Genomic DNA, 56,741 nt, shown 5'->3' with positions numbered 1-56,741 from the left:
TCGACTGGCACGAGCGGTTCACCGTGCACGACGAGCTGACCGGGACCAGCTACGACTGGGGGCAGCGCAACGCGGTCCGGCTCGACCCGTACCTGCAGCCCGCGCACGTGCTGACGGTCCGCCGCCCGACCGCGGCCGGCCCGGAACCGGCCGTGCCGGCGGCGCCGGAGCTGACCGTCGAAGACGTACCCGCCGACCTCTCGGGCGGCACCGCCCCGACCGCACCGGCTGAGAAGGACGATGCACGATGGACCAGCTGATCGCCGGCGAGACGCACGACCCGCACGCCGTCCTCGGCGCGCACCCCGCCGACGGGCGCACCACCATCCGCACCATGCGCCGGGGCGCCGGCGACGTGGCGATCCTCGTCGGCGACGAACGGCACCCGACGAAGCGGGTGCACGACGTCGGCGTCTTCGAGACGACCGTGCCGGGCGAGGTGCTCGACTACCGGGTCGAGGTGGACGGCACCACCCACGACGACCCGTACCGCTACCCGCCCACCCTCGGCGACCTGGACCTGCACCTGATCGGCGAGGGGCGGCACGAGCGGCTCTGGGAGGCGCTCGGCGCGCGGGTCTTCGACGAGGGCGTCGCGTTCACCGTCTGGGCGCCGAACGCGCGCGGCGTGCGGGTGGTCGGCGACTTCACCGGCTGGGGGCCGGACGACGGCTGGCCGATGCGTTCCCTCGGCGCCAGCGGCGTCTGGGAGATCTTCGTGCCCGGCGCGCTCGCGGGCGCCCGGTACAAGTACCGGATCCTCGGCGCCGACGGGCACTGGCGGGACAAGGCCGACCCCCTGGCGGCGTACGCGGAGGTGCCGCCGGCCACCGCCTCGGTGGTGCACCACTCGACGTACCAGTGGCACGACGCGGCCTGGCTGGAGCGGCGGGCGAAGCGGCAGCCGCACCAGGAGCCGATGAGCGTGTACGAGGTGCACCTCGGCTCCTGGCGGCCCGGCCTCGGCTACCGGGAGCTGGCCGAGCAGCTCACCGCGTACGTCACCGAGCTGGGCTTCACCCACGTCGAGTTCCTGCCGGTGATGGAGCACCCGTTCGGCGGCTCGTGGGGTTACCAGGTCACCGGCTACTACTCCCCCACCTCCCGCTTCGGCGACCCGGACGACTTCCGCCACCTGGTGGACCGGCTGCACCAGGCCGGCATCGGCGTCATCCTGGACTGGGTGCCGGCGCACTTCCCGAAGGACGAGTGGGCCCTGGCGCGGTTCGACGGCACCCCGCTCTACGAGCACCCCGACCCGCGCCGCGGCGAGCACCCCGACTGGGGCACGTACGTCTTCGACTTCGGCCGCCGCGAGGTGCGCAACTTCCTCGTCGCCAACGCCCTCTACTGGCTGGACCAGTTCCACGTCGACGGGCTGCGGGTCGACGCGGTCGCCTCGATGCTCTACCTGGACTACTCCCGCCAGGAGGGGCAGTGGGTGCCCAACCGGTACGGCGGCCGGGAGAACCTGGAGGCCATCGCCTTCCTCCAGGAGGCCAACGCCACCGTCTACAAGCACCACGCCGGGGTGGTGATGGTCGCCGAGGAGTCCACCGCCTGGCCGGGCGTCACCCGGCCGACCGCCGAGGGCGGCCTGGGCTTCGGCTTCAAGTGGAACATGGGCTGGATGCACGACACCCTGCTCTACACCTCGAAGGACCCGATCTACCGGCAGCATCACCACCACCAGCTCACCTTCTCCCTGGCGTACGCCTGGAGCGAGAACTACGTGCTGCCGATCAGCCACGACGAGGTGGTGCACGGCAAGGGTTCGCTGGTCGGCAAGATGCCCGGCGACACCTGGCAGAAGCTGGCCAACGTCCGGGCACTCCTCGCGTACATGTGGGCGCACCCGGGCAAGCAGCTGCTCTTCATGGGCTGCGAGCTGGCCGACGATCGGGAGTGGAGCGAGGAACGCGGCCTCGACTGGTACCTCACCCACGACCCGGCCCGGGCCGGCGTGCAGCGCCTCGTGGCCGACCTCAACGCCGCGTACCGGGCCACCCCGGCGCTCTGGGCGCAGGACACCGAGCCGGCCGGGTTCCGCTGGATCGCCGGGGACGACGTCGCCAACAACGCCGTCTCGTTCATCCGGATCGCCCCGGACGGCGCGACCCTGGTCTGCGTGGCGAACTTCTCCGCCCTGCCGCTGGAGGAGTACCGGGTCGGCCTGCCCGCCGGCGGCACCTGGACCGAGGTGATCAACACCGACGCGCACCACTACGGCGGCTCCGGGGTGGGCAACCTCGGCGCGGTGCACGCCCAGGACGTCCCCTGGCACGGGATGGTCGCCTCGGCGCCGATGCGGGTGCCTCCGCTCGGCGTGCTCTGGCTGCGCCGCGACGAGCGGTCGTAACGGGTCTTGTCCCCGATCCACCCCCGTCGCTAGCCTGACCGGCCGGGGCGACATGGCAGGTGACGGCGCGCAGAACGGCGGCATTGACGCGGGCGCTGGCATGGACGCCGGTGCCGGCATGAACGCCGACGGCGGCCTGGTCGGCGCCGGCGCGAACTAGGTGTATCCGGCGGGGACGCTGGTGACGGTGGGGCGGTCGACCTAGGAGAACTTCCGGGCGGGATGCGCTCGTCGAAGGCGCAGACCACCCGGAGGTTCGCCGGTCCGACACTGACGCTGGCCCGCATGTTCAGGGCGCTGCCCCGCCGGTCGACCGGCTTCGCCGCCAGGGCCGGACGGTGGCACCCGCTGCGAGGGCGATCGACGTCTCAAGGCAGCACGCGCCCGCCGGTTGGTTCAGCTCGTTCCTGTCCACTGTCGGTGGGTGGGTCTAGCGTCGGTGGTCGCAGGAACTCAGCGTGCGTAGGGGGAGATCATGACCACACTCGAGCACCGGCCGAACACCGCACTCCTCGTGGTCGACGTGCAGAACGACGTCGTCAACGGGGCTCACGAGCGCGACACCGTCGTCGCGAACATCGCCGGCCTGGTCGAGAGGGCGCGCCAGGAGCGGGTCCCCGTCGTCTGGGTCCAGCACTCCGACGAGCATCTCACCAGGGGCAGCGACGCCTGGCGGATCGTCCCCGAGCTGACTCCGGGCGACGCCGAGCCGCTGGTCGAGAAGAACTACGGCGACTCCTTCGAGGACACCACCCTCGAGACGGTGCTGTCGGGCCTCGGCGTCGGGCGGCTCGTCGTCGTCGGCGCGGAGACCGACGCGTGCATCCGCTCGACGCTCCACGGCGCGTTCGCCAGGGGATACGACGCGACCCTGGTCAGCGACGCCCACACGACCGGGGACAAGACGTCGTGGGGGGCGCCGCCGCCGGACCAGGTCATCGCGCACACGAACCTGTACTGGACCTACCAGACGGCGCCGGGGCGGACGGCCGGGACGGTCGAGACCAAGAACGCCGACTTCGGCGCCACGTCCTGACACCGAACACGACGCGGGCGCGGGCCGGGTCGAGCGTCGGACCCGGCCCGCGTCAGACCAGACCCGCCTCCCGCAACAGCTTCCACAGCCCGGCGCCGTCCGGCGCGGAGAGCCACTTCTGCCCGACCGGTCCGGAGGACGGGAGGCCCGCGGGCGCGGGCAGGCTGCCGGCGAGCACCGATTGGGTGGGTGAGAGCCGGCGGATCGCCACCCCGGCGACGTTGTCCGGGTGGGCGGCGGCGAACTCCCGGTAGATCTCCTGGTCGTGCTGGCCGTCGTCGCCGATGAGCAGCCAGCGCACGTCCGGGAACTCCCGGGCCAGCCGGGCCAGGGTGGCCCGTTTGTGCTCCCGGCCGCTGCGGAACCAGCGGTCGGCCGTCGGACCCCAGTCGGTGAGCAGCAGCGGTCCGGCCGGGTACAGGTGCCGGGAGAGGAACCGGGTCAGCGTCGGGGCGACGTTCCAGGCGCCGGTGGAGAGGTAGAAGACCGGCGCGCCGGGGTGCGCGGTGACCAGCCGCTCGTAGAGCACCGCCATGCCGGGCACCGCGGCCCGGGCGTGCTCGTCGAGGACGAAGGTGTTCCACGCGGCGAGGAACGGCCGGGGCAGCGCGGTGACCATGACCGTGTCGTCGATGTCGGAGAGGATGCCGAACCGCACGTCCGGGTCGAGGATGCGGACCAGCGCCTCGACCGGCTCGGCGTCGGCCACGCTGAGGCGTACGGAGGCCCAGCCGGGGGCGAAGTCGGCCTCGATGACGGTGTCGACGAAGCCGCTGCGGTCGGCGGTCGCCTCGTGCCGTACGCCGCCGGCCTCGATGGTGATGGTGGCGTGCTTGGCGGGCAGGGTGGCGAAGCTGCGCCAGCCGCGTACCTTCTCCAGCCGGCCCTGCTGGCGGGTGTCCGGCCGGCCGAGCAGCACCCGGCAGAGCACTCGCGCCCAGCCGGGGCCGCCGTAGCCGGCGTACGCGATGATGTTGACCTTCCACCCGGTGCGCCGCAGCCGGCGTTCCACCAGGTTGTGCACGGCGTCCTCGATCCGCGCGGCCCGGTGCAGGTTCGGTACGGCCAGTTGGCCAGCGGGTGTGGGTGGCACGCTGCAACCCTGCCACACCCGGGCGAGAGCGGCCACGCGAGCGGCCCGGGTGGACTCCGCCGATCCACCTCGCCGCCGGTCGCCACCGTGACAAACTGCGGTCGGGACGACGACGGGGGCGTTGGTCGTGTCGACACCAGTGCAGGACCCGGGGCGGTGGCGCCCGGCGTTCGACCGGCCGGCGCTCGTCGCGCTGCTGCTCGGGCTGGCCGGGGTCGGCTACCGGCTGGTGCTGACCCTGCTCACGCTGCCCGCCTCGAACAGCGACGAGGCGACGTTCGGCCTGGCCGCGATGCACATCGCCGCCGGCCGGGAGCGGCCGGTCTTCCTCTACGGCCAGCGCTACATGGGGGTGCTGGAGTCCTACCTGGCGGCGCCCCTGATCGGGCTGGCCGGGCCGAGCTGGCCGGTGCTGCGGCTGCCGCTACTGGCGCTCTACGTGCTCTTCCTCTGGCTGATGTACCGCCTCACCCGCCGGCTCTGCTCCCCGTGGTTCGCCGTCCTGGTCGTCGGCCTGCTGGCGCTCGGCTCGGAGCGGGTGGTCCGGGACCAGCTCACCGCGGTCGGCGGCCGGCCCGAGGTGAAGCCGGCGGTGGTGGCGATGCTGCTGATCACGGTGGCCCTCGCCGAGCGCCGGGTCCGGCACCGCTGGCTGGCCACCGGCCTGTTCGGGCTGCTCGCCGGGGCGGCGCTCTGGTCGGACTGGCTGATCGTGCCGTACCTGGCGGCGGCCGGGCTGCTGCTGGTCTGGGCCGCGCCCCGCGACCTGGTGGGCTGGCCGGGGGTGCTGCTGGTGGCCGGGTTCCTGCTCGGGGTGTCGCCGATGGTCAAGGACAACCTGGTCGCCCCGGACGGGCAGGACTCGCTGTCGGTGTTCCGCGAGATCAGCACCAAGGCCGGGCCGGCGCCGCCCTGGTCGGACCGGCTGCGCGGCGGGCTGCTGGAGGGGGTGCCGCTGGCCTCCGGGCTCTGCCCGATGGACGGCTGCGCCCGCTGGCAGCAGTGGTTCGGGCTGCTCTACCCGGTGCTGCTGGTGGCCGCCGCGCTACTCGCCGTGGTCGCGTACCGGCGGGCCGGCCACCGGGCCGACCGGGTCCGGGCGGTCGCGCAGCTCGCCCTGGTCGCCGGCGCCGGGTTGACCCTGCTCGCGTACGTCCGCAGCCCGCTCGCCGCGACCGACCCGCTGGCCAACTCCCGCTACCTGTCGGTGCTGCAGATCTCCCTGCCGGCGGTGCTCTGGCCGCTCTGGCTGGCGGCGACCCGGGTCCGGCGGGGCGCGGCCGGAACGGCGGGCCGGCCCGGACGGGACGGGGCGGCGGCGGCCCGCCGGCTCGGCGGCGCGGTGGCAACGATGGCGCTGGTCGTACTCACCGGCACCGCCGTGGCGGCCACCGGGCGGTTCGTCGCCGACGCCGGCTCGCTGCGCGCGGAGGAGCGGCAGGCCCGCGAGCTGGCCGACGCGGTGCGCGGGGCCGGCCTGCGCGAGGTGTACGGCGACTACTGGACCTGCAACCGACTGATCTTCAACACCGGCGAGGCGGTGGTCTGCGGGGTCCTCGACGGCAACCTGACCCCGGGGCAGAACCGCTACCCGGCGTACTGGAAGCGGGTGGGCCGGGCGGACCGGCCGGGGTACGTGCTGGCGGTGGGGTCGTCGGCGGAGCGGGGGCTGCGTCGGCTGCTCGGCGACCGGGCCGACGCCGCCGTCGTCACCGAGGTCGGCGGGTATCGCGTGTACCACCCGGAGGCGGCCGTGCGGCCGTGGCGCTGAGCCCGGGCCGTACGCTGACCGCGTGCTGATCCTGCTGCCGCCCTCGGAGGGGAAGGCCGACGCCGGCACCGGCCGGCGGCTCGACCCGTCCCGGCTCTCCCTGCCGGAGCTCACCGGAGCCCGGCAGGAGGTGCTGACCGCCCTGGTGGCGCTCTGCGCCGGCCCGGACGAGGCGGCGGCCCGGGCGGCGCTCGGCCTCAGCGAGGGGCAGCGCGGCGAGCTGCGCCGCAACGCCCGGCTGCGGGAGGCGGCCACCGCGCCGGCCGGCCGGATCTACACCGGGGTGCTCTACGAGGCGCTCGACCTGGCCACGCTGCCGCCCGCGGCGGAGCGGGCCGCCCGCCGGTCGGTGCTGATCAGCTCCGGCCTGTGGGGCGCCGTCCGGCTCACCGACCGGATCCCGCCGTACCGGTGCCCGATCGGGGCGCGGCTGCCCGGGGTCGGCGCGTTGTCGGCGTACTGGCGGCGGGCGCTGGGCCCGGCGACGGCGGCGGCCGCCGGGGCGGGTCCGGTGCTGGACCTGCGTTCCGGGGCGTACGCGGCGACCTGGGCCCCGCGGGGCGAGCTGGCCGACCGGACGGTGACCGTCCGGGTGCTGCACGAGCGGACGGTCGACGGGGTGCCGACCCGCGCGGTGGTCAGCCACTTCAACAAGGCGACGAAGGGTCGCCTGGTCCGGGACCTGCTCACCGCCGGGGTCCGGCCGCGGACCGCCGACAGCCTGGTCGGCGCGCTACGGGACCTCAAGTACACGGTCGAGGAGCAGCCCGTCGCGGCCGGCCGCCCGCGCCAGCTCGACGTGGTGGTGACGGAGCTGTAGCCGCAAGTTTTGCTCAAGGCTGGCGCGGACCGGTTTCGCCGCACCGGCGACCGGGCCACGGTTAGGGGACCCGACGCCGACAAGGAGCGGTCCGATGGCCCTCGAACCCAGCACCCTGCTCGACCGGCCCCGCCTGCCGTCGACACCGCCACCACTGGACTGGCTGACCCTGGCCGACGCGTTCGAGGTCGCCTGCCTGGTCCGCTGCACCCCGCCGCCGGCCACCGACGGCCGCCGGCCGGCCGTCGTGACGTACCGGGGCGGCGTCGCCGAGTTCAACCGGGAGGACGCGGCGCACCGGATGCGGCAGCTGCTCGGCCGGCTCGACGTGCCGGTGGAGCACGAGCTGACCACCGGCGGCCTGCGCCGCCGGTACGAACTGCACCGGCTGTACGTGCCCCGGGAGCACCGGTCGGCGTACGCGACGCTGCTGGAGGCCGGCTGGCGGCAGGGCCGCCGCGAACTGCTCGGCGGGCCGGTGCCCGGCGCGTCCACCGCCCGGCGGGTGTGGCGTCCCCGGCTGGCCGCCGCCGCCTGGCGCTCGGCGCTGCTGGCCGGCGGCCGGCACGTCCGCCGGCACATCCTCGGGGTCCGGCTGACCGACCGGGAGCTGGCGGCGGTGCTGGTCCGCGGCGCCGCCCTGCTGGACGTCCCGGCGCTGCTCCGGCCGGGCGCCGGCTGCTTCGTGGTGAGCGTCGCGCACGGCCCGCACCGGGACCGGATCCTGGACAGCGTCACCCTCGGCCCCGCCTGCTGACCCGGCCGGGCTTGCGCGCGGCGGCGTGCACGGCGCACAGTGCAGCCCGTGAGCCGTAGCTGGTCTGTCCGCGGTCCGCGCCGGGCCGCCGCGCCGCTGATGGTGCTGATGCTGGTGACCGCGCTGGCCGGGGTCGGCGGGTGCCGGGACGAGCGCGCCGAGCCGGTGCGGATCCGGATCGCCACGGGCAGCCCGACCGCGGTCTACCACGCCTTCGGGCAGTCGCTGGCGGCCGTGCTCAACCGGGAGCTGCCCGGGGTGCGGGCCAGCGTGCTGGTCACCGCCGCCTCCGCGCAGAACGTCCGGCTGGTCGGGTCCGGCCAGGCCGAACTGGGCTTCAGCCAGGCCGACGTGCTGCCGACCGCGCCGCCGGAGCAGCCCGGCGTGCTCGCCGTGGCCCGGGTCTACGACGACCTGCTGCACCTGGTCACCACCGCCGGCGCGCCGGTGCGGACGCTGACCGACCTGCGCGGGCGGCGGGTCTCGGTGGGCGCGGAGGGCTCCGGCACCGAGGTCACCGCCACCCGGCTGCTGGACGTGGCCCGGCTCGGCGGCGACGAGGTCCGCCAGGAGCACCTGGGCCTGGACGACTCGATCGCCGCGCTGCGCGCCGGCCGGATCGACGCCTTCTTCTTCTCCGGCGGCCTGCCGGTACGCGGCGTCGCGGAGCTGGCCGCGACCACCGCCGTCCGGATCGTCGACCTGGGCGAGTGGGCCGAGCCGCTGCGCCGCGGGTACGGGCAGGTCTACGTGACCCGGGACGTCCCCCGGTCGGTGTACGGGGTGCCGCCGGTCAGCACGGTGGCGAACCCGAACTACCTGATCGTCCGCGCCGACCTGCCCGAGGCGCTGGTCCGCGAGGTGACCCGGCTGCTGATGGAGCGCCGGGCGGAGCTGGCCGCCGCCCACCCGGCGGCCGGCCGGATGAGCCCCCGCTCGGCGATCGTCACCACCCCGCTGCCGCTGCATCCGGGCGCCGCCGACTGGTACCGGTCGAGCAAGCCCTAATCGGCGTCGGAGCCGACCGGCTCGACGGACCCGGCCCCGGCCGCGCCCACCTCGTCGACGCCGACCTCGTCCGGCGCCGGGAACCACAGCTCCGCGACCAGCCCCCGGGGCTCCCCCTGGCGCATGGTGAGCCGGCCGTCCGAGGCGTCCACCAGCACCGCGGCGATGGTCAGCCCCAGCCCGGCGCCGTCGACGTTCTGCACGTCCGGGGCCCGCCAGAACCGCTCGGTGGCCTGGTCGAGCTGGCTCGTGGTCATGCCCGGGCCGGTGTCCCGCACCTCCAGCGCGGTGCCCCCGTCGGCCGGGCGGACGGTCACCGTCACCTCTCCCCCGGCGCCGCTGAACTTCACCGCGTTGTCGATCAACGCGTCGAGCGCCTGGTCGATGGCGGTGGGGACGGTCCGGGCGTACGCGGGGGCGTCGACGGTGACCAGCCGGAGGGCGACCGACCGGTGCCGGGCCAGCGGCTGCCAGGCGGTCACCCGGGAGGCGGCCAGCTCGGCGGCGTCCACGGTGACCCGCTGGTTCTCCTCGCGTTCCGCCCGGGCCAGGGTGAGCAGCGCGTCGAGCACCCGGGCCAGCCGGTCGGTCTCCTCCAGCGCCAGGCGGTGCTCGGCGCGGCCGTCCGGGTCGGTGAGGCTCGGCCCGAGCTCCTCCACCCGCAGCCGCAGCGCGGTCAGCGGGTTGCGCAGCTGGTGGCTGGCGTGCGCGACGAAGGCACGCTGCCGGTCCATCACGTCGGAGACCGCGTCGGCCATGTTGTTGAAGCTCGCCGCCAGCCGGCGCAGCTCCGGCGGGCCCAGGCGCGGGCGCACCCTGGCGCCCCGGTCGCCCTCGGCGATCTCGTGGGTCACCGCGTCCAGCTCGGTGACCGGGCGCAGCACCCAGCCGGCCAGCCCGAACGCGGTGGAGACGCAGGCCAGCACCGCGAGCAGGCCCATCCCGGCGAGCAGCAGCCACCAGGAGGTGACGGTACGTCGGACCCGGTCGACCGGGGTGGCGGTCACCACCGCCCCCAGCACCTCGCCGCCGTCGTTGATCGGCACCGCCACCACCACCGGCCCGTCCGCCCAGGGCCACACGGACTCGGGCCCGCTGGACTGCTGCCCGGAGAGCGCGGTGTCGAGCGCCGACGCGGTGCCGTGGCCGGGTCGCCAGCTCGTGGAGGCGACCAGCGTGCGGCCGTCCCGGTCGACCACGGCCGCGCCGATGCCGTACAGCTCGTCGTAGGCGCCCAGCTCACCGTCGAGCGGGCCGGGTCCGCCGCCGCGCAGCGCCGGACCGGCCAGCGAGGCGAAGCGGGTGGCGTCGGCGAGCCGGTCCGCGCGGACCCGGTCGGTCTCGCGGCTGGCCAGGGTGGCCGCCAGCGGCGTCTCCAGCGCCAGGAGCACCAGCACCATCAGCAGCAGGTAGCTGATCACCAGCCGACGACGCACCGGGCCTCCTCACTCGCCGCGGAGCCGGTAGCCGACCCCACGGACCGTCTCCACCAGGGTCGGGTCGCCGAGCTTGCCGCGCAGCGAGCCGACGTGCACCTCCACGGTGTGCCGGTCGGCCCAGGTGGTGCCCCAGACGTCCAGCAGGATCCGGTCCCGGGGAACGGCCACCCCGGGCTGCCGGGCGAGGGAGACCAGGATGTCGAACTCCTTGCGGGTGAGGGCTACCGGTCGGCCGGCCACGCTCACCGTCCGCCCGCCCACGTCGATGCGGATCGCGCCGACCTCGATCAGGTTCCGCTCCGGCGCGGTGTGGGCCGCCCGGCGCAGCACCGCCTCGATCCGGGCCTGCAGCTCCACCATCGAGAACGGCTTGACCACGTAGTCGTCGGCGCCGAGCCGCAGGCCGAGCACCCGGTCGCGTTCCTCGCCGCGGGCGGTCACCGCGATGATGCCGAGCGTGCTGCTGCGTCGGCGCAGCTCCCGGCACAGGTCGGTGCCGTCGCCGTCGGGCAGGGTCAGGTCGAGCAGCACCAGGTCGCAGGGGGCGGCCGACAGCGCGGCGGCGACGGTGGCCGCGTGTTCCACCTCGTAACCGCGCCGGGTGAGCGCGGACGACAGGGCGGCGGCCACCCGACGGTCGTCCTCGACCAGGAGGATCCGCACCCGTGCCCCCATCCCTCGACGTGCTGCCCACGAATGGTGGCAGAAGTGCCGCCGGGACGGGAGGCCCGGCCCCACGGTGGGCGGCAGGGGCGGTACCGATGGGTTAAGGTCATGCGCTGTGTCAGCAATCCCCGCCGCACCCCACGAGCCCGCCGCCGACGCCCGGGGCGACCTGGACGACCCGATCGACCCCCGACAGCGGGACGACGTGACGCCCGACCAGGCCACGCCCGAGGCGCCGGCGGGCTCGACCGCGGACGGTACGGCGGAGGCAACGCGGGTCCGGCGGCGGCTCCACCCGGTGGGCCTCGCGCTGGCGCTGTACGTCCTGCTCCGGGTCGTCGGGCTGCTCATCCTCTGGGCGTTCGCGCACCGGGCCGGGGCCGACTTCTGGGAGCTGCTGCACACCCGGTACGACGCCTCCTGGTACCGACAGATCGCCGACGAGGGTTACGACCACGGGCTGGTCAACTACCGCCCGGACGGCAGCGAGCGGATCCCGAACCTCCCGTTCTTCCCGCTGTACCCAGGGCTGATCGCCGCCGTCGCTGCGCTCACCCCCCTCTCGACTGCGGTCTGCGCCCTGCTCGTCTCCTGGACCGCCGGCCTGGTGGCGGCCTGGGGCATCTACGCGGTGGGGCAGCACTTCGGCTCCCCCCGGACCGGCGTGGCGCTGGTGGCTCTCTGGGCGGTGCTGCCGCACGCCGTGGTGGAGAGCATGGCGTACACCGAGACCCTGTTCGCCGCGCTGGTCGCCTGGACGCTGTACGCCCTGCTCCGCCGCCGCTGGCTGACCGCCGGCCTGCTCTGCCTGCTCGCGGGCCTCACCCGGCCGACGGCGACCGCGCTGGTCGCGGCGGTCGGCCTGACCGCTCTGGTGGCGATCGTCCGGCGGCGGGACGGCTGGCGGCCGTGGGCGGCGGCGGCGCTCTCCCCGCTCGGCTACCTGGGGTACCTGGCCTGGATCGGCCACCGGCTGGGCCGGCTCGACGGCTACTTCCAGATGCAGAAGGAGACCTGGCGGATCGGGTTCGACGGGGGCGTCTACACGCTGCGGACCCTGGAGCAGGTGCTGACCGAGCCGTCGCGGCTGGCGTTCTACATGTCGGCCCTGGTGATGGCCGTCGCGGCCGTGCTGATCGTGCTGCTCGCCCTGCACCGCTACCCGCTGCCGGTGGTGGTCTACTCGCTGACCTTCTGGCTCGTCACGGTCGGCACCTCGGGCTACTTCTATGCCAAGGGCCGCTACCTGGTGCCGGCGTTCACGCTGCTGCTCCCGGTGGCCATGGCGCTGGGCAAAGCGCGCCGACGGACGCAGGTGACGATCGTCGCCCTGCTCGTGCTGCTCTCCGGGTACTACGGGGCGTACCTGCTCGTCATCTGGACGGCGTCGCCGTAGCCGGCGCCGGGCCCGGGCGGCCGGCCGCGGTCCGTGCGCCGGGTCAGAGCCCGAAGACCTCGTCGGCGCTGGCGTCCCGGACCCCGTCGACGAAACCCCGGAACCCGGGATCATGGTGGCTGACGGGCACGCTGGTCACGTTCGCCCCGGTGGCCTGGGTGACGGCGTCGACCAGCGGCGGATAGTCGGTCTCCGACTCGCCGAGGGTGTCGTCGTCCGCCTCCGCCAGGTTGATCACGTGCTGGACGTCATCGCTGGGGGTGGCCGGGTCGCCGGCCCACTCGGTGCCGGCCTGGTGGCACTCGTCGTAGACGGCCCGCTGACCGTCGGTCCAGTCCTCGTCGTAGCTCGCCATCGCCATCCCTCCGCACCTGTCGCATCCGAGCATGCCGGCTGGGCGGGTCCGGTCGGGGCGGTACCGGTGAACCGGCCGGCGCGCCCGCCCTAGGCTGCGGTGGTGATCTACAAGATTCTGTCGACCGACGAGTGGGACCAGGCCCGTGCCGCGGGGCACTTCAGCGGCACCGCGATGGACCAGCAGGACGGGTACGTCCACCTCTCCGGGGCGGACCAGGTGGTGGAGACCGCCCGCCGGGTGTTCGCCGGGGTCACCGGGCTGACGCTGCTCACCGTCGACCCGGACCGGCTCGGCGACGCGCTGCGCTGGGAGCCGTCCCGGGGCGGAGCGCTCTTCCCGCACCTCTACGGCGTGCTGCCGGTGGACGCGGTGGTGGCGGCGGAGGCGTTGCCGGCGGACACACCGGCCGCCGACGCGGTGGCGGCGTTGCTCGGCTGACGGGCTCGTTATGCTACGCCGAGCCCGTGCCCCGGCCTCGGCACCGAGAGCCCGGGGCGGCCGGGCGGTCCTGGCCCGCGCGGGCCGCGGCGGTCATCCGGCGCGGTCCCGACGCGGCACCGACGGCGCGACGACGCGCCCTGCGACGATGCGAGTTGAAGGATGACTGACACCAACGACCGGTCCGCTGTCTTCGTCCACCCGTCGGCCGACGTGGAGGTGGGCGCCAAGGTCGGCGACGGCACCAAGGTCTGGCACCTGGCCCACATCCGCTCGACCGCGCAGGTCGGCGCCGGCTGCGTCATCGGGCGCAACGTGTACGTCGACGCCGGCGTCACGGTCGGCGACCTGGTGAAGATCCAGAACAACGTCTCCGTCTACCAGGGCGTGACCATCGAGGACGAGGTCTTCGTCGGCCCGTGCGCGGTCTTCACCAACGACTTCCGCCCGCGCGCCCAGAACCCGGACTGGAAGATCACTCCGACGCTGGTCCGGCGGGGCGCCTCGATCGGCGCCAACGCCACCCTGGTCTGCGGGATCGAGGTCGGCGAGTTCGCGATGATCGCCGCCGGCTCGGTGGTGACGAAGGACGTCCAGCCGTACCAACTGGTGGCCGGCAACCCGGCGCGGCCGAAGGGCTGGGTCGACGAGCGGGGCGAGGTCATCTCCCGGGACGTCGACAACCCGCCGCAGCGGGGCTGAGCACGCGACAGGGGGCGACGGCCGTCGGCCGTCGCCCCCTGTGTCCGCGTACGCGGGGTCAGCCGCAGAGGCGGTCGATCTCCGCCCGGAACCGGTCCATCGGGTTCACCCCGGCGGGTCCGAGCAGGTACTCCTTCAGCTCCCGCCGCGCCTCGGTCATCGGGTCGTCCCCGGCCCGGGTGACGGCGAGGATCTTCTCCAGCTCGCCGCAGTCGGGCGAGAGCAGGTACGCCGCCCGGGCGGTGGGGAACGTCCGGCGGAACTCGTCCTCGGGCAGGTCGGCCGGGTTGGCCACCACGTACGGCCGCTCGCTCTGCACGAAGTCGGAGACCACGCTGGAGACGTCGCTGATCAGCAGGTCGGTGGCGTTGAAGCAGTCGAACAGGGCCGGGGTGCGGCCGGTGACCACCAGGTGCGCGGTGCCGTCCAGCGAGGTGGCGTCGGTGTCCCCGCCGGCGGCCCGGATCCGGGCGACGATCCGGTCGTGGACCGCGCCGGCCTTCTTCGACCGGGTGCCGGTCAGCGGGTGCGGCTTGTAGATCACCCGCACGCCGCCGGCGGCGAGCAGCCCGGTGACGATCCGCTCCCCCATCAGCACCAGCGAGGTGTGGTACGGGTCGTCGTCCAGCCAGCCCTCCCAGGTGGGGGCGTAGAGGACGGTGAAGGTGGGGTCGGCCTCGGCCGAGCCGAAGGTGTGCACCCCGGCGAGCTGCGGCCGGCCGATCTCCACGATGTCGCGGTCCAGCACGCCCACCCCGGCCCGGGCGTAGCGCTCCCGGCCGGCCGGGCCGGCCACCCAGACCTCGTCGTACACCTTGCTGTAGGGGTTGACGCTGGCCTGCTTGTCGCTGTCGCCGTGCCCGACGAAGACGTGCTTCATGCCCGGCTCGCGGAGCATGTGGATGTTGGCGCCGACGTTCGCCGCGTACAGGGCGGTCCGGATGGTGCTCAGGTCGAGGTTCATGAAGTCGACGCCGGCCGGTACGCAGACCACCGGCAGCCGGGTGTCGGCCAGCTCGCGGAACGCGTCCTCGGTGCGCAGCAGCACGACCGCGCGGTGCCCGGCCGCCTCGATCGGGGCGAGCCACATGTTGGCCTGGTAGACGTCCTTCGCCGGGCCGGCGAAGTAGAGCGCCACCTCGGGCCGCTCGCGGGCCAGCCAGGCGTGCAGCGCCGGCAGCACTCCCGGCGTCCGGCCCCGGCCGCGCAGCCAGTTCAGCGCCAGCACCGCCGCCGTCACCACGCCGACGGCGAGGGTGACCAGCCCGGTCACCACCACCGGGGTCACCCGGTCGGCCAGCGCTGCCACCACGGCCGCCGGCACGAGCAGCACGTTGAGCAACGGCAGCCGGTCGCCCTCGATCCGGCGCGCCCAGGCCGGCGGGGCCGGCACCCGGCGCGACCCGCCGAGGTCGATGTTGCGGGTGAGGGCCGGCGCGGCGGCCCGCCGCTCGCCCAGCACCGCGAAGGCGCCGGTGCCGACGGCGAGGGCCCAGAGCACGGCGGGCAGCAGCATGACGACGACGGTGGCGTCGACACCCGGGCGGACCGCGCTGACGGTCAGCAGGACGACCGACAGGTCCCGGGTGAGCTGCCGCCAGACCGGCCCGAGCCCGCCCTTCTCCAGCAGTTCGCCGGTCTCGGCGAACCGGGTGGCGAGGACGAATTCACCGGCGATGGCGACCAGACCGGCGACCGCGAACGGGACCACCCAGCCGAAGACGCCGGCCAGGACCATGATCCCGTACGCCAGCAGCACCGCGCCGACGATGGCGATGCCCTGCTGGCTTCGTACTCTGCTGAACAAAGAACGCTCCCTGTCTGCCCACCGGTGTCGATGAGGTCCGATACCGGGCAGCTGCGACCTTAAACGGGCCAAGTAACACAAGCATTGCCGGGGTGTCGGGCGGGTGAACGGCCGACCGCACTGCTCACCGTCGGTGTCCGGCGGGCCGCGCAACGCAGCGGGCCCCGGCCGTCGCGGCCGGGGCCCGGTGGCGGGCGGGCGGGTCAGCCGCCGATGACCACCCGGCGGACGCCGGTCCAGCGGGCCGGGTCGGTGACCCGGCGGCCGTCGACCAGCACCGTCACGCCCGGCAGGTCGGCCGGGGCGAGGGTGCGGTACTCGGCGTGGTCGGCCTGGATCACGGCCGCGCCGAGCGGCTCGCCGTCGTAGCCCGGCAGGCCGTGCGCGACCAGCTCCTCGTTGGTGTACATCGGGTCGGAGACGTACGGCTTGGCGCCCCGGGCGCGCAGCGCCTCGACGGTCGGGAAGACGCCGGAGAAGGCCGTCTCCTTGACGCCACCCCGGTAGGCGGCGCCGAGCACCAGCACCCCGACGTCGGTCAGGTCGCCGTAGGCGGCGGCGAGCAGGTCGACCGCGTACTGCGGCATGGCGGCGTTGGCCTCGCGGGCCGAGCGCACGACCGTGGCGGCCGGGTCGTTCCACAGGTACATCCGCGGGTAGATCGGGATGCAGTGCCCGCCGACCGCGATGCCCGGCGAGTGGATGTGGCTGTACGGCTGGGTGTTGCAGGCCTCGATCACCTTGGTGACGTCGACGCCCACCGTGTCGGCGAACCGGGCGAACTGGTTCGCCAGGCCGATGTTGACGTCCCGGTAGGTGGTCTCCGCGAGCTTGGCCAGCTCGGACGCCTCCGCCGAGCCGAGGTCCCAGACGCCGTTCGGGCGGTTCAGGTCGGCCCGCTCGTCGAAGTCCAGCACCGCCTCGTAGAAGCGCACGCCGTGCTCGGCCGACGCCTCGTCGATGCCGCCGACCAGCTTCGGGTAGCGGCGCAGGTCGGCGAAGACCCGGCCGGTGAGCACCCGCTCCGGGCTGAAGACCAGGTGGAAGTCCTTGCCGGCGGTGAGGCCGGAGCCCTCCTGGAGCATCGGCGCCCAGCGCTCGCGGGTGGTGCCGACCGGCAGGGTGGTCTCGTAGCTGACCAGGGTGCCCGGCTTGAGGCCGGCGGCGATGGCCCGGGTGGCGTCGTCCATCCAGCCGAAGTCCGGCACCCCGTCGGCGTCCACGAAGAGCGGGACGACCACGACGACCGCCTCGGACTCGGCGACCGCGGCGGCGGTGTCGGTGGTGGCCGAGAGGAGCCCGGCGGCCACCGCCTCCTTCAGCTTGACGTCGAGGTCGGTCTCACCCGGGAACGGCACGGCCCCGTCGTTGACCAGCCGCACCACCCGCTCGGAGACGTCGGCACCGATCACCCGGTGCCCCTTCGAGGCGAACTGCACGGCGAGCGGCAGACCGATCTTTCCCAGCGCGACGACGCAGATGTTCATGGAACTACTTTCCTCCTGAGGGCCACATTCGGCGGAGACGGGCAATGAACCGACGGGGGGTCACCGGAGTGATCGCGACGATCACCTGGCCCTTGTGGTTCGTGGTGGGCGTGACGAGGTGGAGCCGGACGCCGTGGCGGGCCACCCGGCGCGGCGCCGCGACGCGGCGGTCCGTCCGGAGCGGTGCGGACGCGGTCCCGCCGAGCGCGGTCACCTCGGCCCGCACCACCCGGCGTTCGCCGTTCGGCGCGACGACCGCGAGCAGCTGGTCCACCGCGAAGTCCGTCCGTACGACGGTACCGGGACCGCCGCGGGCGACCGAACTGACACCCGTCAACTCGCCCACACTGACCCTCACCGCGTCCGCGGCGAGCTCGGTCAGCTCCGCCCGGCGGCTCTGCGCGGTGATCACCAGGGCGCGGGCGCCGGCGGCGTCCCGACCCCAGGTCAACCCGGTGGCGGTGAGCTTCGCCATCAGCTTGGCGGCCCCGGCGGTGATGTCGTACCAGTCGTCCGGGTAGCCCAGCTCGGGGTCGCGGAAGCCGACGTAGTGGGCGTACCAGCGGTCGTCGGCGATGGTCACCTCGGGCGGCACCGTGTCGGCCTGCTGGCGGATCAGCTCGCGCAGCCGGTCCAGGTCGGCGTCGCGGGCGAGGACCATCCGCAGCCGGATGTCGGAGGCCATCGCCGCGACGATCCCCTCGGTCAGGTACGCCTCGGCGAGCTTGCGGATCCGGTCGTGGACCTGCTGCTGGACCTCCGGGTCCAGGTCGAGGAGCTCGGGCCGCAGCAGCTTCGCCACCTCCCAGGTGAAGTGGCGCAGCAGGATCGCGTCGCGGCGGTGGCCCGGCTCGATCAGCCCGGCGACGAAGCCGACCAGCTCCTCGGCGCAGCGCAGCCGCTCCTCGAACCGGCTGGCGTAGGTGATGTTCTGCGCGTTGTCCCGCTTGACCGCGTAGTAGTACTCGTAGTCGGCGAGGACGGAGATCTTCGCGGCCCGGAAGATGGCCTCGAGGGTGAAGGGCTGGTCGCTGCCCATCCGCATGTCCTCGCGGAACCGCAGGCCGTGCCGTTCGATCAGGTCCCGGCGGAACAGCTTGGTGTTCGACAGCGACCAGGGCAGCGCGCTGTCGAAGAGGTCCACCTGCTCCTCGGTGCTGGCGTAGATCGCCTGGTGGACGTAGCGCTTGTTGGCGCCGACCATCCGGCCGAGCACCACGTCGGAGCCCCACCGGTCGGCGGCGACGACCAGGCGCTCCAGCGCCTCCGGGCCGAGGTGGTCGTCGGAGCCGATGAAGAAGACGTACCGCCCGGTCGCCCGCTCCAGCGCCCGGTTGCAGGGGGCCGCGGGGCCGCCCGAGTTTGCCTGGTGCACAACCGTGAACACGCCGGGGTACCGCTCTGCGAAGCGGTCCAGCTCCGCGCCGCTGCCGTCGGTCGATCCGTCGTCCACCGCCACGATCTCGAGCTGGTCCCGACCGATGGTCTGCTCGACCAGCGAGGTGAGACAGGTGGTGAGATAGGGCATGGTGTTGTAGACGGCGACGATGACGCTGACGTCCGGCGTTCTCATCCGATCCTTCCCCGATCGCCGTGCCCGCCGGTGGCGGCGGGTCCGCCGCCGGTCACGGGCGCGACCGCCCGGGCTGCCGCGGACGTGCCGGCAGCGGGAATGTCCCCTCGCCGTCGTGTTCCTGCGGTACGGCCCCGGACGGAACCTCCGCGAGTGTACGGCACGTAGGATGGCCGCTCAGGGTAGCCGACGGGGCGATCCGGTCAAGGGATGATGAACGGCGCCCGCGGCAGTGTGGAAACGAACACCAGGGTCGGACGAGCGACCACCGCGCGGCGCGGGCGAGATGGGGCTGTCGTCCCGTCTGATGCCGGTCGGTTCCGAGCGGGAATTTGGCGGACACGTCCTGCTGAGGCAGAATTCGTCTGACTCAAGGGACAGAGCCCGCCGACGCGCGGCTGCCCTTCGCGAGAAATCACTCCGAGGAGCCAACCAGGTGAAGGTCATCAGCGTCGTCGGGGCCCGTCCTCAGCTGATCAAGCTGGCCCCCATCGCCGCCGCATTCGCCCGTACCGAGCATGAGCACATGATCGTGCACACCGGCCAGCACTACGACGCCGATCTGTCGGACGTGTTCTTCTCCGGGCTCGGCATCCCCGACCCCGACATCCACCTCGGCATCGGGTCGGGCTCGCACGGCGTGCAGACGGGCAAGGCCCTCGCCGCGCTCGACCCGGTCTTCATGGCGGAGAAGCCGGACTGGGTCCTGGTCTACGGCGACACCAACTCGACGCTGGCGGGCGCCGTGTCGGCGGTGAAGTTGCACCTGCCGGTCGCCCACCTGGAGGCGGGTCTGCGGTCCTTCAACCGGATGATGCCCGAGGAGCACAACCGGATCCTCACCGACCACGCCGCCGACCTGCTCCTCGCGCCCACCGAGGAGGCCATGCGGCACCTCGCGGCCGAGGGCCTCGGCGCCCGCTCGGCGCTGGTCGGTGACGTGATGGTCGACGTCTGCCTTGGGATCCGGGACGCCGTGCTGGCGGGCAGCCACCCAGCCCCCGCGCTTCCGGACGGCATCACGGCGGACGAGCCGTACCTGCTGGCCACCCTGCACCGGGCGGAGAACACCGACTCGCCCGAGCGGCTGGCCACCCTCATCGACGGGCTCGCCGACCTGCCCGTGCCGGTGGCGCTGCTGGCGCACCCGCGGCTGGTGGCCAAGGCCGCGGAGCACGGGCTGAAGCTCGACCGGGGCGCGGTGCACGTCGGCCGCCCGCTGCCGTACGCCGGCATGGTCGCCGCCGTGCTCGGTTCCGCCGGCGTGGTCACCGACTCCGGCGGGCTGCAGAAAGAGGCGTACCTCCTGGCCCGGCCGTGCACCACGCTCCGGCCGGAGACCGAGTGGATCGAGACCCTCGTGGACGGGTGGAACCACCTCGTGCCGGATCCGTCCGCCTACACCCGGTCGCACTGGATCGACATCGCCACCCGCCCGGCGCCCAACGCCGCCCAGGGCAGGCCGTACGGCGATGGTCAGGCGGCGCAGCGGGTCGTCGAGACGCTGGCGGCGAAGTGAACCTGCCCGCAAACCGAGAGACCCAGGGTGTTCACCCGACCATGATAATTTCCCGCGACGTGTTGACATCCTCCCCAACGGGCCGGCCCTCCGCTGACGCGGAGCTCGGGCGGCAGGACGGCCATGCCCGTCCGCACCTCATCTACCTCGCCATCGGTTTCCCACCCGCGGCCAAGAGCTGCGCGTACCGGATGCGGGAGACCGCTAACCAGTTCCGCCGGCTCGGCTGGGACGTCACCGTCGTGACGATCGCCGCGGCCTCATGGGAGCGGGACTCCGGGCTCGACTACACCCTGCTGGAGCAGGTGGATCCCGAGATCACGGTCGTGGAGCTGCCGCTCGCGCGCGAGGATCTCGAGACCGACATCCGCACGTTCAGCGAGGAACGGGCGCTGCGCCCCGCCAAGTGGCTGACCAGCCTGCGCAAGCGGGAGAAGAAGGTCTTCCCCGAGCCGGTCTTCGGCGCCTGGCGGGGGACCCTGGAGCAGGCGGTGCTCGACATCCACCGCCAGCACCCGGCCGACCTTCTGCTGGCCAGTTGCGTGCCGTACGTGAACCTGGCCGCCGCGTGGAAGCTGTGGGAGACCCACGGCGTGCCGTACGCGGTCGACTTCCGCGACGGCTGGTCCATCGACGTGGTCAACGGCGGAGAGGCGTTCACCCCGGACTCAGAGGCTGGCGTCTGGGAGCGGCGGATCCTCGACCACTGCCAGTCGCTCTGGGTGGTCAACGACCCGATCGCCGACCATTACCGGGCCCGGTACCCCCACGTGGCGGACCGGGTGCACGTCGTGCGCAACGGGTACGACAAGGACAGCGTGCCGGCGATCCGGCCGCGCCAGCCCGACCCCGAGGTCGGCCTCACCTTCGGCTACCTCGGCACCGTCAACTATTCCACCCACCAGCTGAAGGTCGTGCTCAACGCGTGGCGGGAGGCGCGGGCGCAGGAGCCACTGCTCCGCAACGCCAGGTTCGACATCCGTGGCCACGTCGGCGCCGGTGCCAACCGGGAGGCCAACGGCCTCACCGAGCTGATCCGCGAGGCCGAGGTCGACGGGGTCTCCTTCGGCGGCCCGGTCCGCAAGGCGGAGGTCTCCGACACGTACGCCGGCTGGGACGCGCTCGTGCTGATCCTGATCGGCGGCCGCTACGTCACTTCCGGCAAGGTCTACGAGTACATGGCCACCGGGCTGCCGATCGTGTCGGTGCACGAGGTCGACCACGACGCATCCCGCGTGCTGACCGGCCACCCGCTCTGGACCGGCGCGTGCGGCCTTGATGAGCTGCAGCTCGTGAGCAGCTTCCGGCAGGCCGCCCGGATGGCCGTCGAGGCCACCGACGCTGAGCGGGCCGGGGTACGCGCTCACGCGGACCCCTTCACCCGGGAGAGCCTGATGCAGAGGGCAGTGGAGCAGCTGGCGGAACACGCGCTCGGCGCGTCGCACGACCTGCCGGTCAACGGCGCCGTGGTGCATCCGTCCAGCGACGGCGTGCCGATGAGCGATACGGAGCGAGCGGGCGGGGTGCGGGCATGAGCGACGTGTTGCTGGTGGCGGGCGTACCGCCGCAGCCGGGGATCCTGACCACTGCCGTGCAGCGGCTGCGGGACGCGGGCGCCCGGGTGTATCTGGTCGGCGCCGTCAACCCCGACGACATCCCTGCCGACCTCACGCTGGACGGCCTCTGCGCCCTGCCCGAGGACATCGCGAAGGCCACCCCCACCCGGGCGGCGGCGCGAGCGGTGCCGGGCGAGCGGGTCTGGGCGCGGATCCGGCGGGAGCCCTGGGCCCGGGAGCGGGCCCACGGCGCGGACGTGCTGGTGGCGCTGGACGCGCATGCCATCTACACGGTGTGGCGGCTGGCTCAGCGCAACCGCATGGCCGACGCCCGCTACGGCGTCCAGGCGGCGGTGCAGGCGCTGGGCGAGCGGCAGGGCCGTCCCGGCCCGACCTCACTGCAGCGGCTGACGAACGGCATCCCGTCGTCGACCGTGGTCCGGCAGGGCGTGAGCCGGTTGATCAACGCCGCGCCTCGGGCAGCGGTCAACGCCGTCACGGCCCGGCCGGTCATGCGCAGCAAGGTGGGCACCCAGCTCTGGTTGACCGCGGTCCGGGCGCCGAAGGTCCCCGACTCGTTGCGGACCAAGGTCGCCCAGCAGGTGGCCAAGGGGATGGCGTGGGCCGACCGCCCCGAGGGCGAGGCGCTGGTCCTCGCCGCGACGGCGAGCAAGCTGCGCAAGCCCGCCGCCCGCGCCCGGATGCTCGGCGAGGCGGCGAGCCGCGAGCTGAAGGCCGGCATGCCGCCTCGGGACCTCGACGGTGCGGTCAAGACACTGCTCTCGGTCGCCGACCAGCGACACCGCGCCGACGAGAACGCCGCCGCGGCCGACCTGCTCAACCGGGCCATGACGCTCGCGTTCGACCGGGTCCTGCACATCGACCAGCTCAGCTCGCCGCTGGCCGACGACCCGGAGGGCTTCATCGCGCCGTTCCGGCGGTCGCTCGCCGCGACCACCGTTGCGACCCCGCGCGGCCGCCGGCAGCCGGCCGCGCCGCCCCCCACCGGGCGCCCGCTGCGCCTGCTGATCGCCACCAGCGCGAACGACAACTTCCTCAAGTTGATCCGGTCGCACTACGACGCGCATCCGGGCGTCGAGGTCCGCTTCCTGGACCTAGCGGCGAACTCGTCCCTGAAGAGCGTGACCTGGGCTGCCAAGCCGATGCTTCAGCACCGGCTCTCCGCCGACGACACGCCGTACGGTGAGAAGGTCGAGGACCGGGTACGCGGGTACCTGGACTGGGCGGACACGGTCTTCGTGGACTGGTGCGTCGCCCCGGCCGCGCTGTTCACCATGATCGACCCGGGCACCACCCGGATCATGGTCCGGCTGCACAGCTACGAGGCGCTTTCCCGGTGGCCCCACATGGTGGACTTCTCCCGGATCGACGACCTCATCTTCGTGGCCGAGCACATCAAGGACCTGACCACCAGCCTGGTCCCGTACCTCCAGGGCCCGGGTGCCCCCCGGATGCACGTCCTCGACAACGCGATGGACCTGCGTGGCTTCCAGATCGACAAGTCGCCGGAGGCCCGGTTCCAGCTCGGCATGGTCGGGATCAGCCAGGTCGCCAAGGACCCACGGTGGGCGATCCAGGTGCTCCGGCTGCTGCGCGAGCGCGACGACCGCTACCGGATGCTCCTTGTCGGCGGCGACATGAGCCCGGACGTCAGCGTCGCCAGCCGGGAGTACCTGGAGGCGTTCAACCGCGACGTCGGGGAGCTGGAGGCGACCGGTGCCGTCCGGCGGCTCGGGGCGACCGACGACGTGCCGAAGATGCTGAGCGACATCGGCGTCATCATCAGCTCGTCGGTGCGCGAGGGGTGCCACTGTGGCCTCATGGAGGGCGCCGCCAGCGGCGCCGTCCCGGTGGTGCGCGACTGGCCGTTCTTCGCCGGACGGCCGAACAGCGCCCGGACCCTCTACCCGCAGGGCTGGGTCATCGGTAGCCCGGAGGAGGCCGTGGAGCGGATCCTCGCCACCACGGAGACCGAGCAGGCCTGGCGCGCCACCGGCCGCCAGGCCGCCGCCTACGCGCTGGGCTCCTGGGACTGGTCGGTGGTCCAGCACCACTTCGACCGGCTGCTGCTGGGCGACGGACCGGCCTGACGTACGACGAAAGGGCCCCGCCGGTAGCTACCGGCGGGGCCCTTTCGCGATGTGACGCTAACGGGGGCTCGGTGCCCGGCCGGCGGTCACCAGCTCCGGGTCCTCGTCGCCCAGCACGCTGTCGCGCCGCTCGGCCCACTGCAGGGAGTGCTGGATGCCCTCCTCCAGCGACAGCGTCGGCTGCCAGCCCAGCAGCTGCCGGGCCCGGCCGCTGCGAGTGTAGGTGCCGGCTGAGTCGCCCGGGCGCCGGGGCGAGACCACGGTCGGGATCGGCCGGCCGAGGACGGCGTTGAATGCGTTCAGCAGCTCGTGCACAGTCGTGCCGTTGCCCGTCCCGAGGTTGATCACCTCGTACCGCGGGCCGTCCCCGGTCAGCACGGTGTCGAACCTGCGCAGCGCCTCGACGTGGGCCTGAGCCAGGTCCCACACGTGCACGTAGTCCCGAATGCCCGAACCGTCGCGGGTGGGCCAGTCGGCGCCCGTGAGGTGGAACGTTGCGCCGGTCCGCGCCGCCTCGATCATCTTGCCCAGCACGTGCGAGGGACGGGCCAGCTGGAGCCCTGTGCGCATCTTCGGGTCGGCGCCGACAGGGTTGAAGTAGCGCAAGGAGATGACCCGCAGTGGATAGGCACGGGCGCTGTCCTCCAGCACCCGCTCCATCATGGCCTTGCTCTGCGCGTACGGGCTGCTGGCGGCCACCGGGGACGTCTCGTCCACCGCGAAGTCGTCGCCCGGCTGGTAGATCGCCGCCGACGAGCTGAACAGGAACCGGTCGCAGCCGTTGGCCACCAGGGCGTCCAGGAACTCGACGGACTTGCCGACGTTCTCCCGGTAGTAACGCAGCGGGTGCTCCACCGACTCGGGCACCACGATCAGCGCGGCGCAGTGCACCGCCGCCTCGATGTCCGGGTGCTCGGCGAAGATCCGGTCGACCAGCCTGCGGTCGGCGATATCACCGCGATAGAAGATGCGGTCCTCGACGAACTCGATCCGGCCGGTGCTCAGATTGTCCAGGATCACCGGGGTGATCCCGGCGTCGAGACAGGCGGAGGCGATGGTGCTGCCGATGAAGCCGGCGCCGCCGGCGATCAGGACCTTCATCCGGTCAGCTCCGAAACGGCCGGCAGGATCGGCACCGTCACACCGTCGGACGCGGACCGCAGCACCGCGCCGGCGACCTCGACGGTCCGCAGCCCCTGCCGCAGGGTCACGATGTCGCTCTCCTTACCCTCGACCGCGTCCCGGAACCGCTCATGCTCGACCAGCAGCGGCTCACGCTTCGGGATCGCGTACCGGACCATGTCGCCCTCGGCCACACCACGGAACGCGCGCAGCGCCTCCCACTCGGTGTCGATGGCGCCGTTGGCGTAGAAGGTCAGATCGGCGGTGAGCGTGTCGGCCACGAAGCAGCCCCGGTCACCGGTGATCACGGTGGACCGCTCCTTGAGCGGGCTCAGCCAGTTGACCAGGTGGTTGACCATCGTGCCGTCGGCGAGCTGGCCCACCACGGCGACCATGTCCTCGTGCAGCCGGCCGCTGCGGGAGACCGTCCGGGCCGACACCGAGGTGTACTCCTGACCGGTCACCCAGGCGGTCAGGTCGATGTCGTGGGTGGCCAGGTCCATCACCACGCCGACGTCGGCGATCCGGTGCGGGAACGGGCCCTGCCGCCGGGTGACGACCTGGAAGACCTCGCCCAGCTCGCCGGCCTCGAGTCGGGTGCGCAGGTTCTGCAGGGCCGGGTTGTAGCGCTCGATGTGCCCGACTCCGGCGACCAGGCCGGCGGACTCGAACGCCTCGACCATCCGGGTCGCCGCCTCGACCGACTGGGCCAGCGGCTTCTCGATCAGCGCGCAGACCCCGTTCGCCGCCAGCTCCAGGCCGACCTGCTCGTGCAGCGCGGTCGGGCAGGCGACCACGGCGTAGTCGATGCCCATGGCCAGCAGGTCACCGAGCTGCGGCACCACTGGGGCGCGCAGCGTGCCGGTGACGTCGCCGGCCGGATCGACGATGCCGACCAGCTCGACGCCGTCCAGGTTGGAGAGCACGCGGGCGTGGTTGCGACCCATCGCGCCGAGGCCGATCAGGCCGGCGCGCAGCTTGCGTCCGCCGCTCATCGGGCACCCCCGGCGAGGTTGGCGGCCTCGGCGATCCGCTCGAGGTCGGCCTGGCTCAGCGACGGGTGGACCGGCAGCGAGACCACCTCGGCGGCGGCCCGCTCGGTCTCCGGCAGCTCCCACGGGCCGGGCTTGCCGTCCTCGGTGAGATAGGGCTTGAGCCGGTGGATCGGGGTCGGGTAGTAGACCGCGTTGCCGATGCCCAGCTCGGTCAGGCGCGCCTGGGCGGCATCCCGGTTGCCCCGGACCCGGACGGTGTACTGGTGGTACACGTGCTTGGCAGCGTCCGCCACCGGCGGGCTGATCATGCCGTTGATGTTCGAGTCGAGGTACTTGGCGTTGGCTCGGCGCTGCTCGGTCCACCCAGGCAGCTGGCGCAGCTGGACGCGGCCGATCGCGGCGGCCACGTCGGTCATCCGCATGTTCGCGCCGACGATCTCGTTGGCGTACCGCTGCTCCATGCCCTGGTTGCGCAGCAGCCGGAGGGTCCGGGCCAGCCCGGCGTCGGCGGTGCTGATCATGCCGCCCTCCAGGGCGTGCATGTTCTTGGTGGGGTAGAAGCTGAAGCAGCCGGCGGTGCCGAAGGCGCCGACCGGGGTGCCGTGCAGGCTGGCGCCGTGGGCCTGGGCGGCGTCCTCGACGACGGCGAGGCCGTGCTGCTCGGCGATCGCCATGATCCGGTCCATCGCGGCCGGGTGGCCGTACAGGTGCACCGGCATGATGGCGACGGTCCGCGGGGTGACCGCGGCGGCGACCGCCTCCGGGTCCATGCAGAAGCTGCCGGGCTCGATGTCCACGAAGACCGGCACGGCGCCGACCAGCCGGACCGCGTTGGCGCTGGCGGCGAAGGAGAACGAGGGCACGATGACCTCGTCACCCGGGCCGAGCCCGAGGGCCATCAGGGTGAGCTGGAGAGCGGACGTGCCGGAATTGACGGCGACGCAGTGCCGGCCGGCGACGAGCTCGCCGAACTCCTCCTCGAACGCCGCGACTTCCGGGCCCTGCACGACCCGGCCGCTCCGCAGCACCCGGACAGCCGCCTCGATCTCGGCCTCACCGATGATCGGTCGCGCTGGGGGGATGAACTCTGGGTGCGGCCCAGCCATGGGGCTTCCTCCTGTCGACAAAATGCTCATTGGGGGGTTCCGGGGGGATGGTAGCGGGTTCTGGGAAACAAGCCGGTCGCGGTTGATGTCCGACCGGTTGCGTTCTGCTGTTCATGATTGACGAGTCATGTCGCGGACGACGCGCAGCGGGGGTCAGATCTCCACCTCGTCGCGGACAGGCCCCACGCATGCTACCTGGAGCGCCGCGACGATCGCGGTCGCCATTCGCGGCACCTCCTCGATCGGCAGCGGCGCCCGGGCGATGGCCAGCCGCCAGTAGACCGGCCCGACGATCAGATCGACCGCCGCGCGCGGGTCGGTGTCGGCGGAAAGCTCCCCGCGCTCGACGGCCCGGCCGATCAGGATCCGGCCGATCGCCTGCTGGTAGTCGTCGAGCGCCTGCTGGAGCTTCTCGGCGATCTGCGGGTTGCGGGCGGCCTCGGCGAGCAGGTCCGGGATGATCTGTGAGGCCATCCGGTGACGCAGCGCACGGGCCATCACGTGCAGCAGGATCTCCAGGTCGCCCAGCAGGCTGCCGGTGTCGAGCAGGGGCAGGTTGCGCCCGGCCACGGCGGAGACCATGTCCAGCACCAGGTCGAGTTTCGAACGCCACCGACGATAGATCGCCGTCTTGCTCACGCCGGCCCGGCGGGCCACCGCCTCGATGGAGAGGCGGCCGTAGCCGACCTCCGCCAGCTCCTGCATGACGGCAGCGCGGATGGCCGTGGTGATCTCGCCGCGCAGCACCGCCGCACCGGCCGGCACACGCCTCTTCTCGGTCGTCACGTGGGACAATGTAGCGCAACGACGGTACGGTTGCGTCCCGACGTGTTTTGGACTACCTTCCACGCAGCGGTGAGGCGGCCCCGACCATGAAGTGGCCACACTTGACCCCATCCTCGCGCCGCATTCCATCCTCCCGTCGGTACGAAAGATCGGAGCGCCAGACAATGGCCGACACCGCGGTGGCGGACCCCTATGCCGGATTGACCAGGGCGCAACTCGCCCAGCGGTACGGTCTTCGGGTCGCTGGGGAGCGCCCCTCCCTGCCCGAGTACGCCCGCCAGCTGTGGGGGTACCGGCACTTCATGACCGCGTACTCGAACGCGAAGGTCGCCTCCTCGTTCAGCACCACGCAGCTCGGCCAGATCTGGCAGGTGCTCACCCCACTGACCAACGCGGCGGTCTACTACCTGATCTTCGGCGTCATCCTGTCTCAGCACCGGAACGTGCCGAACTTCATCGCGTACCTCTGCACGGGCGTGTTCATCTTCACCTTCACGCAGAGCGCGGTGCTCAACGGCACCAGCTCGATCACCAGCAACCTGGGACTGATCCGCGCCCTCCAGTTCCCGCGGGCGGCCCTCCCGATCACCACCACGCTGATCCAGCTCCAGCAGCTGCTGATGTCGATGATCGTCCTGGGTGGGATCATCCTGGTCACCGGGGAACCGCTGACCATCAAGTGGCTGCTGGTCGCTCCCTCACTGGTCCTGCAGTCGATCTTCAACGTCGGGATCACCATGATCATGGCCCGGCTCGGCTCGAAGATCACCGACCTGAAGCAGGTCATGCCGTTCGTCCTGCGGACCTGGATGTACGGCTCCGGCGTGCTCTACAGCGTCACGCTGTTCCGGCAGCACCTGCCGGGGTGGGCGGCGACCCTGCTCGAGTCCAACCCGGTCCTGGTCTACATCGAGCTGGCCCGTTATTCACTGCTGGAGTCGTCGCAGGCCCACCTGTCCTCATCGCCGACCCGGCTCTGGGTGCTCGGCGTCGGCTGGGCGGTGCTCTTCGGTATCGGCGGGTTCATCTACTTCTGGCGCGGAGAAGAGGAGTACGGCCGTGGCTGACCAGAGCCAGGCGGCGGGCATCGCCGTCGCGGCGCACCAGGGACGCATCCCCACCGTCATCGTGGACGACGTCCATGTGATCTACCGGATCCACAAGGGCGCCACCGGCGGCACCAGCCCGGTTTCCGCCCTCAAGCGCATCGTGTCCCGCACCAACGCGCCGACCATCCGTGAGGTGCACGCGGTCAAGGGGGTCAGCTTCACCGCGTACCAGGGTGAGGCGATCGGCCTGATCGGCAGCAACGGCTCTGGCAAGTCCACCCTGCTGCGGGCCATCGCCGGCCTGCTCCCGACGAACCGGGGCGCGGTCTACACGATGGGCCAGCCCTCGCTGCTCGGCGTGAACGCGGCCCTGCTCAACGACCTTTCCGGGGAGCGGAACGTGGTGCTCGGCTGCCTGGCCATGGGGATGGACCCGGAGGAGGTCAAGCGGGTCACCCCGGAGATCATCGAGTTCTCCGGGATCAACGAGCGGGGTGACTTCGCCTCGCTGCCGATGCGGACCTACTCCTCCGGCATGGGCGCCCGGCTGCGCTTCGCGATCTCCTCCGCCAAGAAGCACGACGTGCTGCTGATCGACGAGGCGCTGGCCACCGGTGACCGGAAGTTCCGGGTGCGCAGCGAGGAGCGGGTCCGGGAGCTGCGCGACAGCGCCGGCACGGTCTTCCTGGTCAGCCACTCGATCAGCTCGATCCGGGACACCTGCGAGCGGACCATCTGGCTGGAGGGCGGGATCCTGAAGATGGACGGCCCGACCGACGAGGTCTGCGCAGCGTACGAGAAGAACTGACCGTCGGGGGCGCACCGACCCGGGCCTGCCGGGTCGGTGCGCCCCTCGTCCGCGTTAAGGTTTTCTGGGCGCAGGCCAAAGTTCATCACCCGGTCATAGAGGTGTAAAAATCCCACCAACCCGCGCAGAAGTGAGGAACGGCAAATGACGCAGGACCACTCCACCGCCCCGGACGCCGCGCCGGCGAGCCCGGCACCCTGGCGCCCCTCGCGGACGGTGGCCGTGATCCTCGCCGGGGGGACCGGGACCCGCCTGGGGCTGGGCATCCCGAAGCAGCTGCTGAAGATCGCCGGCAAGCCGATCATCGAGCACACGCTGGCCGTCTTCGAGGCCGCGCCGGAGATCGACGAGATCATCGTGCTGATGGCCACCGGCCACGTCGCCGATGCTGAGCGGATCGTCGCCAACGCCGGGTTCCGCAAGGTCAGCCAGGTGATCGAGGGTGGCGACACCCGCAACGCCACCACCCGCATCGCGCTCGACGCGGTCGGCGAGGGCGACGTCAACATCCTCTTCCACGACGCGGTGCGGCCGCTGGTCAGCGCCCGGATCGTGCGGGAGTGCGTGAACGCGCTCTGGAGCTACTCCGCGGTCGACGTGGCCATCCCCTCGGCCGACACGATCATCCAGGTCGACGAGGACGACTGCATCACCGACATCCCGGTCCGCGCCACCCTGCGCCGCGGGCAGACCCCGCAGGCGTTCCGCTCCGGCACCATCCGGGAGGCGTACCGCCGGGCCGAGGGCGACCCCGACTTCGCCGCCACCGACGACTGCGGCGTGGTGCTGCGCTACCTGCCCGGCACGCCGATCAAGGTGATCGACGGCTCGGACGAGAACATCAAGGTCACCCACCCGGTCGACGTGCACCTGGCGGACAAGCTCTTCCAGCTCGCCGCCGCACAGGCGCCCCGGCTGACCGACCACCGCAGCTACACCGAGGAGCTGACCGGCCGGACCATCGTGGTCTTCGGCGGCAGCTACGGCATCGGCCACGACCTCGCCGAGCTGGCCCGCCGCTACGGCGCCCAGGTCTTCCCGTTCAGCCGCTCCACCACCGGCACCCACGTCGAGCGGGCCGAGGACGTGGCGGCCGCGCTGAAGACCGCCTTCGAGGCCACCGGCAGGATCGACCACGTGGTGGTCACCGCCGGGATCCTGGAGAAGGGCGCCCTCGCCGAGATGGACGAGGAGACGATGGACCGCCTCCTGCACGTCAACTTCGTCGGCCCGGTCACCATCGCCCGGCAGTCGCTGCCGTACCTTCAGCAGACCAAGGGTCAGCTGCTGCTCTACACCTCCAGCTCGTACACCCGGGGCCGGGCCCGGTACGCGCTCTACTCGGCCACCAAGGCCGCCCTGGTCAACCTGACCCAGGCGCTCGCCGACGAGTGGGCGGAGTTCGGCGTACGGGTTAACTGCGTCAACCCGGAGCGCACCGCGACCCCGATGCGCACCAAGGCGTTCGGCGAGGAGCCGGAGCACACCCTGCTCTCCTCCGAGGCGGTCGCCCAGGCGTCGCTGGACGTGCTGATCTCCGAGCTGACCGGCCAGGTCATCGACGTCCGGCGGGCGCCCGGCGAGCAGGTCGCGGCGGTGCCCGCCCAGCCGGGCGCGCACCCGTCCGAGCAGCTCCCCGCCGACGTCGACGCCTGACCCACCCGATCCGCGGAACGGACTACCGACATGCGTGGTGACCTGGTCCGGAAGCTGCTCGCCCGGGTGCTGACCACCGGGCTGGCGGTGCTGGCGTTCCTCGTCGTGGCACTCTCCGGGGCGACCCGGTGGGGGCTGGCGATCGCGTTGGCCGCGCTGGCCGCCGCCGCGGTGGAGCGCCGGATCCGGCCGGGCGCCGACGGCGTCGCCGAGTCGGTCCTGGTCGCCGCGGGCATCCTGGTCGGGTACGCCCGCCAGCTCGACGACGGCTTCGACCCGGCGCTGGCCGCCACCGCGCTGCTCCTGCTCGGCCTGGTCCTGCTGGCCGGCCCGCTGCGCACCGCGGGCGCCCTGGAGATCCGCGCCGCGAACCTGCCGGTGCGCACCTGGGCGCCGCTGGTCACGGAGCGGCTCGGCGACGCACTCCTGGCGCTGCTCGGGCTCGTCGCGGTAGCCGCCGGCGCCGCCCTGCCCGCGTGGGTGCCGCTGGTCGCCGCCCTGCTGGTCGGGGCCGGCTGCGCGGCGGTCGGCCTGGACCTCGCCCGACGGCGGTTCCGGCCACCGGCCGGCGGCGGTCCGGTGGGCCGGGCGCTGCGCCGCCACCAGCCCGAGTTCGTGCTCTACTTCTCCGCCCCGCCCGGGTCGGAGTACCAGGTCACCATGTGGCTGCCCTACCTGGAACGGATCGGCCGACCGTTCATGGTGCTGCTGCGCGAGCCGGAGTTCCTGCCGACCGTCGCGGCCGCCACCAGCGCCCCGGTCGTCTTCTGCCCGACGCTGAAGACGATGGACGAGGCGCTGGTGCCCAGCCTGCGGGCGGCGTTCTACGTCAACCACGGCGCGAAGAACAGCCACTGCATCCGCTTCTCCCAGCTCACCCACGTCCAGCTGCACCACGGCGACAGCGACAAGGCCCCCAGCGCCAACCCGGTCTCGGCGATCTTCGACCGGATCTTCGTGGCCGGGCCGGCCGCGATCGACCGGTACGCCCGGGCCGGCGTGGAGATCCCCGCGGAGAAGTTCGTCGTGGTCGGCCGCCCCCAGGTGGAGGCGATCGAGGTACGCCGGGAGCCGGCGCGCGGCCTGGCCGCCCCGACGGTCCTCTACACCCCGACCTGGACCGGGCACCACGCCGACGCCAACTACTGCTCGCTGCCGGTGGCCGAGACGGTGATCCGCCGGCTGCTCGACCGGGGCGCCACGGTGATCCTGCGGGCCCACCCGTACACCTCGCAGGACCCGACCTCGGCGCGGCAGCTCGCCCGGCTGACGGAGCTGCTCGCCGCCGACCAGGCCCGGACGGGCCGGGCGCATCTGTGGGGCGCGGCGGCCGCGCGCGAGCTGACCCTGACCGAGTGCGTCAACCGCTCCGACGCGCTGGTCTCGGACGTCTCCGGGGTCATCTCGGACTACCTCTACTCCGGCAAGCCGTACGCGGTCACGGACATGGGCGTCGACGGCGAGCACTTCGTCGAGCGGTTCCCGCTGGCCGGCTCCGGTTACGTGCTGCGCCGGGACGTGTCCAACGTGGACGAGGTGCTGACGCAGCTGCTCGGCACCGACCCGAAGGCGGCCGACCGCTGGGCCACCCGGAGCCGCTACCTCGGCGACTTCCCGGCCGACTCGTACGCGGAGGCGTTCCTCGACGCCGCCCGCCGGCAGCTCGAGCCGGACTGGAACCCGCCGGCGCCCCGGGCCGCCGACGCCGTCGCCCGGGACGGGTCACCCCTCTCCCCCACGCCCTGACCACTGCGGGGGCAAGGTCGTCGGGCTGGCCGCCGGTGTACAGACGCGCCGCGATGGCGTCGGCGGTCAGGCGCTGCGCGAATGTAACCACCTCGGCCGGACCGCGCATCAGTGGTACGGGTCGAGGAGGGCGAGGACCGCCTCCGGGTCCTCGACGTGGGCGTTGTGCCCGAGGCCGGGCAGGGTGGCCACCGGGACGCCGAACTCCTTGAGCTGGGCATCGGTCACCATCGGATCCTGCTCGCCGCGGGCCAGCAGGACCGGCACGTCGGTCGCCGCGAGCAGGGCCGGCAGCCGCGGCTCCCCCACCCCGAACGCGGCCGGGTCCATCGCCAGCCGCCAGCGGCCGTCCTCCCGGCGCAGTCCGGCGTCGACCACCGGGTGGTCCGGGGCGAAGAGACCGGTGAGGCCGGAGACGCGCAGGTAACGGCGGGCGGCCTCGTCCCGGCTGGCGAACCAGGTGACCGGCCGCTCGGCCAGCTCCCGGGCCCTGTCCAGCTCGGCGGGCGACCAGACCGCCTTGATGCCGAGCCCGACCACCGCGTCGACGGGCAGGCCGAGCTGCCGCGCGGCCAGCGCCAACGCCACCACCCCGCCGAGCGAGTGCCCGAGCACCACCAGCCGGTCCCGCGGCCCCAGCCGGTCGGCGACCGGCGCCAGGCCCGCCACCACCCGCCGGGCCAGGGCCGCGAAGGTGTACGCCGGCAGCGGCGGCGACCAACCGTGCCCGGCCAGGTCGGGGGCGAGCCAACGCCCCGCCCAGCGGCGCTCCAGCAGCGGCGCCCAGGGCAGCCACACCTCGCCGGTGGCGCCCAGGCCGTGCAGCAGCAACAGCTGGCGGGTACCCGTCTCGTCACCCATACGGCGCAGTGTGCCACCGGTCGGACACCACGCGCGAGAGCCCGCAGTGGGCCGTCTGGTCGGGCATACGACGTCGGGCACCGGCTCAGAGAGCCGGTGCCCGACGGGTGACGCGGAGTGGATCAGGCGGAGTAGCCGCGGGTGGCCATCCAGTTCGCCAGGTCGATCGTGGTGACCCAGTACGCCGGCAGCGCCGGGTTCGCCGAGTCGGCGATCCGCACGGTCCGACCGTCGTTCTTGTAGCCGACCACCGCGATGTAGTGGCCGCCCGGGTAGGAGTGCCAGCCGCCGTCGGTGTCGGTGGCGTCGCCCGCGACGTTGGCGACGACGCCCCGCCCGTCGGTGATCGCCTTGACCACGTCGGCCTGCAGCTGGTCCATCTGCGCGGGGGTGGCCGCGCCCGGGATCATGTGGGTCCGGTACGGGTTGCCCTTGACCATCTGGTTCAGACCTCGGGTGGTGTCCTCGGCCGAGTTGGTGCCCATCTCGGTGGTGCCGAGCGGGCCGGCCAGCGCGTCCTGGGTCGTCTCGATGCCCGTCGCGCTGAGCGCGTTCCGGACCGCGGCCGGGCCGCAGTTGTAGTAGTAGATCTGCGCCTCGTAGTTGTAGTCCAGGACCTTGGTCGACGGCGGCTTCGGCGCCGCCTTGCGGGTCAGGTCCGGGTCCGGCTTCGCCGAGGTCGCCGTCGGCGACGGCTTGGGGCTGGGCGACGTCGACGGGACGGCGGCAATCCGCTCCTGGTTGCGGGTCGCCACGTCGCCGAGGCGCGGGGCCAGCTCCGCGGCGACGGCGGTGGCCTCCTGGCGGACGGGCGCGTCGCCGGTGTTGGCGAGCAGGGCGCCGGTGCCGGAGGCCAGGACGAGCGCGGCGGCGGAGCCGGCGACGATCTGGTACGGGCGCTCGGTGGCGAGGCGCCGCAACTGCCGCTTCAGGGTGTGCTTCACGTTTGGTCCTCCACGGGGGCGGGAGCGGCGCACGCCGGCCCGACGCGCGGAGGAACTCACGCGCGACGAGACATCTTGGGCGGTACGGCCGCGGGGCAGGGGAGCCCGGTCAACCGGGCGGCAGGGCGGATGCCCGAATCAGCTCGCCGGTCAGGCGAGCGACGGCACCGCGGCGCCGTGGAGGCGGGGGGACGAACGAGAGCTGGGATCGGGTTCCACGAGGATGGAAACTCCTTCCGACACCGCCTACCGGGTTAGCTGACGGATTCGGGCGGGAAGATCGCCCTACCGCGGGCCGTGGCTCGCGGATTCACCCCGGACGTGCACTGGGTCCCCGGTTCGTGAGATCACGATTGAGCGGGTCGGCGCGGCGTCGCCTCTTGCGATCGGAAACCGCACCGGACGCGCCGACACTACCGGTGGGTACCCGCCCTGCCAAGCGCCCCTCACCTGCTTAAACCTCGGTCACCATTACTCTGACCGGAACAGCCCGTCACTGACGTTACTCAATGGGACGAGCAGTTATGACGGAACCGTCGGGCGACAATCGGACATCGGGTGGCGAGCGACCGAAAATTGCGGTGCTCGATCACCCCGACTGACCCCGATGACCGTTTCCCGATTCGCGTGACCAGGCTCACCAAATTCAGGTCACAATTCAGCCAACCCGCGCCGGGCGCCAGCGCGCCGGGCGGGCCGGGGCGGCGCCGGCCGCCACCGGGGCGAGGGCCTGGGTCACCGCCTCCGCGCGGCGTACCGGCACCGGGCCGGGGCGCAGCGCCGCCGCGGCGGCGTACGCCTCCACGGCCAGCGCCCGGGCCGCCTCGGCGGCCAGCTCCGCGTCCCGCCAGGCCCGCTGCTCCCGCTCGGCCGCCGCACGGTAGCCGGCCAGCCGGCCGTCCCGCACCACCCGGGCGAGGACGATCTCCTGCTCCGCCGGGTGCCGGCGCGGGTCCCACCCGTTCCGGTGCGCGAGGACGTCGGCGAGCTGCCGCGCCGACAGCTCACCCCGCCAGTGCGCCGCCATCGCGGCGTGCCGCAGCCACCGCTCCCGGGCGGCGTACTCCGCGGGGGTCCGCGGGGTACGCGGCGCGGGCAGCACGGCGGCGCCGGCGAGCCGACGGGCGGCGCTCTCCGCCTCGTCGTACGCCCGCCAGGCCCGGTCGACCTCGTCCTGGGCGCGCAGCCACCGCTCCCGCCGTCGACGCGCGGTCTGCGCGGCCCCGGCGGCGGCCACCGCCACCTCGTCGGCGTACCGGCACAGATCGGCGAGGCGGGCCGCCTCCTCGGCGGCCGGGTCGGGGACCGGCGCGGCGTCCGACGGGATCTCCCGCTCCGGGCGGGCGACCAGCACGGCGAGCACGGCCAGGGCGAGCAGGAGCAGGGCCGACCAGATGGCGGCGGCCTGCGGAACCTCGATCAGGAACTGGTAGAGAACTGTCTGCATTGTCGGCACCTCACGGGAGCGATGTGGCGGAGGAGAGGTCCGCACGCCCCGGCGCGGGGGGGCGCGACCGGAACGGGCGCCACCGGGCCGCCGTCGGGCGGGGTGCGGGGGTGAGGTTCGGTGGAGAGCGGCTGCGGGCGCGGCCCGCGGGCGGTCAGCGGATGGGCGGGGCCCGCGAGCCGAGGGCCGCCGGGACGGTCCCGCCCGGGGCGTGGTCCGCGGAGGCCGCGACGATCACGGCCCGCGGAGCCGCCAGCGGGGAGCCGACGCCGACCGGCGGGGCCTGCTGACCCGTCCCGGCCACGAGGTCGCCGCCGGCCGCGCCGACCGACGCCCGCGCGCCGCGCCCCCGGTCGGCGGTGGTCGCTCCCGGCAGCACGCGGCCCGGGTCGAGTGCGGCTGCGCCGATCAGGGCGCGGCCTGCGGCCTCGGGGCGGTCACCGGGCTCGGGAACGGCCCGGGCCCCGACGCGGAGGGCCGGTGGGGCCGCCGACCGGGAGGCTTCCGGGGCGGCGGGGGTGAACTCCTCGACCGGGGCCGCCTGGGCGGCGGCGGCCGCCCCGACGGGCAGGGTGGCGGCGCCGAGCGAGCAGGCGACCACGACAGCGAGACTGGCCAGCATGCGGGCGGTCCAGCGCGCCACCCACCACATGGGACAGGTGAGCGCGACCGGGAGCACGGTGCCACGCTACCGCCGACGGCGCCCCGCCGCACCGCCGCCGGGCGTGTCGCCGCCCACCGGATCGCGACACTGACCAGGGTGGACACCGCGCGGCGACGCACCCACGCCAGCACCACGACGGCGCCCGGCGAGCTGGTGACGAAGACGCGTCACCCGGCGCCTCGCCCGCCGGACCCGCCACGCCTCCACAGCGTCGGGACGTGGAGCCGGTTCGGACACCGCCACGTCGGCGACGTGGAGACGGTCATGAGCCGGGATCGGCCCGGGCGTCGCGCTCGGCTCAGGCCGGGTCGCGCCGCCCGGCGTACTCGATCGGCCTGGCCTGCCCGGTGCGGGCGGCGGCGGGTCCGACCTGGGCCGGCACGGCGGCGGCCGGGGCGGTCCGCGCGCGGGCCCGGCGCGGCGGCCCGAGCCGGCGCATCATCGGCGTCTCGACGTACCGGTGCAGGGCGCCGGCGAGCACCAGGTTCACCAGCAGGAAGCCGAGCACGGCGAGCGGGCCCCACCAGCCGCGAAGCCCGACACCCCAGTGGCCGGTCAGCCGCAGCACGGTGACCATCACGAAGACGTGCACCAGGTAGAAGGCGAAGGAGACCTCACCGAGCCAGACCATCGGCCGGGACCGCCACGGGGTCCGCCGGCCGCGCAGGTCCGCGTCGGCCGCGGCCGTGATGACCAGCAGGTACGCCACGGCAAGCAGACCCGCCCAGAGCTCCGCCCGGATCCACTGCGCGGCGACCGCCCAGGTGGCCACGAAGAGCAGGCTGGCGGCGGTCAGGCCCGGCCCCCGCCAGCGCCCCCGGCGCATCAGCTCGGCCGCGGCCACGCCCATCCAGAACTCCAGGGACCGCACCAGCGGGAAGACCTGGGTGAACCACCACCGGCTCTCCTCGGGCAGCAGGCGCTGCCCGGGCCAGAGCGCGACGATCAGCAGCGGCGCGGCGACCACCACCGCCCACAGGGCGGCGGGGCGCAGGCGGCGCAGCACCGGCAGCACGAACGGCAGGCAGAGGTAGAAGAAGAGCTCGCAGGAGAGCGACCAGCTGACCGTGTTGACGCTGTAGAAGTAGCCGGGGGTGGGGTTCCAGGCCTGCAGCAGGGCCAGGTTGCCGAGCGCCGCCCAGACGCTGACCGGGTCGGCGGACCAGAGCCCGACGAGCAGCACCACCCCGAACATCAGCAGATGGTTCGGGTAGATCTTGGCGAGCCGGCGGCGCAGGAAGGTCCGGCGGCGCTCGCCGTCCCGGTACGACCAGACCAGCACGAATCCACTGAGGATGAAGAAGAACTCCACGCCGGAGAGGCCGAGGGCGAACAGCCGGTCGACGACCGCCTGGTAGTCCGGCTCGGCCACGACCCGCATGGTGCCGACGTGGAAGCCGAAGACCAGCAGCGCGGCGACCCAGCGCAGCCCGGTCAGGGACGGCAACCGGCCGGCGACTGCGGGAGCCGGGGTGGCGGCGGTGGTCGGGGCGCCGGTCATGCGGGAGAACCGACCGTCACCAGGTTCACCAGCACGCGCGTCTCCTCCTCGGCGGGGTCGTCGACGGGCGGACCACCGGGACCACCCACGACGGCGCCCAGGGGTCGACGCCGCCGCCGGGCACCCTACCGGTTGGTACCTCCGACCGCCGCCGGGCCGACGTGGCGCTCGGCACGCGGGGCGCCGGACGCGCGTGAAGGTGGCATAGGATTTCGGCTCCTGCACGGAACGGGGCCGTGTTCCGGACGGTCGCGCCGCTTCGGTCCCGCTGGGCGCCGTGGCGCCAGGGACGAGAGGTGGACTCCCCGATGCACCAGCGGATCCTGATGCGCGCCCGCAAGGGCCCGTTCGACGTCCTCACCCCCGAGGAGACGTTCGAGCGGAACTGGATCGGCGACAACAGCGGCAACCTGGTCTTCAGCCACGCCGCCCACAAGCTGCTGGCCACCTCGACGGCGGAGATCACCGCGTCCCAGTTCCGGGCCAGCCCGAAGGACGCCGCCGAGATCAACGAGAAGTACGACGTCTTCGTGATCCCGCTGGCCAACGCGTTCCGGCGCAGCTACGCGCACCGGCTGGCGCCGATGACCCGGCTGATCGAGCGGCTGAAGATCCCGGTGGTGGTGCTCGGCGTCGGCGTGCAGACGGACGTCGACGGCAACCGGGAGTACCTCCGCCCGATCGACGAGCCGGTGCGCGCCTTCTGCCGGGCGGTGCTCGACCGCTCGCACAGCATCGGCGTACGGGGCGAGATCACCGAGGACTACCTGCGCACCCTGGGCTTCTCGGCGGTCGAGCAGATCGGCTGCCCGTCGATGTTCCTGCACGGCGACAACTTCAGGATCGAGAAGGCCAAGCCGACGCTCGGGCCCGCGGACCGGATCGCCCTCACCATCTCGCCGTACGTCTCCTCGATGGCCGGGATCGTCACCGGCCACCACCAGCGCTACCCCAACCTCCGCTACCTGCCGCAGGACCTGAAGACGCTCGGCACCCTGCTCTACGGGGACGCCCCCGAGCACCGGGGCAAGCGCAGCGACATCCCGCTGCACACCTCGCACCCGCTCTTCGTCGAGGACAAGGTGCGGATGTTCGTGGACCCGTGGACCTGGATGGAGTACCTCTCCGGGTTCGACTTCGCCTTCGGCACCCGGATCCACGGCACCATCACCGCGCTGGTCTCCGGCACCCCCGGGTACCTCTTCGCGCACGACTCCCGCACCCTGGAACTGGCCCGCTACTTCGGCATCCCGCACCGGGCGATGCGCGACGTCCCCGCCGACGTCGACGCGGCCCAGCTCTACGAGGAGGCCGACTACACCGCGCTCAACGACGGCCACAAGGCCCGCTTCGAGGCGATCACCGGGTTCCTCGCCCGGCACGACCTGGGCCACTCGTTCGCCGACGGGGACAGCGCCGCGCGCTTCGACCGGCGGGTCCGCGAGACCACGTTCCCGCCGGCGGTGCGGCCGGCCACGGCGACCGCCCCGGCGGACCTGCTGACCCGGATCCAGTGGCTGCGCGACCAGAACCGGACGCTGCGGGAGACCGTCGAGACCCACCGCGCCCAGCAGCTGCGCGAGCGGCTGCGCCAGGCGGTCGGCGGCCCGGTCCGCCGGATGCTGCGCCGCTGACCGTCGTACGCCTGTTCGAAATGTTGGTAGGATCGGCGTCGTGTCCGACGTCGCCTACCAGCCCTCGATGCTGGACTTCGCCGAGCAGGGCGCCAGCCTGGGCCCGCTGGCCGGCCGGCTGCGCCGGCACGAGCTGAGCCGGGGCGCCTGGGTCGACCACCTGCCCGGCTGGGTGCGGGGCTCCGACACGGTGCTCGACACCCTGCTGCACGAGGTGCCCTGGCGGGCCGAACGCCGCACCATGTACGACGCCGAGGTCGACGTCCCCCGCCTGCTCTGCTGGTACGCCGCCGGCCGGCCGCTGCCCCACGCCGTGCTGACCGAGGCGCGGGAGGCGCTGACCCGGCACTACGCGCCCGAGCTGGGCGAGCCGTTCGTCACCGCCGGGATGTGCCTGTACCGCAGCGGACGGGACAGCGTCGCCTGGCACGGGGACACCATGGGCCGCTCCGCGCACACCGACACGATGGTCGCCATCGTCTCGTTCGGCTCGCCGCGTCCGCTGCTGCTGCGCCCCCGGGGCGGCGGGGCCAGCCTGCGCTTCCCGCTCGGTCACGGCGACCTGGTGGTGATGGGCGGCTCCTGCCAGCGCACCTGGGAGCACGCCATCCCCAAGACCACCCGCCCGGTCGGGCCCCGGGTCAGCGTCCAGTTCCGCCCCACCGGCGTCGCCTGACCGGCCGGTACCGGGCGGCGCTTGGGGTCGTGCTAGAAACAACTCTCAGGGTCGATCACGCCCCCGTCACCTGACGACGCGAAGGGCGCACCATGACCCAGTCCCCCACCGCACCGCGGCCCCGTCGGTCCCCGTGGAGCCTGCACGGCGACGGCCGGTCCATCCGACCGGGGGACGTCGTCCACCCCGGCGAACGGCTCTCCTGGCCCCGTACGGTGGGGGTCGGCGTGCAGCACGTGGTCGCGATGTTCGGCGCCACCTTCACCGTGCCGCTGATCACCGGCTTCCCGCCGGCCACCACGCTCTTCTTCTCCGGGATCGGCACGCTGCTCTTCCTGCTGATCACCGGCAACCGGCTGCCGTCGTACCTCGGCTCGTCGTTCGCCTTCATCGCGCCGGTGCTGGCCGCGAAGGCCGGCGGCGACATCGGTCCGGCGCTCGGCGGCATCGTGGTGGCCGGCGCGGCGCTGGCGCTGGTCGGCGTGGTGGTGCAGCTCGCCGGGGCCCGGTGGATCGACGCGCTGATGCCGCCGGTGGTCACCGGCGCGATCGTCGCGCTGATCGGGCTCAACCTCGCGCCGGTCGCCTGGGACGGCGGCGGCAACGGCGGGGTGAAGGCGCAGCCGCTGATCGCGGTGGTCACCCTGGTCGCGATCCTGCTCGCCACGGTGCTGTTCCGGGGCTTCCTGGCCCGGCTCTCCATCCTGCTCGGCGTGGTGGTCGGCTGGGCGCTCGCCGCCGTCCTCGGCGAGCTGGACCCGAAGGCGGTGACCGGGCTGAAGGAGGCCGCCTGGCTGGGGCTGCCCGAGTTCCACGGGCCCAGCTTCAGCCTGCGGGCGGTGGTGCTGGTGATCCCGGTGATCCTGGTGCTGATCGCGGAGAACGCCGGGCACGTCAAGGCGGTGGCCGCGATGACCGGCCGCAACCTGGACCGGGACATGGGCCGGGCGTTCCTCGGCGACGGCATCGCCACCGTGCTGGCCGGCTCGGGTGGCGGCTCCGGCACCACCACGTACGCGGAGAACATCGGGGTGATGGCGGCGACCCGGGTCTACTCGACGGCGGCGTACTGGGTGGCCGGGGTGGCGGCGGTGCTGCTCGGGCTCAGCCCGAAGTTCGGCGCGCTGATCCTCACCGTGCCGGCCGGCGTGCTGGGCGGGGCCACCACGGCGCTGTACGGCCTGATCGCCGTCCTCGGCGCCCGGATCTGGATCGAGAACCGGGTCGACTTCCACGACCCGGTCAATCTGATGACCGCCGCCGTGGCGCTGATCATCGGCGCCGCGAACTACACCCTGACGGCCGGCGACCTCTCCTTCAGCGGCATCGCCCTGGGCACCGCCGCCGCCCTGGTGATCTACCACGGCATGCGGCTGATCGCCCACCTCCGCGGCACCACCCCCGACTCCCGCCGAGGCCCCGAGCCCGAACTCTGACCCACGCCTCCCTCCCTCGCCGGTAGGAAACGCGCCCCGGACCGGGTGGTCCGGGGCGCGGTGCGGGCAGGGACCGGAGGTCAGTCGCGGTCGACGAGGTGGCCGACGACCGTGGGGCCGAGCATGACGGCGAAGCCGGAGCCGTCGCGGCGCGGGTCCGCCGGGGGCAGCTCGACCGGGTCGCCGGTGGCCGTCGCGCCGACCGGGCGCGAGCCGATCCAGGCCACGGCCAGCTCCAGCTCGCCCTTGAGGAACCGCTGCGCGCGGACCCCGCCGGTCGCCCGCCCCTTCGCCGGGTACGCCGCGAACGGCGTCACCTTCACCGTGGCCCCGGTCGAGGTGACCACCATCGGCTCACCGTGGCCCGGGTCGTCGGTGCGGACCGCGCCGAAGAAGACCACCCGGGCCCCGTCCGGCAGGTTGATGCCCGCCATGCCGCCGCCCTTGACGCCCTGCGGCCGGACCACGGAGGCGGCGAAGCGCAGCAGGGACGCCTCGGAGGAGACGAAGACGAGGGTCTCCGCGCCGTCGGTGAGCCAGGTCGCCCCGACCACCTCGTCCCCCTCGCGCAGGGAGATGACCTCGAACTCGTCGGAGCGGACCGGCCACTCCGGGGCGCAGACCTTGACCACGCCCTGCCGGGTGCCCAGGGCCAGGCCCGGCGAGCCCTCGGCGGACGGCCCGAGCGGCGCGAGGCCGACCACCGTCTCGCCGGGCTCCAGCGGCACCAGCTCGGCCGCGGACATGCCGCCGCGCAGCGACACCGTGCCGGACTGCTCGGGCAGCACCGGCAGCGGCAGCACGTCGATCTTGAACGCCCGGCCGGCGCTGGTCACCAGGAGCACCCGGCCCCGCGCCGTGGAGTGGGCGACCGCGCGTACCGCGTCATGCTTGACCCGGCCGCTGCGCCGCCGTCCCTCGGCGGCCTCCTCCGACTCGGCCGCGGTCCGGGCGACCAGCCCGGTCGCGGAGAGGATCACCTGGCACGGGTCGTCGGCGACCTCCAGCGGCCCGGCCGGCGCGGAGGCCGCCAGCACCTCCTTGAGGTCGCCGTCGACCAGCGTCGTCCGGCGCGGGGCGCCGAACTGCTTGACCACGGCGGCCAGCTCGTCGGAGACCAGCTTCCGGAGGACCTTCTCGTCGTCGAGGATGGTGGAGAGCTCGGCGATCTCGCCGCGCAGCTTCTCCTGCTCGGCCTCCAGCTCGATCCGGTCGTACTTGGTCAGCCGGCGCAGCGGAGTGTCCAGGATGTAGGTGGCCTGGATGTCGGAGAGCTTGAACTGGCGCATCAGGCCGTCCTTGGCGGCCTGGGCGTCGTCGCTGCCCCGGATCAGCCTCACCACCTTGTCGATGTCGAGCAGGGCGATCAGCAGGCCGTCGACCAGGTGCAGCCGCTCCTCGCGCTTGCGGCGGCGGTAGGAGCTGCGCCGGGTCACCACGTCGTACCGGTGGGCGAGGAAGACCTCCAGCAGCGCCTTGAGCCCGAGGGTCTGCGGCTGGCCGTCGACCAGGACCAGGTTGTTGACGCCGAAGGACTGCTCCAGCGGGGTGAGCCGGTAGAGGTCGGCCAGCAGCGCCTGCGGGTTGACGCCCACCTTGCACTCGATGACCAGCCGGGTGCCGTTCTCCCGGTCGGTCAGGTCCTTGACGTCGGCGATGCCGGTGAGCCGCTTGGTCTTGTTGACCTCGTTGGTGATCGCCGCGATGACCTTCTCCGCGCCGATGCCGTACGGCAGCTCGGTGACCGTGATGGCCTGCCGGCCGCGGCTGCCCTCGAGGGGGCCGATCTCCACCCGGCCGCGCATCCGGACCACGCCGCGCCCGGTCTCGTACGCCCGGCGTACCTCGTCGAGGCCGAGCAGCAGCCCGCCGGTGGGCAGGTCGGGGCCGGGGACGAACTCCATGAGCTTGTCCAGGTCGGCGTCCGGGTGGTTGATCAGCCACCGGGCGGCGGAGACCACCTCGCCGAGGTTGTGCGGGATCATGTTGGTCGCCATCCCGACCGCGATCCCGGACGCGCCGTTGACCAGCAGGTTGGGGAAGGCGGCCGGCAGCACCGTCGGCTGGGTCAGCGAGCCGTCGTAGTTCGGCTCGACGTCGACGGTGTCCTCGCCCAGCTCGCCGACGAGCAGCATCGCCTCGCGGGACATCCGCGCCTCGGTGTAGCGCGCCGCGGCCGGCCCGTCGTCGGGGCTGCCGAAGTTGCCGTGCCCGTCGATGAGTGGCGCGTTGAGCGAGAAGTCCTGAGCCAGGCGGACCATGGCGTCGTAGATCGCCGTGTCACCGTGCGGGTGGTAGCGACCCATCACGTCGCCGACGACCCGGGCCGACTTCACGTGGGCCCGGTCGGGGCGGTGCCCCGCCTCGTGCATGGACCAGAGGATCCGCCGGTGCACCGGCTTGAGGCCGTCGCGGGCGTCGGGCAGGGCCCGGGAGTGGATGACCGAGAAGGCGTACTCCAGGTAGGAGTCGGAGACCTCGGTGACCAACGGGTTGTCGAAGACCCGCGCGCCGGCCTGGTCGAAGGCGGACAGGTCCGCCTTGATGCGGTCTTCCTTGCGGCGTGCCATGACTCAGCTTTCCTTCCGAACGAACCCGATGCTCATGCGTCGATCGCCTCGCGGTCGACCCGGTCGGCCGAGTCGATCAGCCAGTTACGGCGGGGCTCGACCTTCTCCCCCATCAGCAGTTCGAGGATCCGCTCGGCCGCCTCGACGTCGTCGAGGGTGATCCGGCGGACCGCCCGGGTGGCCGGGTTCATCGTGGTCTCCCAGAGCTCGTCGGCGTCCATCTCGCCGAGACCCTTGAACCGCGGGATCGGGGTGACGATCTGCTTGCCGGCCTTCTCCAGCTTGCGCAGGGTCGCCTCCATTTCCGCCTGGGTGTAGGTGTAGATGGTCTGCGGGTTGCGCCCCTTGGTGGTGATCTTGTGCAGCGGCGGCATCGCGGCGAAGAGCCGGCCGGCCTCGATCAGCGGGCGCATGTACCGGGCGAAGAGTGTGATCAGCAGGGTACGGATGTGCGCGCCGTCGACGTCCGCGTCGGCCATGATCAGCACGCGGCCGTACCGCAGCGCGGAGAGGTCGAAGGTCCGCCCCGACCCGGCGCCGAGCACCTGCACGATCGCCGCGCACTCGGCGTTGTCCAGCACCTGCTGGAGGTTCGCCTTCTGGACGTTGAGGATCTTGCCGCGGATCGGCAGCAGCGCCTGGTACTCCGAGGAGCGAGCGAGCCGACCCGTCCCCAGTGCGCTGTCGCCCTCGACGATGAACAACTCGCTTCTGTCGATGCCTGTGGTGCGACAGTCGACCAGCTTGGCCGGCATCGACGCGCCCTCCAGGGCGGTCTTGCGCCGGGCCGCGTCCTTCTGCTGCTTCTGGGTCAGCCGGACCCGGGCCGCGTCGACGATCTTCTGCAGCACCGTCCGCGCCTCGGCCTTGGTGCGCCGGTCCTCCAGCCAGGCCTTGAGGTGCTGCTCGACCAGGCCCTGGATCACCTTCGTGATGCCGGCGGTGGAGAGCTCGTCCTTGGTCTGCGAGGTGAACTGGGGCTCCGGGATGCGGACGTGCACCACGGCGGTCATCCCCTCGAGGACGTCGTCCAGGGTGGGCGCGTCCTCCTTGGGGCGGAGCATGCCGCGGGTGTTGCGGGCCGCGTCGGCCAGGGTGCGGACCAGGGCCCGCTCGAAGCCCTTACGGTGGGTGCCGCCGTGCGCGTTGCGGATGGTGTTGGTGAAGCACTCCACGGTGCGCTCGTAGCCGGTGCCCCAGCGGAACGCGACCTCGACCTCGGCCCGGCGCTGCACGTTGGACTGCATCACGCCGTTGGCGTCGGCGGCGTTCTCCCGGTACGTCCCCTCGCCGGTGATCAGCAGCGTGCCGGAGACCGGCCGGTCGCCGGTCGGGGCGAGGAACTCCACCATGTCGGTGAGGCCGTTGGGGAAGTGGAAGCCCTCCTCGGTGGGCTCCTCCCCCGTCTCGTCGCGCAGCCGGTAGGCCACGCCGGGGACGAGGAACGCCGTGTTGCGGAGCTTGAGCCGGACCGCCTCGGTGTCCAGCCGGGCGCCGGTCTCGAAGTAGCGGGTGTCGTGCCACCACCGGATCGAGGTGCCGGTGCGCTGGCCGCGCTTCATCGCGCCGACGATCTGCAGGCCAGGGCCGGGGGTGAAGGGAGCGTCCGGGCCGGGCCCGTCGAAGATCCCCGGTACGCCGTGCCGGAACGACATCGCGTGGACCTTGCCGCCGCGCCGGACGGTGACGTCGAACCGCCGGGAGAGGGCGTTGACCGCGGAGGCGCCCACGCCGTGCAGACCGCCGGAGGTCTTGTAGCCCGAGCCGCCGAATTTGCCGCCGGCGTGCAGCCGGGTGAGCACCAGCTCGACGCCGGAGATGCCGGACTTGGCGTGCACGTCGGTGGGGATGCCCCGGCCGTCGTCGTCGACCTGCACCGAGCCGTCGGCGTGCAGGATCACCTCGACCTTGGTGGCGTGACCCGCGACACCCTCGTCGGTCGAGTTGTCGAGGATCTCGTTGACGAGGTGACCCACGCCACGGCTGTCGGTCGAGCCGATGTACATGCCGGGGCGCTTGCGGACGGCGTCCAGCCCCTCCAGGTGCGTGAGGTCGTCGGCCCCGTACAGGGTCTCAGGCTGTGCGGTCAACTGGTCGTACTCCCAGGTCTCGGCGGTGTGGTGCCGCTCACGTGTCGATCTCACCCACTCGACCGCCACGCGCGGCGCGCCGCAGCGAGCCTAGCCCGGCGCTGTGACAACGCCGTGGCACCCGCCGGGTGTGCCGTTACGTCACCCTCGCACGGGGCCTGCGCCGACCCGCGGCGGGGCGCGGGCGGGGCGGGCGTCCGTGGACGACAACGACCTGCCCCACCGGTTGTCTTCCCGACCCGGCCCGGTCCGCGGGCAGGGAATACGGCTCAGCCGCGCAGCAGGCGCGGTCGGCCGAAGTCGCTGTTGTCGACGACCACGTCGGCCCGGCGCACCGGGTCCGCCTCGGCCAGGTAGACCTGCTCGGCGGCGAGGTAGCGGTCCCGGTGCAGCCGCTCGGCCGCGTCGGCGCCCTCCCGGTCGGCGTCCCGGGCCACGCCCCGGCGCACCGACAGCTCGGCCGGCACGTCCAGCCAGATCCGGTGCTCCCAGAGGTGGTCCAACTCGGGACGGAAGGCGAAGACGCCGTCGACGACGAGCACCGCGTCCGGCGCGGCCGGCGTGACCACGTCGGCATGGTCGAGCTGGGTGAGCGGGTCGCGCAGGCAGAGCACGCAGCGCCCGGAGCCCGCCGGGCCGGCCGGCGCCAGCAGCAGGTCACGGATCGCCGCCAGGTCGAAGGCGTTGCGGTAGTAGCCGGGGCCGGAGAAGCGGTCGTAGCGGTGCCGGTCCCGCCAGGGACGCTTGAAGTCGTCGAGGCTGGCCCGCAGGACCGGCCGGCCGGCGGCGGCGATCCGCTCGGCGAGCTCGTGCCCGAGCGAGGTCTTGCCGGCGGCGGTGAAGCCGTCGACGCCGATCCGCAGCCGACCGGGGCCCGACTCCAGGATCCGCGCCGCGAGGAGGTCGACCAGGGCCTGCCGGGCCGGCGACGCGACCGGTGGCAACGGCTGCTGCCAGGTGGAGACCGATTGCTGCACGACGGCTGCCATCGACCGATGGTATGTCCGGCCGTTGCCGGCCGTCACACCCGCGTGGTCTGATCGCCCTCCAGAGGATCTTTCATATTTCCATGGCGTGATGGATGCGGCGCATGGTCGCCGGGCGCGGCCACGCCGAGGAAGTCGTCCACCATCGCGGCGATCCAGTCGGCCCGGTGCATCATCCCGACGTGGGTGGTGCCGGGAAGCATCGCCAGCCGGCTGCGGGGCAGCCCCACCGCGTCGCCGGCCACGCCCCCGCCGAGCAGCCGGAAGAGCTCCACCGCGTGCTCGGGGCGGACGATGTCGGAGTCACCGACCACGATCAGCACCGGGGCCGCGAGCCCGCGGATCTCGTCGGCCGGCACGTCCGGCAGGTTGCGGTCCATCTCCTTCACCTTCGCCACCAGGGCGGGGAAGTCCTCCGGTCGCGGCGCCAGCCGCAGGTACCCGGCGTGGTACGGCGAGCCGTGCAGGTGCTCTGGCTGGAGCTGCTCGATCCCGTCGAGCAGCCCGGGGTGGAAGCCGGCGTTGTCGTGCGTGACGGAGGCGAGCACCAGGCGGTCCACCAGGTCGGGGTGGCGCAGGCCCAGTTGCAGGGCGACCCCGGCGCCGACGCTGAAGCCGAAGACGTCGACGGGTCCGACGTCGAGGTGACGGAGCAGCTCGGCGCAGTCCGCGGCCAACTGCTCGATGGTCAGCGGACGGTCGATGTCCGCGGTGCGCCCGTGGCCCTGGAACTCGACGGCGATCACCCGGCGGCCACGGGCGAGCAGCGGCAGCAGGTCGCCGAAGTCGGTGGTGATGTCGGAGAAGGCGCCGTGCAGCAGGAGCAGCGGCCGACCCTCGCCGTGGATCTCGTGGTACATCCGGAGCCCGTTCACCGGCGCGTACCCGGTCGTCGCGGTCATCCCCGTGTCTCCTTCCGGTCGACGGCGCCGGAGGCGCCGCCCCGGGCCGGTGTGCTGTCGGCCGCCGTGCCGCCCCGGGTCACGGCCGCATCGCCGTGCCGAGCACGTGCGGCGAGGCCGGCACCGGGATGCCGGTCGGTGGGAAGCGGAACCGGTCCAGCTCGACGACGGTGAAGCCGGCGGCGCCGATCGCGCCGACGGTGTCCCGCCCGGTGTGGCAGCCGCCGCAGACGGCGGGCCAGATCGTCGCGTCGGCCCAGCGCTGCGCCCGGCGCAGCCCCGGGGTCTCCGCCACCACGTGCTCGTAGAAGCGCAGCTGCCCCCCCGGGCGCAGCACCCGGCGGGCCTCCAGCAGGGCGACCGCCTGGTCCGGCACCGAGCAGAGCACCAGCGACAGCACCACCGCGTCGGCGGTGGCGTCGGCGGCCGGCAGCGCCTCGGCGAGCCCGGCCACCACGGTGACCGGCACCGGGGCGTCGGCCGCCGCGGCGTGGGCGGCGGCCCGCAGCCGGGGCTCCGGCTCGACGGCCAGCACCTCGGCCACCGTCGGGGGGTAGTGCGGGAACATCCGGCCGTTGCCGGCGCCCACCTCGACCACCCGGCCGGTCAGCCCGGCGACGAGCCGACGCCGGTGCTCGGCCGCGCCGGCGCGGTCCATCGCGACGCTGGCCCGCGCGAAGACCCGCGCGAACACCGGATGCGAGACGGACATCGATCCTCCCCACCGCCGGGACCAGTCACCCCGCAGCCTATGCCGGGAGGCCTCAGCCGTGGGCCCCCGGCGCGCCGAGGGTGAGCAGCAGGGGACCGGCGGGGCCGTCGACGAGGTCGCCGAGGCGTAAGCCGTCGAGGACGTCGAGGAAGGCGGCTTGGGCGCGGCGCAGCTCGCCGCGCAGCCGGCAGCCGGCGAGCAGCGGGCAGGCCGGCTGCTCGCAGGCGACCACCTCGGCGTCGCCCTCGAAGGCCCGGACGACGTGGCCGACGGTCAGCTCGCCGGCGTGCTCGGCGAAGGCCACCCCGCCGGACCGTCCCCGGATGGTGACCAGGACGCCGATCCGCTGGAGCCGCTGGACGACCTTGGCGACGTGGCTGCGGGGCAGCGCGAGCTGGGTGGCCAGCTCGTCCACCGTGGTACGCGCCGGGGACACGGCGGTGAGCATGGCGATCCGCAGGGCCATGTCGGTGGACCGGTTGAGCTTCACGGCACCGACCCTAGCCAGCGCGAACGGCTCGCGACACGGGCCGATGAGCCGGTCAGCGGATGTGATTCAGACGACCCCGGACCCGGGACCTTCGCCCTAGAAGGGGACTTTCAAATTCCTGTTCAGTGGTGATCGCCAGAACGGATCACTGAAGGAGTAGCCGTGCTCTCGGAATCATCAGCAGCAGTGGTGAAGGCGACCCTGCCCGTCGTGCAGGCGAATGGAGGGGCGATCACCGGCCGCTTCTACCAGCGAATGTTCGACGCCCACCCGGAGCTGCTCAACATCTTCAACCGCGGCAACCAGGCGACCGGGCAGCAGAAGGCCGCCCTCGCCGCCGCCGTCGTGGCGTACGCCGAGCACCTGGCCGGCCCCGGGACGATGCCGTGGGGGCCGATCCTGGACCGGATCGCGCACAAGCACGTCTCCCTCGGCATCACCGCCACCCAGTACACGATCGTGGGCCGGCACCTGATGGCCGCGATCGGTGAGGTGCTCGGCGACGCCGTCACCCCCGAGATCGCGGCGGCCTGGGACGAGGTGTACTGGCTGCTGGCCTGCGAGCTGATCGCGCGGGAGGCGCGGCTCTACACCGAGGCCGGGGTGGCTGAGAACGGGTCGGTGTGGCGCGACTGGCGGGTGACCGGGAGGGCGCGGGAGACCGCGGACGTCGTCTCGTTCACCCTGGTCCCGGTCGACGGCGGCCCGGTGCCCGGCTTCACCCCCGGCCAGTACACCTCCGTCGCCGTCGACCTGGACGCCGGGCGCGGCCAGCAGATCCGGCAGTACAGCCTCTCCGGACGTCCCGGCGCCGACCACTGGCGGATCACAGTGAAGCGGGTACGCGGCACCGGGGACGCACCGGACGGGATGGTCTCCGGTTTCCTGCACGACCGGATCGCGGTCGGTGACACGCTGCGGCTCAGCCCGCCCTTCGGCGAGGTCAGCGCGGTCGCCGGCGACGGCCCGCTGCTGCTGGTCAGCGCCGGCATCGGGCTCACCCCGGCGATGGCCGCGCTGGAACACCTCGCGGTCGCCGAGCCGGAACGTCCGGTGGTGCTGGTGCACGCCGACCGCACCGGGGCCGCGCACGCCCTGCGCGACGCACTGCCCCGGCTCCAGGAGCGGCTGCCCCGGCTGCGGCTGAACCTCTGGTACGAGGACGCCGGAGACGGGGAGCTGGCCGGGCTGAAGGCACAGGTCGCCACCGGCCTGGTGGACCCGGAGCTGATCCCGCTCTCCCCCGACGCGCACGTGCACCTCTGCGGGCCGCTGCCGTTCATGAACGCGGTCCGCGGCGGCCTGCTGCGCCGGGGCGTACCGGCGGAGCGGATCGCGTACGAGGTGTTCGGCCCGGGCATGCTCCGCGACGAGCGGGTCTGACCCACCGGAGGTGCCCGGCGGCGGGGATGCCGCGCGCCTGCCACCGGATCCCTGCGCCGGAACAGGCCCGCCGGCGCAGGGATCCGGCGTGACGGAGAGTGGACGCCCGTGTACCGGCGGGCCGGGCGCGGGAAGCCGGCGACGGTCAGCCGCGGGCGACGAATTTCCACAGCCGACGATCGGCTCCCGGGAGAAGTCGATGATGCACAGGTTAGGGCGCGAAGGCGGGGGTAGGGACTGCTCATGCGCGTCCTTGGAATCAACGCGATCTTCGACGACCCGGTCGCCGCCCGGGTGGTGGACGGGACGGTGGTGGCCGCCGCCGACGAGGAGCGGTTCAGCCGCCGCAGGCACGGCAGGCGACCAGTGCCGTGCTCCGAGGACCGCGACGCGGCGTACCGGCTGGGGGCGCGGGCACGTGAGGTGACGAGGGAACGCTTCGGGCTCGACCGGTTCCGCACCCACCGGGACCGGCTGATGGAGGAGGAAACATGCGCATCGCGATGATCTCGGAGCACGCCAGCCCGCTCGCCGTCCTCGGGGAGGAGGACGGCGACGGGCAGAACACCCACGTGGCGGAGCTCGCGTCCGCGCTGGTCGGCGAGGGGCACGACGTCCGCGTCTACACCCGCCGGGACTCCGCCAGGCTGACCGAGTCGGTGTCCACCCCGGACGGCTACCAGGTCTGGCACGTACCGGCCGGGCCGGCCAACCGGGTGCCGAAGGACGAGCTGCTGCCGTACATGGGCGAGTTCGGCGGCTGGCTCGCCGACCGGTGGCGGCACGGGGACTGGACGCCCGACGTGGCGCACGCGCACTTCTGGATGAGCGGCCTGGCGACCGTGCACGCTGGTCGGCGCGCCGGGGTGCCGACCGTGCTGACGTACCACGCGCTCGGCACGGTGAAGCGACGGCACCAGGGCGGCCGGGACACCAGCCCACCAGGGCGGGTCGGCTACGAACGCGCGCTGGGCCGGGCCGTGGACCGGGTCATCGTGCAGTGCGCGGACGAGGTCGCCGAGCTGGTCCGCCTCGGCGTGCCCCGGTCCCGGATGGCGCTGGTCCCCTCCGGGGTCAACCAGGACGTGTTCCGCCCGGACGGCCCGGTGGCGCCGCGCGACCCGGCCCGGCCGCGGATCCTCACCGTCGGCCGGATGCTGGAACGCGCGGGCTTCCTGGAGGTGGTGCGGGCGATGCCGGCCGTGCCGGACGCCGAGTGCGTGGTCGTCGGCGGGCCACCGGCGGAGCTGCTGGCCGCCGACTCCTTCGCCCGCCGGCTGTCCGCCCTCGCCGAGTCCTGCGGCGTGGCCGACCGGGTCAAGCTGGTCGGCGGCGTGCCCCGCGAGGAGCTGGCCTCCTGGTACCGGTCGGCGGACGTCCTGGTCACCGCCCCCTGGTACGAGCCGTTCGGGCTCGCCCCGATGGAGGGCATGGCCTGCGGCGTACCGGTGATCGGCACGAACGTCGGCGGAATCGCCGACACCGTCGTCGACGGACTCACCGGAGACCTGGTCCCGCCCCGCGACTCTCGCCCGTTGGGCACCGCAATTCGCCGGCTCCTCGCCGACAAGGTGCGTCGCTTCGCGTACGCCACGGCGGCGCTGGACCGGATCCGCAGCCGCTACTCCTGGAAGCGCTGCGCCGAGCAGCTCGGGGCGATCTACGCGACGGTGGGCACGGTCGCCCGTCCGGCCACGGCGGCAGCCTGATCACCGGGCGGCTGGCGCACGCCGGCCGGGCTCGCCGGTGGAGCGGCGGGGACCTGTCCACACCCCTGCTACCCGCCGGTAGCTTCCGGCCGTAGGCTGGGCCGGTGAGCGGGGAGCCCGAGTACAGCCAGGAGTTCATCGACGTCGACGGCGCCCGGATCGGCGTACAGACGTACCCGGATCCGGACGGCGCGCCGGACGCGCCGGTGGTGGTGATCTGGCCGGCGATGGGCGTCCGGGCCCGCTACTACCGCCCGTTCGCCGCCGCGTTGCGCGCCGCCGGCCTCGGCGTCGTCGTGGTCGACCTGCGCGGCACCGGCGCGAGCACCCCGGTCCCCAGCCGCTCCTGCCGGTACGGCTACGCCGAGCTGGCCGGCGACGTCGGCGCCGTGCTGGCGGCGCTCAAGCCCCGGCTGGACGGGCGCACCCGGCTGCTGCTCGGGCACTCCCTCGGTGGGCAGGTCGCGCTGCTGCACCAGGCGCTGCACGACGCGGACGCCGTCGACGGGCTGGCCCTGGTCGCGGTCGGCATCCCGTGGTGGCGGGGCTACCCCGGCCGGCGCGGGTGGGGCGTGCTGCCATACACCCAGGGGATCGCGGCGACCGCGCGGCTGCTCGGCGTCTGGCCGGGCTGGGGGTTCGGCGGCCGGCAGGCGCGCGGGGTGATCCGGGACTGGGCGTACACCGCGCGGACCGGCCGCTTCCCGATGCTCGACGGGGTGGACGCCGAGGCGGCCGTCCGGTCGGTGCGTACGCCGGTGCTGGCGGTCAGCGTCGACGACGACCAGTACACCCCGCACGCCACCCTCGACCACCTCTGCGCCAAGCTCACCGCCGCGCCGGTCACCCGGCACCGGTACACGGTGGCGGAGGCGGGCGCGCCGCTGGACCACTTCACCTGGGTCCGCGCCGCCGCGCCGCTGGCCGCCCGGGTGGCCGCGTTCGCCGCCGGGCTCCCCCGGCGCTGACCCACCTCGTCCGGTCCCAGCACGTCGCTGTTCCCCCGTCCCGATCGTGCCCGCTTTCCCGGCGCACCGACCCCGCATGCCCCGACGCGGGCGAACCGCCCGTGCGTAGCGGGCCGGAAAGTGGGTAAGCCGCACCGCCCGAACACGGCGGAGGGGGATTCAGATGTCAGAACGGCACACCGCACTGCGCTCGATGCACGACCTGGGCCTGGCGGCCTGGTTCGGCGGCTCGCTGATGGGAGCGCTCGGCGTCAACGGCGCGGCGGCACAGGTCAACGATTCGACGCAGCGGCTGCCAGTGGCCTCGGCCGGCTGGGCCCGGTGGACCCCGGTGAACGCCGCGGCGATCGGCGCCCACCTGGCCGGCGCGGTGGGTGAGCTGGTCACCGAGAGCCCACGCATGACCGCCCAGTCCGGGGTCGCGAAGACGAGCGCGGTGAAGACGGCGCTGACGGTCGGCGCGCTCGCGGTGACCGGGTACAGCCGGTTGCTCGGCATGCGGTTGCAGAAGGCCGGCGGCCAGCCCGTCGAGGGGGCCACCGAGCCGAGCTACCAGACACCGGCGAACGTCGCCTCCTGCCAGCGGCAGATGAAGATGCTGCAGTGGGCGATCCCGGCGCTTACCGGCGCGCTGGTGGTGGTGACGGCGTACATGGGCGAGCAGCAGAAGCCGGGGCAGGTGTTCCGGGGGATGCTCGACCGGGCCGGTGGCCTGATGGCCGCGCCGAAGACGATGGGCAAGGTGGCCGCCGTGGCCACGGCCAAGCGGCGCATGGCGATGTCCGGCCACTGACCCGACCGGGCGCAACGGCCGGCAGCCCCGCCGGGATGCCGGCCATCCGGCGCCGCGCCGCCGCCGGCGACCGCCGTCGAGGTGGGCGGCATGACCGGCGCGATGGCGGGCAATCAGCGCGGGCAGGGGCTGACCGACCAGACGAGGTGGCCATGACCAGCAACGACGGACCGGGCAGGGACGGCGAGCGGCGGGGGCCGGAGTCGACCGAGCCGTGGGGCACCACCGACGGGTACGACGCCGACGCGCCGTGGGGCGCGGGCGAGGACTCGCCGATGGACGAGGGCAGCGAGGAGAGCGCGGTACCCGAGGGTCGGCGCGGTGAACGCCGGGCCGGCGCCCCGGCCCCAGACGGGAACCCGGCCGGGCGGCACGGTTTCGGCCCGGTCGAACCGACCCGCACGCCGGAGGCGGGGCCCGGCGGGCCGCCCGACCCCGCGCCGAGCGCGCGGACCTTCCCGGACGACCGGGCCGGCGAGGACCTGCCGGACAACGCCCTGGAAGAGTCGACCGGCATGCACCCGGAGGGGGTCAGCTGGCGCGGCTGAGCGGTCCCGGAACAGGTCCCGGAACAGACAAGGGCCCGACCGCAGCGGGCGGTCGGGCCGTTGTCGGGTACGTCAGCGCTGACCGGCGGCCGCCCAGGCGTCGTGCTCCGGGCGACGGTCCGCCCGGGCGCGGCGGTGATCAGCGCCGCCGTCGTACCGCCGGTCAGGAGCCGGTCCCGTCCTCCCCCGGCGTCCCCATCGCGGACGGCTCGGGCGCCGTCTCCGGCGCGGCCGGCTCGGGCGCGGTCTGAGAGGCGGGCGGCTCGGGCGGTCCGGTCACCGGGTGACCGGTGTCGTCCACCAGGCTCGGCGCCATGCTGCCGCCGTGCGCCTCCTCGGCCTCCCGGGTCGCCCGGGGATCCCGGTCGTCCGGCCGGCCCGTCGCCGCCTCGTCCCGTCCGCTCACGCGCTTCCCCTCCGTCGTGCCTCGGCACCGCCGGTACCCGGCCCGGAACCGGGGAAACCTCCGGCGACGGTCAGGAGGCGGGGGCCGGCGCCCGGGCGACGACGACGCCGAGCAGTCCGGCGAGCCGGGCGGCGTCCCGCTGGGCCTGGTCGCCGCAGCAGTTGTTCATCAGCACGTGCAGCTCGGCGCACTGGTCGGCCAGCTCGGTCAGCAGCACCGACCAGCGGCGCAGCTCCTCCTCGCCGTAGGCGTACCGGAACTTCTCCTGCTTGTCGCCGCTCTCCCAGGCGGTGCTGTGCCCGTGGAACCGGATGACGGCGAGGTCGGCGGTGGCGACCAGGATCGGCGGCACCGAGGAGACGTGCCCCTGCGGCATGTCGACGCAGACGTAGGTCAGCCCGTGCTCGCGCAGGAAGGTCACGGTCTCCACGACGGCGTCCTCGGCGAACCAGGAGGAGTGCCGCAGTTCGACGCTGACCCGCCAGGGTCGGCACCGCCGGGCCAGCTCGACGATCCGCCGCTTCGCCGCCGCGCTCCGGGCCAGCCACGGCGGGAACTGCAGCAGCACCGCGCCGAGCCGGTCGGCCGCCGCGATCGGTGCCAGCGCCGCCCGGAACCGGTCCCAGAGCTCGTCGTACGCCCCGGCGGGCAGGTCGCGCCAGCGGAGCCGGCTCGGCCCGCCGGCCGGGCGCAGGTCCGGCGGCAGCGCCGCCACGGGCGTGTGGTGGCCGGTGAAGAGGCTGAACGCCTTGACGTCGAAGGTGAAGCCGGGCGGGGTGGCCGCCACCCAGCCCTCGGTGGTCTCCGGCAGCGGGATCGCGTAGTGGGAGGTGTCCACCTCCACCAGCCCGAACCGC

Annotated in this window: 50 protein-coding genes and 1 riboswitch (2 of these 51 only partly in view); of the genes, 26 read left to right on the top strand and 24 right to left on the bottom strand. The window is 73.5% G+C overall.

Annotated features, from left to right (window positions below):
• The 3 genes from ACTWO6_RS11470 to ACTWO6_RS11460 all read left to right on the top strand — a co-directional run.
• Nucleotides 1-260 carry the 3' portion of a maltotransferase domain-containing protein gene (locus ACTWO6_RS11470; RefSeq protein WP_446219612.1) on the top strand. Its footprint begins 1,834 nt before the window's first position, so 260 of the gene's 2,094 nt are visible here — the last part of the coding sequence; its start codon lies beyond the left edge, outside the window; its stop codon occupies nt 258-260.
• On the top strand, nt 248-2,359 hold the full coding sequence (glgB, locus tag ACTWO6_RS11465) for a 1,4-alpha-glucan branching protein GlgB (RefSeq protein ID WP_446219611.1): 2,112 nt from the start codon (nt 248-250) through the stop codon (nt 2,357-2,359). Before ACTWO6_RS11470 ends, glgB begins: the two co-directional genes overlap by 13 nt.
• A 475-nt stretch (nt 2,360-2,834) precedes the next feature.
• Nucleotides 2,835-3,395 (top strand): isochorismatase family protein, encoded by a 561-nt coding sequence (locus ACTWO6_RS11460; protein WP_446219610.1) that lies wholly within the window; start codon nt 2,835-2,837, stop codon nt 3,393-3,395.
• A gap of 52 nt (nt 3,396-3,447) precedes the next feature.
• Here ACTWO6_RS11460 and ACTWO6_RS11455 read toward each other — a convergent pair whose 3' ends face one another.
• Complete coding sequence (locus ACTWO6_RS11455; protein WP_446219609.1) at nt 3,448-4,488, bottom strand: App1 family protein; 1,041 nt, start codon at nt 4,486-4,488, stop codon at nt 3,448-3,450.
• Nucleotides 4,489-4,615: 127 nt separating this feature from the next.
• On the opposite strand from ACTWO6_RS11455, the gene ACTWO6_RS11450 reads away from it, so the two are divergent.
• The 4 genes from ACTWO6_RS11450 to ACTWO6_RS11435 all read left to right on the top strand — a co-directional run bounded on the left by ACTWO6_RS11450 (nt 4,616) and on the right by ACTWO6_RS11435 (nt 8,844).
• Nucleotides 4,616-6,259, top strand: a complete 1,644-nt coding sequence (locus ACTWO6_RS11450) for an ArnT family glycosyltransferase (protein ID WP_446219608.1) — start codon at nt 4,616-4,618, stop codon at nt 6,257-6,259.
• Nucleotides 6,260-6,281: 22 nt separating this feature from the next.
• Nucleotides 6,282-7,079, top strand: a complete 798-nt coding sequence (gene yaaA / locus ACTWO6_RS11445) for a peroxide stress protein YaaA (RefSeq protein WP_446219607.1) — start codon at nt 6,282-6,284, stop codon at nt 7,077-7,079.
• A gap of 94 nt (nt 7,080-7,173) precedes the next feature.
• A complete protein-coding gene (locus tag ACTWO6_RS11440; protein ID WP_446219606.1) occupies nt 7,174-7,836 on the top strand; it encodes a hypothetical protein in 663 nt (220 codons plus the stop codon).
• A gap of 99 nt (nt 7,837-7,935) precedes the next feature.
• Nucleotides 7,936-8,844 (top strand): TAXI family TRAP transporter solute-binding subunit, encoded by a 909-nt coding sequence (locus ACTWO6_RS11435; protein WP_446220628.1) that lies wholly within the window; start codon nt 7,936-7,938, stop codon nt 8,842-8,844.
• On the opposite strand, the gene ACTWO6_RS11430 is transcribed toward ACTWO6_RS11435, so the two are convergent.
• Together ACTWO6_RS11430 and ACTWO6_RS11425 are read right to left on the bottom strand one after the other, a co-directional pair.
• Nucleotides 8,841-10,280: a sensor histidine kinase gene (locus ACTWO6_RS11430; RefSeq protein WP_446219605.1), complete on the bottom strand. Its 1,440-nt coding sequence runs from the start codon at nt 10,278-10,280 to the stop codon at nt 8,841-8,843. The genes ACTWO6_RS11435 and ACTWO6_RS11430 overlap by 4 nt on opposite strands.
• A gap of 9 nt (nt 10,281-10,289) precedes the next feature.
• Complete coding sequence (locus ACTWO6_RS11425) at nt 10,290-10,958, bottom strand: response regulator transcription factor (RefSeq protein ID WP_446219604.1); 669 nt, start codon at nt 10,956-10,958, stop codon at nt 10,290-10,292.
• A gap of 106 nt (nt 10,959-11,064) precedes the next feature.
• On the opposite strand from ACTWO6_RS11425, the gene ACTWO6_RS11420 reads away from it, so the two are divergent.
• Complete coding sequence (locus ACTWO6_RS11420; protein ID WP_446219603.1) at nt 11,065-12,345, top strand: hypothetical protein; 1,281 nt, start codon at nt 11,065-11,067, stop codon at nt 12,343-12,345.
• Between the two features lie 43 nt (nt 12,346-12,388).
• On the opposite strand, the gene ACTWO6_RS11415 is transcribed toward ACTWO6_RS11420, so the two are convergent.
• The gene (locus ACTWO6_RS11415) at nt 12,389-12,706 is read right to left on the bottom strand and encodes a hypothetical protein (RefSeq protein WP_446219602.1); all 318 of its coding nucleotides are present in this window, start codon (nt 12,704-12,706) and stop codon (nt 12,389-12,391) included.
• A gap of 96 nt (nt 12,707-12,802) precedes the next feature.
• On the opposite strand from ACTWO6_RS11415, the gene ACTWO6_RS11410 reads away from it, so the two are divergent.
• On the top strand, nt 12,803-13,141 hold the full coding sequence (locus tag ACTWO6_RS11410) for a DUF952 domain-containing protein (protein WP_446219601.1): 339 nt from the start codon (nt 12,803-12,805) through the stop codon (nt 13,139-13,141).
• Nucleotides 13,142-13,303: 162 nt separating this feature from the next.
• Nucleotides 13,304-13,843, top strand: coding sequence for an acyltransferase (locus ACTWO6_RS11405; RefSeq protein WP_446219600.1), 540 nt, complete (start codon nt 13,304-13,306; stop codon nt 13,841-13,843).
• A gap of 58 nt (nt 13,844-13,901) precedes the next feature.
• Here ACTWO6_RS11405 and ACTWO6_RS11400 read toward each other — a convergent pair whose 3' ends face one another.
• The 3 genes from ACTWO6_RS11400 to ACTWO6_RS11390 form a co-directional block, all read right to left on the bottom strand.
• On the bottom strand, nt 13,902-15,650 hold the full coding sequence (locus ACTWO6_RS11400; protein ID WP_446219599.1) for a CDP-glycerol glycerophosphotransferase family protein: 1,749 nt from the start codon (nt 15,648-15,650) through the stop codon (nt 13,902-13,904).
• A 203-nt stretch (nt 15,651-15,853) separates the two neighbouring features.
• On the bottom strand, nt 15,854-17,137 hold the full coding sequence (locus ACTWO6_RS11395; RefSeq protein ID WP_446219598.1) for a nucleotide sugar dehydrogenase: 1,284 nt from the start codon (nt 17,135-17,137) through the stop codon (nt 15,854-15,856).
• Between the two features lie 4 nt (nt 17,138-17,141).
• A complete protein-coding gene (locus ACTWO6_RS11390) occupies nt 17,142-18,710 on the bottom strand; it encodes a glycosyltransferase family 2 protein (protein WP_446219597.1) in 1,569 nt (522 codons plus the stop codon).
• A 436-nt stretch (nt 18,711-19,146) separates the two neighbouring features.
• Here ACTWO6_RS11390 and wecB point away from each other — a divergent pair, with 436 nt between their 5' ends.
• The 3 genes from wecB (at nt 19,147) to ACTWO6_RS11375 (ending at nt 23,896) form a co-directional block, all read left to right on the top strand.
• Nucleotides 19,147-20,229 carry a non-hydrolyzing UDP-N-acetylglucosamine 2-epimerase gene (gene wecB / locus ACTWO6_RS11385; RefSeq protein WP_446219596.1) on the top strand — a complete coding sequence of 361 codons (1,083 nt, stop codon included), beginning with the start codon at nt 19,147-19,149 and terminating at the stop codon, nt 20,227-20,229.
• A gap of 191 nt (nt 20,230-20,420) precedes the next feature.
• A complete protein-coding gene (locus tag ACTWO6_RS11380) occupies nt 20,421-21,764 on the top strand; it encodes a glycosyltransferase (protein WP_446219595.1) in 1,344 nt (447 codons plus the stop codon).
• Nucleotides 21,761-23,896, top strand: a complete 2,136-nt coding sequence (locus ACTWO6_RS11375; RefSeq protein ID WP_446219594.1) for a glycosyltransferase — start codon at nt 21,761-21,763, stop codon at nt 23,894-23,896. Before ACTWO6_RS11380 ends, ACTWO6_RS11375 begins: the two co-directional genes overlap by 4 nt.
• Before the next feature lie 57 nt (nt 23,897-23,953).
• On the opposite strand, the gene galE is transcribed toward ACTWO6_RS11375, so the two are convergent.
• From galE to ACTWO6_RS11355, 4 genes are all read right to left on the bottom strand, one after another.
• Nucleotides 23,954-24,997, bottom strand: a complete 1,044-nt coding sequence (gene galE, locus ACTWO6_RS11370) for a UDP-glucose 4-epimerase GalE (RefSeq protein ID WP_446219593.1) — start codon at nt 24,995-24,997, stop codon at nt 23,954-23,956.
• Nucleotides 24,994-26,013, bottom strand: a complete 1,020-nt coding sequence (locus ACTWO6_RS11365) for a Gfo/Idh/MocA family protein (RefSeq protein WP_446219592.1) — start codon at nt 26,011-26,013, stop codon at nt 24,994-24,996. The genes galE and ACTWO6_RS11365 overlap by 4 nt, the downstream gene beginning before the upstream one ends.
• Nucleotides 26,010-27,119 (bottom strand): DegT/DnrJ/EryC1/StrS family aminotransferase, encoded by a 1,110-nt coding sequence (locus ACTWO6_RS11360; RefSeq protein ID WP_446219591.1) that lies wholly within the window; start codon nt 27,117-27,119, stop codon nt 26,010-26,012. The genes ACTWO6_RS11365 and ACTWO6_RS11360 overlap by 4 nt, the downstream gene beginning before the upstream one ends.
• A 153-nt stretch (nt 27,120-27,272) precedes the next feature.
• Nucleotides 27,273-27,905, bottom strand: a complete 633-nt coding sequence (locus ACTWO6_RS11355) for a TetR/AcrR family transcriptional regulator (protein ID WP_446219590.1) — start codon at nt 27,903-27,905, stop codon at nt 27,273-27,275.
• 164 nt (nt 27,906-28,069) lie between these two features.
• Here ACTWO6_RS11355 and ACTWO6_RS11350 point away from each other — a divergent pair, with 164 nt between their 5' ends.
• The 4 genes from ACTWO6_RS11350 (at nt 28,070) to ACTWO6_RS11335 (ending at nt 33,164) form a co-directional block, all read left to right on the top strand.
• Nucleotides 28,070-28,972, top strand: a complete 903-nt coding sequence (locus ACTWO6_RS11350; RefSeq protein ID WP_446219589.1) for an ABC transporter permease — start codon at nt 28,070-28,072, stop codon at nt 28,970-28,972.
• Nucleotides 28,965-29,762, top strand: coding sequence for an ABC transporter ATP-binding protein (locus ACTWO6_RS11345; protein WP_446219588.1), 798 nt, complete (start codon nt 28,965-28,967; stop codon nt 29,760-29,762). The genes ACTWO6_RS11350 and ACTWO6_RS11345 overlap by 8 nt, the downstream gene beginning before the upstream one ends.
• A gap of 144 nt (nt 29,763-29,906) precedes the next feature.
• Nucleotides 29,907-31,418 carry a D-ribitol-5-phosphate cytidylyltransferase gene (locus ACTWO6_RS11340; RefSeq protein WP_446219587.1) on the top strand — a complete coding sequence of 504 codons (1,512 nt, stop codon included), beginning with the start codon at nt 29,907-29,909 and terminating at the stop codon, nt 31,416-31,418.
• Between the two features lie 30 nt (nt 31,419-31,448).
• Nucleotides 31,449-33,164 carry a CDP-glycerol glycerophosphotransferase family protein gene (locus ACTWO6_RS11335; RefSeq protein ID WP_446219586.1) on the top strand — a complete coding sequence of 572 codons (1,716 nt, stop codon included), beginning with the start codon at nt 31,449-31,451 and terminating at the stop codon, nt 33,162-33,164.
• A 108-nt stretch (nt 33,165-33,272) separates the two neighbouring features.
• On the opposite strand, the gene ACTWO6_RS11330 is transcribed toward ACTWO6_RS11335, so the two are convergent.
• The 5 genes from ACTWO6_RS11330 to ACTWO6_RS11310 all read right to left on the bottom strand — a co-directional run bounded on the left by ACTWO6_RS11330 (nt 33,273) and on the right by ACTWO6_RS11310 (nt 38,581).
• A complete protein-coding gene (locus ACTWO6_RS11330; RefSeq protein WP_446219585.1) occupies nt 33,273-34,025 on the bottom strand; it encodes an alpha/beta fold hydrolase in 753 nt (250 codons plus the stop codon).
• A 122-nt stretch (nt 34,026-34,147) separates the two neighbouring features.
• A complete protein-coding gene (locus tag ACTWO6_RS11325) occupies nt 34,148-34,969 on the bottom strand; it encodes a C39 family peptidase (RefSeq protein ID WP_446219584.1) in 822 nt (273 codons plus the stop codon).
• A gap of 228 nt (nt 34,970-35,197) precedes the next feature.
• Nucleotides 35,198-35,339: riboswitch (cyclic di-AMP (ydaO/yuaA leader) on the bottom strand.
• A gap of 288 nt (nt 35,340-35,627) precedes the next feature.
• Nucleotides 35,628-36,416, bottom strand: a complete 789-nt coding sequence (locus ACTWO6_RS11320; RefSeq protein WP_446219583.1) for a hypothetical protein — start codon at nt 36,414-36,416, stop codon at nt 35,628-35,630.
• A gap of 154 nt (nt 36,417-36,570) precedes the next feature.
• A complete protein-coding gene (locus ACTWO6_RS11315) occupies nt 36,571-37,095 on the bottom strand; it encodes a hypothetical protein (RefSeq protein ID WP_446219582.1) in 525 nt (174 codons plus the stop codon).
• 283 nt (nt 37,096-37,378) lie between these two features.
• The gene (locus ACTWO6_RS11310) at nt 37,379-38,581 is read right to left on the bottom strand and encodes an acyltransferase family protein (RefSeq protein WP_446219581.1); all 1,203 of its coding nucleotides are present in this window, start codon (nt 38,579-38,581) and stop codon (nt 37,379-37,381) included.
• Nucleotides 38,582-38,889: 308 nt separating this feature from the next.
• Between ACTWO6_RS11310 and ACTWO6_RS11305 the strand changes: the two genes are divergently transcribed.
• The 3 genes from ACTWO6_RS11305 (at nt 38,890) to ACTWO6_RS11295 (ending at nt 42,327) form a co-directional block, all read left to right on the top strand.
• The gene (locus ACTWO6_RS11305; RefSeq protein ID WP_446220627.1) at nt 38,890-40,215 is read left to right on the top strand and encodes a polysaccharide pyruvyl transferase family protein; all 1,326 of its coding nucleotides are present in this window, start codon (nt 38,890-38,892) and stop codon (nt 40,213-40,215) included.
• A gap of 40 nt (nt 40,216-40,255) precedes the next feature.
• A complete protein-coding gene (locus tag ACTWO6_RS11300; RefSeq protein WP_446219580.1) occupies nt 40,256-40,891 on the top strand; it encodes an alpha-ketoglutarate-dependent dioxygenase AlkB in 636 nt (211 codons plus the stop codon).
• A 92-nt stretch (nt 40,892-40,983) separates the two neighbouring features.
• On the top strand, nt 40,984-42,327 hold the full coding sequence (locus ACTWO6_RS11295) for a uracil-xanthine permease family protein (RefSeq protein ID WP_446219579.1): 1,344 nt from the start codon (nt 40,984-40,986) through the stop codon (nt 42,325-42,327).
• A gap of 80 nt (nt 42,328-42,407) precedes the next feature.
• Here ACTWO6_RS11295 and ACTWO6_RS11290 read toward each other — a convergent pair whose 3' ends face one another.
• The 6 genes from ACTWO6_RS11290 to ACTWO6_RS11265 form a co-directional block, all read right to left on the bottom strand.
• On the bottom strand, nt 42,408-44,897 hold the full coding sequence (locus ACTWO6_RS11290) for a DNA gyrase/topoisomerase IV subunit A (protein WP_446219578.1): 2,490 nt from the start codon (nt 44,895-44,897) through the stop codon (nt 42,408-42,410).
• 32 nt (nt 44,898-44,929) lie between these two features.
• On the bottom strand, nt 44,930-47,041 hold the full coding sequence (locus tag ACTWO6_RS11285) for a DNA gyrase/topoisomerase IV subunit B (protein ID WP_446219577.1): 2,112 nt from the start codon (nt 47,039-47,041) through the stop codon (nt 44,930-44,932).
• Between the two features lie 215 nt (nt 47,042-47,256).
• A complete protein-coding gene (locus ACTWO6_RS11280; RefSeq protein ID WP_446219576.1) occupies nt 47,257-47,976 on the bottom strand; it encodes a uridine kinase in 720 nt (239 codons plus the stop codon).
• Between the two features lie 32 nt (nt 47,977-48,008).
• Nucleotides 48,009-48,875 (bottom strand): alpha/beta fold hydrolase, encoded by an 867-nt coding sequence (locus tag ACTWO6_RS11275; protein ID WP_446219575.1) that lies wholly within the window; start codon nt 48,873-48,875, stop codon nt 48,009-48,011.
• Between the two features lie 79 nt (nt 48,876-48,954).
• On the bottom strand, nt 48,955-49,587 hold the full coding sequence (locus tag ACTWO6_RS11270; RefSeq protein ID WP_446219574.1) for a class I SAM-dependent methyltransferase: 633 nt from the start codon (nt 49,585-49,587) through the stop codon (nt 48,955-48,957).
• A gap of 52 nt (nt 49,588-49,639) precedes the next feature.
• Complete coding sequence (locus tag ACTWO6_RS11265) at nt 49,640-50,077, bottom strand: RrF2 family transcriptional regulator (RefSeq protein WP_446219573.1); 438 nt, start codon at nt 50,075-50,077, stop codon at nt 49,640-49,642.
• Between the two features lie 162 nt (nt 50,078-50,239).
• On the opposite strand from ACTWO6_RS11265, the gene ACTWO6_RS11260 reads away from it, so the two are divergent.
• The 6 genes from ACTWO6_RS11260 (at nt 50,240) to ACTWO6_RS11235 (ending at nt 55,478) form a co-directional block, all read left to right on the top strand.
• The gene (locus ACTWO6_RS11260; RefSeq protein WP_446219572.1) at nt 50,240-51,460 is read left to right on the top strand and encodes a globin domain-containing protein; all 1,221 of its coding nucleotides are present in this window, start codon (nt 50,240-50,242) and stop codon (nt 51,458-51,460) included.
• Between the two features lie 243 nt (nt 51,461-51,703).
• Nucleotides 51,704-51,967, top strand: a complete 264-nt coding sequence (locus ACTWO6_RS11255; RefSeq protein ID WP_446219571.1) for a hypothetical protein — start codon at nt 51,704-51,706, stop codon at nt 51,965-51,967.
• Nucleotides 51,952-53,169, top strand: a complete 1,218-nt coding sequence (locus tag ACTWO6_RS11250) for a glycosyltransferase (RefSeq protein WP_446219570.1) — start codon at nt 51,952-51,954, stop codon at nt 53,167-53,169. Before ACTWO6_RS11255 ends, ACTWO6_RS11250 begins: the two co-directional genes overlap by 16 nt.
• 104 nt (nt 53,170-53,273) lie before the next feature.
• Nucleotides 53,274-54,137 carry an alpha/beta hydrolase family protein gene (locus ACTWO6_RS11245; RefSeq protein WP_446219569.1) on the top strand — a complete coding sequence of 288 codons (864 nt, stop codon included), beginning with the start codon at nt 53,274-53,276 and terminating at the stop codon, nt 54,135-54,137.
• Nucleotides 54,138-54,300: 163 nt separating this feature from the next.
• Entirely contained in the window at nt 54,301-54,930 is a 630-nt protein-coding gene (locus ACTWO6_RS11240) for a hypothetical protein (RefSeq protein WP_446219568.1), read from the top strand.
• 152 nt (nt 54,931-55,082) lie between these two features.
• A complete protein-coding gene (locus ACTWO6_RS11235) occupies nt 55,083-55,478 on the top strand; it encodes a hypothetical protein (protein WP_446219567.1) in 396 nt (131 codons plus the stop codon).
• Between the two features lie 163 nt (nt 55,479-55,641).
• On the opposite strand, the gene ACTWO6_RS11230 is transcribed toward ACTWO6_RS11235, so the two are convergent.
• Both ACTWO6_RS11230 and ACTWO6_RS11225 read right to left on the bottom strand, forming a co-directional pair.
• Nucleotides 55,642-55,884 carry a hypothetical protein gene (locus ACTWO6_RS11230; protein ID WP_446219566.1) on the bottom strand — a complete coding sequence of 81 codons (243 nt, stop codon included), beginning with the start codon at nt 55,882-55,884 and terminating at the stop codon, nt 55,642-55,644.
• Between the two features lie 70 nt (nt 55,885-55,954).
• A protein-coding gene (locus ACTWO6_RS11225) for a DUF72 domain-containing protein (RefSeq protein WP_446219565.1) crosses the window boundary here: on the bottom strand, nt 55,955-56,741 show its 3' portion. 113 nt of this gene lie beyond the right edge of the window; 787 of the gene's 900 nt are visible here — the last part of the coding sequence; the start codon falls outside the window, past its right edge; it ends in the stop codon at nt 55,955-55,957.

This window comes from Micromonospora sp. IBHARD004, assembly GCF_052814115.1.
The sequence above is the reverse complement of the archived record's forward strand: the minus strand, read 5'-3'. Positions and strand labels throughout refer to the sequence as shown.

Excerpts from the sequence above, each read along its gene's own strand:
- ACTWO6_RS11460 (WP_446219610.1), top strand. The coding sequence starts at position 2,835 with ATGACCACACTCGAGCACCGGCCGAACACCGCACTCCTCGTGGTCGAC.
- ACTWO6_RS11440 (WP_446219606.1), top strand. The coding sequence starts at position 7,174 with ATGGCCCTCGAACCCAGCACCCTGCTCGACCGGCCCCGCCTGCCGTCG.
- ACTWO6_RS11390 (WP_446219597.1), bottom strand. The coding sequence starts at position 18,710 with ATGAGAACGCCGGACGTCAGCGTCATCGTCGCCGTCTACAACACCATG.
- ACTWO6_RS11275 (WP_446219575.1), bottom strand. The coding sequence starts at position 48,875 with ATGACCGCGACGACCGGGTACGCGCCGGTGAACGGGCTCCGGATGTAC.
- ACTWO6_RS11295 (WP_446219579.1), top strand. The coding sequence starts at position 40,984 with ATGACCCAGTCCCCCACCGCACCGCGGCCCCGTCGGTCCCCGTGGAGC.
- ACTWO6_RS11235 (WP_446219567.1), top strand. The coding sequence starts at position 55,083 with ATGACCAGCAACGACGGACCGGGCAGGGACGGCGAGCGGCGGGGGCCG.
- ACTWO6_RS11335 (WP_446219586.1), top strand. The coding sequence starts at position 31,449 with ATGCGTGGTGACCTGGTCCGGAAGCTGCTCGCCCGGGTGCTGACCACC.
- ACTWO6_RS11350 (WP_446219589.1), top strand. The coding sequence starts at position 28,070 with ATGGCCGACACCGCGGTGGCGGACCCCTATGCCGGATTGACCAGGGCG.
- galE (WP_446219593.1), bottom strand. The coding sequence starts at position 24,997 with ATGAAGGTCCTGATCGCCGGCGGCGCCGGCTTCATCGGCAGCACCATC.
- ACTWO6_RS11320 (WP_446219583.1), bottom strand. The coding sequence starts at position 36,416 with ATGCAGACAGTTCTCTACCAGTTCCTGATCGAGGTTCCGCAGGCCGCC.
- ACTWO6_RS11405 (WP_446219600.1), top strand. The coding sequence starts at position 13,304 with ATGACTGACACCAACGACCGGTCCGCTGTCTTCGTCCACCCGTCGGCC.
- ACTWO6_RS11305 (WP_446220627.1), top strand. The coding sequence starts at position 38,890 with ATGCACCAGCGGATCCTGATGCGCGCCCGCAAGGGCCCGTTCGACGTC.
- ACTWO6_RS11310 (WP_446219581.1), bottom strand. The coding sequence starts at position 38,581 with ATGACCGGCGCCCCGACCACCGCCGCCACCCCGGCTCCCGCAGTCGCC.
- ACTWO6_RS11380 (WP_446219595.1), top strand. The coding sequence starts at position 20,421 with ATGCGGGAGACCGCTAACCAGTTCCGCCGGCTCGGCTGGGACGTCACC.
- ACTWO6_RS11240 (WP_446219568.1), top strand. The coding sequence starts at position 54,301 with ATGTCAGAACGGCACACCGCACTGCGCTCGATGCACGACCTGGGCCTG.
- ACTWO6_RS11360 (WP_446219591.1), bottom strand. The coding sequence starts at position 27,119 with ATGGCTGGGCCGCACCCAGAGTTCATCCCCCCAGCGCGACCGATCATC.
- ACTWO6_RS11365 (WP_446219592.1), bottom strand. The coding sequence starts at position 26,013 with ATGAGCGGCGGACGCAAGCTGCGCGCCGGCCTGATCGGCCTCGGCGCG.
- ACTWO6_RS11290 (WP_446219578.1), bottom strand. The coding sequence starts at position 44,897 with ATGGCACGCCGCAAGGAAGACCGCATCAAGGCGGACCTGTCCGCCTTC.
- ACTWO6_RS11250 (WP_446219570.1), top strand. The coding sequence starts at position 51,952 with ATGCGCATCGCGATGATCTCGGAGCACGCCAGCCCGCTCGCCGTCCTC.
- ACTWO6_RS11395 (WP_446219598.1), bottom strand. The coding sequence starts at position 17,137 with ATGAACATCTGCGTCGTCGCGCTGGGAAAGATCGGTCTGCCGCTCGCC.
- ACTWO6_RS11415 (WP_446219602.1), bottom strand. The coding sequence starts at position 12,706 with ATGGCGATGGCGAGCTACGACGAGGACTGGACCGACGGTCAGCGGGCC.
- ACTWO6_RS11375 (WP_446219594.1), top strand. The coding sequence starts at position 21,761 with ATGAGCGACGTGTTGCTGGTGGCGGGCGTACCGCCGCAGCCGGGGATC.
- ACTWO6_RS11255 (WP_446219571.1), top strand. The coding sequence starts at position 51,704 with ATGCGCGTCCTTGGAATCAACGCGATCTTCGACGACCCGGTCGCCGCC.
- ACTWO6_RS11330 (WP_446219585.1), bottom strand. The coding sequence starts at position 34,025 with ATGGGTGACGAGACGGGTACCCGCCAGCTGTTGCTGCTGCACGGCCTG.
- ACTWO6_RS11435 (WP_446220628.1), top strand. The coding sequence starts at position 7,936 with ATGGTGCTGATGCTGGTGACCGCGCTGGCCGGGGTCGGCGGGTGCCGG.
- glgB (WP_446219611.1), top strand. The coding sequence starts at position 248 with ATGGACCAGCTGATCGCCGGCGAGACGCACGACCCGCACGCCGTCCTC.
- ACTWO6_RS11340 (WP_446219587.1), top strand. The coding sequence starts at position 29,907 with ATGACGCAGGACCACTCCACCGCCCCGGACGCCGCGCCGGCGAGCCCG.
- ACTWO6_RS11425 (WP_446219604.1), bottom strand. The coding sequence starts at position 10,958 with ATGGGGGCACGGGTGCGGATCCTCCTGGTCGAGGACGACCGTCGGGTG.
- ACTWO6_RS11270 (WP_446219574.1), bottom strand. The coding sequence starts at position 49,587 with ATGTCCGTCTCGCATCCGGTGTTCGCGCGGGTCTTCGCGCGGGCCAGC.
- ACTWO6_RS11280 (WP_446219576.1), bottom strand. The coding sequence starts at position 47,976 with ATGGCAGCCGTCGTGCAGCAATCGGTCTCCACCTGGCAGCAGCCGTTG.